General features: G+C 62.3%; 48 protein-coding genes and 1 tRNA gene (1 of these 49 cut by a window edge). 27 read left to right on the top strand and 22 right to left on the bottom strand.

Features of this window, described 5'->3' with window-relative positions:
• The 5 genes from secF to queA form a co-directional block, all read right to left on the bottom strand.
• Nucleotides 1-273: the 5' end (the start) of a protein translocase subunit SecF gene (gene secF / locus FBY03_RS10010; RefSeq protein ID WP_147172045.1), read on the bottom strand. 633 nt of this gene lie to the left of the window's left edge; only the first 273 of its 906 coding nucleotides appear in the window; it begins with the start codon at nucleotides 271-273; its stop codon lies beyond the left edge, outside the window.
• A gap of 9 nt (nucleotides 274-282) precedes the next feature.
• The gene (secD, locus tag FBY03_RS10005) at nucleotides 283-2,151 is read right to left on the bottom strand and encodes a protein translocase subunit SecD (protein ID WP_147172044.1); all 1,869 of its coding nucleotides are present in this window, start codon (nucleotides 2,149-2,151) and stop codon (nucleotides 283-285) included.
• 62 nt (nucleotides 2,152-2,213) lie between these two features.
• Nucleotides 2,214-2,546 (bottom strand): preprotein translocase subunit YajC, encoded by a 333-nt coding sequence (gene yajC / locus FBY03_RS10000; RefSeq protein ID WP_147172043.1) that lies wholly within the window; start codon nucleotides 2,544-2,546, stop codon nucleotides 2,214-2,216.
• A gap of 39 nt (nucleotides 2,547-2,585) precedes the next feature.
• On the bottom strand, nucleotides 2,586-3,701 hold the full coding sequence (tgt, locus tag FBY03_RS09995) for a tRNA guanosine(34) transglycosylase Tgt (RefSeq protein ID WP_178090626.1): 1,116 nt from the start codon (nucleotides 3,699-3,701) through the stop codon (nucleotides 2,586-2,588).
• 14 nt (nucleotides 3,702-3,715) lie between these two features.
• The gene (gene queA, locus FBY03_RS09990) at nucleotides 3,716-4,765 is read right to left on the bottom strand and encodes a tRNA preQ1(34) S-adenosylmethionine ribosyltransferase-isomerase QueA (RefSeq protein ID WP_147172041.1); all 1,050 of its coding nucleotides are present in this window, start codon (nucleotides 4,763-4,765) and stop codon (nucleotides 3,716-3,718) included.
• A gap of 113 nt (nucleotides 4,766-4,878) precedes the next feature.
• Here queA and FBY03_RS09985 point away from each other — a divergent pair.
• The 3 genes from FBY03_RS09985 (at nucleotide 4,879) to FBY03_RS09975 (ending at nucleotide 6,117) form a co-directional block, all read left to right on the top strand.
• Nucleotides 4,879-4,963, top strand: a tRNA-Leu gene (locus tag FBY03_RS09985).
• Nucleotides 4,964-5,299: 336 nt separating this feature from the next.
• Nucleotides 5,300-5,512 (top strand): cold-shock protein, encoded by a 213-nt coding sequence (locus FBY03_RS09980; RefSeq protein WP_010486675.1) that lies wholly within the window; start codon nucleotides 5,300-5,302, stop codon nucleotides 5,510-5,512.
• A gap of 110 nt (nucleotides 5,513-5,622) precedes the next feature.
• The gene (locus tag FBY03_RS09975; RefSeq protein WP_147172040.1) at nucleotides 5,623-6,117 is read left to right on the top strand and encodes an RDD family protein; all 495 of its coding nucleotides are present in this window, start codon (nucleotides 5,623-5,625) and stop codon (nucleotides 6,115-6,117) included.
• A 52-nt stretch (nucleotides 6,118-6,169) separates the two neighbouring features.
• Here FBY03_RS09975 and lptG read toward each other — a convergent pair whose 3' ends face one another.
• Together lptG and lptF are read right to left on the bottom strand one after the other, a co-directional pair.
• Complete coding sequence (gene lptG, locus FBY03_RS09970) at nucleotides 6,170-7,231, bottom strand: LPS export ABC transporter permease LptG (protein WP_147172039.1); 1,062 nt, start codon at nucleotides 7,229-7,231, stop codon at nucleotides 6,170-6,172.
• Nucleotides 7,224-8,345, bottom strand: a complete 1,122-nt coding sequence (gene lptF, locus FBY03_RS09965; RefSeq protein ID WP_147172038.1) for an LPS export ABC transporter permease LptF — start codon at nucleotides 8,343-8,345, stop codon at nucleotides 7,224-7,226. Before lptF ends, lptG begins: the two co-directional genes overlap by 8 nt.
• 143 nt (nucleotides 8,346-8,488) lie before the next feature.
• Here lptF and FBY03_RS09960 point away from each other — a divergent pair, with 143 nt between their 5' ends.
• The 10 genes from FBY03_RS09960 to rlmF all read left to right on the top strand — a co-directional run bounded on the left by FBY03_RS09960 (nucleotide 8,489) and on the right by rlmF (nucleotide 19,811).
• Nucleotides 8,489-9,979: a leucyl aminopeptidase gene (locus FBY03_RS09960; RefSeq protein ID WP_147172037.1), complete on the top strand. Its 1,491-nt coding sequence runs from the start codon at nucleotides 8,489-8,491 to the stop codon at nucleotides 9,977-9,979.
• Nucleotides 9,980-10,061: 82 nt separating this feature from the next.
• Nucleotides 10,062-10,481, top strand: a complete 420-nt coding sequence (locus FBY03_RS09955) for a DNA polymerase III subunit chi (protein ID WP_147172036.1) — start codon at nucleotides 10,062-10,064, stop codon at nucleotides 10,479-10,481.
• Between the two features lie 168 nt (nucleotides 10,482-10,649).
• Nucleotides 10,650-11,084 (top strand): DNA polymerase III subunit chi, encoded by a 435-nt coding sequence (locus FBY03_RS09950; protein ID WP_147172035.1) that lies wholly within the window; start codon nucleotides 10,650-10,652, stop codon nucleotides 11,082-11,084.
• 146 nt (nucleotides 11,085-11,230) lie between these two features.
• On the top strand, nucleotides 11,231-14,098 hold the full coding sequence (locus FBY03_RS09945) for a valine--tRNA ligase (protein ID WP_147172034.1): 2,868 nt from the start codon (nucleotides 11,231-11,233) through the stop codon (nucleotides 14,096-14,098).
• Nucleotides 14,099-14,170: 72 nt separating this feature from the next.
• A complete protein-coding gene (gene nhaC / locus FBY03_RS09940; RefSeq protein WP_147172033.1) occupies nucleotides 14,171-15,637 on the top strand; it encodes a Na+/H+ antiporter NhaC in 1,467 nt (488 codons plus the stop codon).
• Between the two features lie 217 nt (nucleotides 15,638-15,854).
• Nucleotides 15,855-17,234 carry a sodium:proton antiporter NhaD gene (gene nhaD, locus FBY03_RS09935; RefSeq protein WP_147172032.1) on the top strand — a complete coding sequence of 460 codons (1,380 nt, stop codon included), beginning with the start codon at nucleotides 15,855-15,857 and terminating at the stop codon, nucleotides 17,232-17,234.
• Between the two features lie 131 nt (nucleotides 17,235-17,365).
• On the top strand, nucleotides 17,366-17,734 hold the full coding sequence (locus FBY03_RS09930; RefSeq protein ID WP_256677910.1) for a hypothetical protein: 369 nt from the start codon (nucleotides 17,366-17,368) through the stop codon (nucleotides 17,732-17,734).
• Nucleotides 17,735-17,749: 15 nt separating this feature from the next.
• A complete protein-coding gene (locus tag FBY03_RS09925) occupies nucleotides 17,750-18,046 on the top strand; it encodes a helix-turn-helix domain-containing protein (RefSeq protein WP_147172030.1) in 297 nt (98 codons plus the stop codon).
• 15 nt (nucleotides 18,047-18,061) lie between these two features.
• Nucleotides 18,062-18,622, top strand: a complete 561-nt coding sequence (locus tag FBY03_RS09920) for a VTT domain-containing protein (protein ID WP_147172029.1) — start codon at nucleotides 18,062-18,064, stop codon at nucleotides 18,620-18,622.
• 175 nt (nucleotides 18,623-18,797) lie between these two features.
• A complete protein-coding gene (gene rlmF / locus FBY03_RS09915; protein ID WP_147172028.1) occupies nucleotides 18,798-19,811 on the top strand; it encodes a 23S rRNA (adenine(1618)-N(6))-methyltransferase RlmF in 1,014 nt (337 codons plus the stop codon).
• Between the two features lie 55 nt (nucleotides 19,812-19,866).
• Here the strand turns inward: rlmF and FBY03_RS09910 are convergent, their stop codons facing one another.
• The 5 genes from FBY03_RS09910 to FBY03_RS09890 all read right to left on the bottom strand — a co-directional run bounded on the left by FBY03_RS09910 (nucleotide 19,867) and on the right by FBY03_RS09890 (nucleotide 27,721).
• A complete protein-coding gene (locus FBY03_RS09910; protein ID WP_147172027.1) occupies nucleotides 19,867-21,243 on the bottom strand; it encodes a hypothetical protein in 1,377 nt (458 codons plus the stop codon).
• A 148-nt stretch (nucleotides 21,244-21,391) separates the two neighbouring features.
• Nucleotides 21,392-24,535 (bottom strand): efflux RND transporter permease subunit, encoded by a 3,144-nt coding sequence (locus FBY03_RS09905; RefSeq protein ID WP_147172026.1) that lies wholly within the window; start codon nucleotides 24,533-24,535, stop codon nucleotides 21,392-21,394.
• Nucleotides 24,532-26,016: an efflux RND transporter periplasmic adaptor subunit gene (locus FBY03_RS09900; protein WP_147172025.1), complete on the bottom strand. Its 1,485-nt coding sequence runs from the start codon at nucleotides 26,014-26,016 to the stop codon at nucleotides 24,532-24,534. The genes FBY03_RS09905 and FBY03_RS09900 overlap by 4 nt, the downstream gene beginning before the upstream one ends.
• A complete protein-coding gene (locus FBY03_RS09895; protein ID WP_147172024.1) occupies nucleotides 26,013-27,269 on the bottom strand; it encodes a TolC family protein in 1,257 nt (418 codons plus the stop codon). Before FBY03_RS09895 ends, FBY03_RS09900 begins: the two co-directional genes overlap by 4 nt.
• Before the next feature lie 107 nt (nucleotides 27,270-27,376).
• A complete protein-coding gene (locus FBY03_RS09890) occupies nucleotides 27,377-27,721 on the bottom strand; it encodes a hypothetical protein (RefSeq protein WP_147172023.1) in 345 nt (114 codons plus the stop codon).
• Between the two features lie 472 nt (nucleotides 27,722-28,193).
• Between FBY03_RS09890 and FBY03_RS09885 the strand changes: the two genes are divergently transcribed.
• Nucleotides 28,194-30,791, top strand: coding sequence for a bifunctional diguanylate cyclase/phosphodiesterase (locus tag FBY03_RS09885; protein ID WP_178090621.1), 2,598 nt, complete (start codon nucleotides 28,194-28,196; stop codon nucleotides 30,789-30,791).
• Nucleotides 30,792-30,827: 36 nt separating this feature from the next.
• On the opposite strand, the gene FBY03_RS09880 is transcribed toward FBY03_RS09885, so the two are convergent.
• Both FBY03_RS09880 and sbcD read right to left on the bottom strand, forming a co-directional pair.
• A complete protein-coding gene (locus FBY03_RS09880) occupies nucleotides 30,828-34,265 on the bottom strand; it encodes an AAA family ATPase (RefSeq protein ID WP_147172021.1) in 3,438 nt (1,145 codons plus the stop codon).
• Nucleotides 34,262-35,482, bottom strand: coding sequence for an exonuclease subunit SbcD (gene sbcD / locus FBY03_RS09875; RefSeq protein WP_147172020.1), 1,221 nt, complete (start codon nucleotides 35,480-35,482; stop codon nucleotides 34,262-34,264). Before sbcD ends, FBY03_RS09880 begins: the two co-directional genes overlap by 4 nt.
• A 280-nt stretch (nucleotides 35,483-35,762) precedes the next feature.
• Here sbcD and FBY03_RS09870 point away from each other — a divergent pair, with 280 nt between their 5' ends.
• Nucleotides 35,763-36,266 (top strand): hypothetical protein, encoded by a 504-nt coding sequence (locus FBY03_RS09870; RefSeq protein ID WP_147172019.1) that lies wholly within the window; start codon nucleotides 35,763-35,765, stop codon nucleotides 36,264-36,266.
• Between the two features lie 151 nt (nucleotides 36,267-36,417).
• Here the strand turns inward: FBY03_RS09870 and FBY03_RS09865 are convergent, their stop codons facing one another.
• Nucleotides 36,418-36,837, bottom strand: coding sequence for an Lrp/AsnC family transcriptional regulator (locus FBY03_RS09865; protein WP_147172018.1), 420 nt, complete (start codon nucleotides 36,835-36,837; stop codon nucleotides 36,418-36,420).
• A 139-nt stretch (nucleotides 36,838-36,976) separates the two neighbouring features.
• Between FBY03_RS09865 and yjeH the strand changes: the two genes are divergently transcribed.
• From yjeH to FBY03_RS09845, 4 genes are all read left to right on the top strand, one after another.
• On the top strand, nucleotides 36,977-38,254 hold the full coding sequence (gene yjeH, locus FBY03_RS09860) for an L-methionine/branched-chain amino acid transporter (RefSeq protein WP_147172017.1): 1,278 nt from the start codon (nucleotides 36,977-36,979) through the stop codon (nucleotides 38,252-38,254).
• Between the two features lie 307 nt (nucleotides 38,255-38,561).
• Entirely contained in the window at nucleotides 38,562-39,905 is a 1,344-nt protein-coding gene (locus FBY03_RS09855) for a TAXI family TRAP transporter solute-binding subunit (RefSeq protein WP_147172016.1), read from the top strand.
• Nucleotides 39,906-39,949: 44 nt separating this feature from the next.
• Nucleotides 39,950-40,957, top strand: a complete 1,008-nt coding sequence (gene yejK / locus FBY03_RS09850) for a nucleoid-associated protein YejK (RefSeq protein ID WP_147172015.1) — start codon at nucleotides 39,950-39,952, stop codon at nucleotides 40,955-40,957.
• A gap of 135 nt (nucleotides 40,958-41,092) precedes the next feature.
• Nucleotides 41,093-41,974, top strand: a complete 882-nt coding sequence (locus FBY03_RS09845) for a DUF4344 domain-containing metallopeptidase (protein WP_256677904.1) — start codon at nucleotides 41,093-41,095, stop codon at nucleotides 41,972-41,974.
• Here FBY03_RS09845 and FBY03_RS09840 read toward each other — a convergent pair.
• From FBY03_RS09840 to FBY03_RS09830, 3 genes are all read right to left on the bottom strand, one after another.
• Nucleotides 41,971-42,906, bottom strand: a complete 936-nt coding sequence (locus FBY03_RS09840) for a glutathione S-transferase family protein (RefSeq protein WP_147172014.1) — start codon at nucleotides 42,904-42,906, stop codon at nucleotides 41,971-41,973. The two genes, FBY03_RS09845 and FBY03_RS09840, sit on opposite strands and share 4 nt — an antisense overlap.
• A 66-nt stretch (nucleotides 42,907-42,972) precedes the next feature.
• Nucleotides 42,973-43,317, bottom strand: a complete 345-nt coding sequence (locus tag FBY03_RS09835) for a GIY-YIG nuclease family protein (protein ID WP_147172013.1) — start codon at nucleotides 43,315-43,317, stop codon at nucleotides 42,973-42,975.
• Between the two features lie 82 nt (nucleotides 43,318-43,399).
• A complete protein-coding gene (locus FBY03_RS09830) occupies nucleotides 43,400-43,870 on the bottom strand; it encodes a nuclear transport factor 2 family protein (RefSeq protein WP_147172012.1) in 471 nt (156 codons plus the stop codon).
• A 121-nt stretch (nucleotides 43,871-43,991) separates the two neighbouring features.
• On the opposite strand from FBY03_RS09830, the gene FBY03_RS09825 reads away from it, so the two are divergent.
• Nucleotides 43,992-44,945: a GlxA family transcriptional regulator gene (locus FBY03_RS09825; protein WP_147172011.1), complete on the top strand. Its 954-nt coding sequence runs from the start codon at nucleotides 43,992-43,994 to the stop codon at nucleotides 44,943-44,945.
• Between the two features lie 137 nt (nucleotides 44,946-45,082).
• Here the strand turns inward: FBY03_RS09825 and FBY03_RS09820 are convergent, their stop codons facing one another.
• The 4 genes from FBY03_RS09820 to FBY03_RS09805 form a co-directional block, all read right to left on the bottom strand.
• Nucleotides 45,083-45,850: an amino acid ABC transporter ATP-binding protein gene (locus tag FBY03_RS09820; RefSeq protein WP_147172010.1), complete on the bottom strand. Its 768-nt coding sequence runs from the start codon at nucleotides 45,848-45,850 to the stop codon at nucleotides 45,083-45,085.
• A gap of 10 nt (nucleotides 45,851-45,860) precedes the next feature.
• Nucleotides 45,861-46,958 carry an amino acid ABC transporter permease gene (locus FBY03_RS09815; RefSeq protein WP_147172009.1) on the bottom strand — a complete coding sequence of 366 codons (1,098 nt, stop codon included), beginning with the start codon at nucleotides 46,956-46,958 and terminating at the stop codon, nucleotides 45,861-45,863.
• Between the two features lie 10 nt (nucleotides 46,959-46,968).
• Entirely contained in the window at nucleotides 46,969-48,153 is a 1,185-nt protein-coding gene (locus FBY03_RS09810; RefSeq protein ID WP_147172008.1) for an amino acid ABC transporter permease, read from the bottom strand.
• A gap of 99 nt (nucleotides 48,154-48,252) precedes the next feature.
• A complete protein-coding gene (locus FBY03_RS09805; protein WP_147172007.1) occupies nucleotides 48,253-49,281 on the bottom strand; it encodes an amino acid ABC transporter substrate-binding protein in 1,029 nt (342 codons plus the stop codon).
• A gap of 478 nt (nucleotides 49,282-49,759) precedes the next feature.
• Between FBY03_RS09805 and FBY03_RS09800 the strand changes: the two genes are divergently transcribed.
• The 7 genes from FBY03_RS09800 to FBY03_RS09770 all read left to right on the top strand — a co-directional run bounded on the left by FBY03_RS09800 (nucleotide 49,760) and on the right by FBY03_RS09770 (nucleotide 57,449).
• Nucleotides 49,760-50,419, top strand: coding sequence for an alpha/beta hydrolase (locus FBY03_RS09800; protein WP_147172006.1), 660 nt, complete (start codon nucleotides 49,760-49,762; stop codon nucleotides 50,417-50,419).
• Nucleotides 50,420-50,707: 288 nt separating this feature from the next.
• Nucleotides 50,708-51,646 carry a GGDEF domain-containing protein gene (locus tag FBY03_RS09795; RefSeq protein ID WP_147172005.1) on the top strand — a complete coding sequence of 313 codons (939 nt, stop codon included), beginning with the start codon at nucleotides 50,708-50,710 and terminating at the stop codon, nucleotides 51,644-51,646.
• Between the two features lie 182 nt (nucleotides 51,647-51,828).
• Nucleotides 51,829-53,310 (top strand): ATP-dependent RNA helicase RhlB, encoded by a 1,482-nt coding sequence (rhlB, locus tag FBY03_RS09790; RefSeq protein WP_147172004.1) that lies wholly within the window; start codon nucleotides 51,829-51,831, stop codon nucleotides 53,308-53,310.
• A gap of 121 nt (nucleotides 53,311-53,431) precedes the next feature.
• Nucleotides 53,432-54,472 (top strand): DUF2157 domain-containing protein, encoded by a 1,041-nt coding sequence (locus tag FBY03_RS09785; protein ID WP_147172003.1) that lies wholly within the window; start codon nucleotides 53,432-53,434, stop codon nucleotides 54,470-54,472.
• 138 nt (nucleotides 54,473-54,610) lie between these two features.
• Nucleotides 54,611-55,573 carry an ornithine cyclodeaminase family protein gene (locus FBY03_RS09780; RefSeq protein WP_147172002.1) on the top strand — a complete coding sequence of 321 codons (963 nt, stop codon included), beginning with the start codon at nucleotides 54,611-54,613 and terminating at the stop codon, nucleotides 55,571-55,573.
• Nucleotides 55,574-55,583: 10 nt separating this feature from the next.
• Nucleotides 55,584-56,708, top strand: coding sequence for an FAD-binding oxidoreductase (locus tag FBY03_RS09775; protein WP_147172001.1), 1,125 nt, complete (start codon nucleotides 55,584-55,586; stop codon nucleotides 56,706-56,708).
• 108 nt (nucleotides 56,709-56,816) lie between these two features.
• Nucleotides 56,817-57,449 (top strand): transcriptional regulator, encoded by a 633-nt coding sequence (locus FBY03_RS09770; RefSeq protein WP_147172000.1) that lies wholly within the window; start codon nucleotides 56,817-56,819, stop codon nucleotides 57,447-57,449.
• Nucleotides 57,450-57,671 lie beyond the last annotated feature (222 nt).

The following is a 57,671-nucleotide window of genomic DNA, read 5'->3' as shown; positions in this document are numbered from 1 at the left end:
GGGATCATCGCCCTGCATGCGCACCACCACATCGGTGGTCGCCCCAAAGCTCTGCACCACGGCATCGGCAAAACCGGCACCAGCAAGCTGTTGACGAATATTGCCGAGGTCGGCCGGCTGCTCGTAACCCAACTCGATCTGAGTGCCGCCGGTAAAGTCCAGGCCGTAATTCAAACCATTGAAAAACCAGCTACCCAACGCCAGCAGGGTCAGGAACAGCGTGAAGGCGAACGCAATATTGCGCGCCCCCATGAAGTTGATCGTACGATTCATCTCAGCCCCTTAAACCCACAACTTCTTGAAGTCACGCCCGCCGCAGGTCAGGTTGACCATGGCACGCGTCACCAGAATGGCGGTGAACATCGAGGTGAGAATGCCCAGGGACAAAGTCACCGCGAAGCCCTTGACCGGCCCCGTACCCATCGCGAAGAGAATGCCGCCGACCAACAAGGTGGTCAGGTTGGCGTCGATAATCGCCGAATAGGCCCGATCGAACCCCTCATGAATGGCGCGCTGCACCGACATGCCATTGGCGATTTCCTCACGAATGCGCGAGAAGATCAGCACGTTGGCATCCACCGCCATCCCCATGGTCAGGACGATACCGGCGATCCCGGGCAGGGTCAGGGTCGCACTCAACAGCGACATCAGCGCCAGCAGCAACACCATGTTGAAGCCCAGGGCGATGGTCGCCAGCACCCCGAAGAAGCGGTAGATGGCGATGATGAACAGCGAGACGAACAACATGCCCCACAAGGACGCCTCAACACCTTTGGCGATGTTGTCAGCGCCCAGGCTCGGGCCGATAGTGCGCTCTTCGGCGAAATACATCGGCGCCGCCAGACCACCGGCACGCAACAGCAGGGCCAACTCCGACGATTCACCCTGCCCATCCAGACCGGTAATGCGGAACTGACTGCCAAGCGGCGACTGGATGGTCGCCAGACTGATGATCTTCTTCTCTTCGACGAAGCTCGGGATTCCGACTTCTTTCTCGACCCCATCAACCACCTGACGAACATAGCGGGTCATCGGCTTCTGCTCGATGAAGATAACCGCCATGCTGCGCCCAACATTATTGCGCGTCGCCCGGTTCATCAGGTCGCCACCATGGCCGTCCAGACGAATATTGACCTGGGGCCGACCATTTTCGTCGAAGCTCGCCTGGGCATCGGTGACCTGGTCACCGGTGATGATCAGCTCGCGCTGCAACTGTACCGGCGGCCGACCTTCCGTACGAAACTCAAAGGTTTCGGTAGAGGCTCTCGAAGCGTCTAGCTCAGCTTCCAGACGGAATTCGAGGTTGGCCGTCTTGCCAAGAATACGCTTGGCTTCGGCGGTATCTTGCACACCCGGCAGTTCCACCACGATGCGGTTAGCACCCTGACGCTGAACCAGCGGCTCAGCCACACCCAGCTCGTTGACCCGGTTACGCACCGTGGTCAGGTTCTGCTTGATCGAGTATTCGCGAATCTCCACGAGCTTGGCTTGAGTCAGCGTCAAACGCAGGACCTGCAAACCACTGCGCTCAGCCGAGGTCAGCTCGAAATCGTTGAAATCCTTGCGGATCAAGCGCTGCGCCTTTTCCAGCGTCGCCTCATCGGTGAAACCCAACTGAATCGCACCGTTGAGCTCAGGCAAACTGCGGTAGCGCACGCGCTCTTTGCGCAGCAGGCTCTTCACTTCGCCTTCATACACCTTGCGCCGCGCATCGAGCGCCTTATCCATGTCCACTTCCATAAGGAAGTGCACACCACCCGACAAGTCCAGACCCATTTTCATCGGACTGGCGCCGAGGTTACGCAACCAATCGGGTGTGGTCTGCGCCAGGTTCAGCGCGACCACGAAATCCTCGCCCAGCGCCTTGCGCACAACATCCTTGGCCGGCAGCTGGTCTTCTTGCTTTACCAGACGCAGCAAGCCGCCCTTGCCCTGCTTCGCCAGGCTCGTCGCCTTGACCGCGATACCCGCCTCGCTCAGCGCGTGACTGGCACGTTCAAGATCAGCTTGCTCGACCCGCATGGCCGTGCTGTTGCCGCTGATTTGGATTGCCGGATCATCTGGATAAAGATTTGGCGCGGAATAAAGAAAGCCAATCGCCAGCACGGCCGCGATAAGCAGGTACTTCCAGAGGGGAAATTTATTGAGCATGACGCCGCCCGTTATGACGCGGGGCGCATGAAGCGCCCCGTCGAATGGTAAAGGTGTGAAACTTAGATGGCTTTCAGCGTGCCCTTCGGCAGGGTGGCAGCGATGGCCACTTTCTGAATTTTCAACTCAACGGTATCGGATACTTCGATCACCACGAAGTCATCGGAAACCTTGATCACTTTGCCGGCGATACCACCCGTGGTCACCACCTCTTCACCCTTCTGCAGGTTGCCGATCAGGTTCTTGTGCTCTTTGGCACGCTTGGCCTGCGGGCGCCAGATCATCAGGTAGAAAATGACCAGAAAGCCAACCAGAAACACCCACTCGAAGCCACTACCGACAGGGCCAGCGGCGGGAGCGGTTTCGGCGTAAGCGGCGGGAATCAAAAAGCTCATTTAACACTCCAGTTAGACAGGTCTTAAAACGTTGATTTATCAGTCGAGCGGCGGTGTTGGCAAACCTCGCCGAGCATAGAAGGCATCGATAAAGGCGGCCAATGTACCTTGTTGAATAGCCTCGCGCAAACCAGCCATCAGCCGCTGATAATGACGCAAGTTGTGGATTGTATTGAGCATGCTACCCAGCATTTCCCCACATTTATCCAAGTGATGCAGGTAGGCACGGGAGAAATTTTTACAGGCGTAACAATCGCACGCGGGGTCGAGTACCGAGTCATCGTGTTTGTGTACCGAGTTACGGATTTTCAGCACGCCAGTCTCGACGAACAGGTGGCCGTTGCGCGCATTACGCGTCGGCATCACGCAGTCGAACATGTCCACCCCACGCCGCACGCCTTCGACCAAATCTTCCGGCTTACCCACGCCCATCAAATACCGTGGCTTGTCCGCCGGCATCTGCCCTGGCAGGTAGTCCAGCACGCGCAGCATTTCCTCTTTCGGCTCGCCGACGGACAAGCCGCCAATTGCCAAGCCATCGAAGCCGATTTCGTTCAAGCCCTCCAGTGAACGCCTGCGCAACTCTTCATGCATGCCGCCTTGAACGATGCCGAACAACGCCGCCGTGTTCTCGGCATGCGCATCTTTCGAACGCTGGGCCCAGCGCAGCGACAACTCCATCGAGCGCTTGGCCACATCGAACTCGGCCGGATAAGGCGTGCACTCGTCAAATATCATCACGATATCGGAACCCAGGTCGCGCTGGACCTGCATCGACTCCTCCGGCCCCATAAAGACTTTCGAACCATCCACCGGCGAGGCGAAGGTCACCCCTTCCTCCTTGATCTTGCGCATGGCACCGAGGCTGAACACTTGGAAACCACCGGAATCGGTGAGAATCGGCCCCTGCCACTGCATGAAATCATGCAGGTCGCCGTGACGCTTGATCACCTCGGTGCCCGGACGCAACCACAGGTGAAAGGTATTGCCGAGAATCATCTGCGCGCCAATGGCTTCAATGTCGCGCGGCAACATGCCTTTGACCGTGCCATAGGTGCCCACCGGCATAAACGCCGGCGTCTCGACCACACCACGCGGAAAGGTCAGACGGCCACGACGCGCCTTGCCGTCAGTCGCCAACAATTCGAAAGACATGCGACAGGTGCGCGTCATACTTGATCCTCTGGCCCGCGAGGCGCGGGGTTGCGGGTAATAAACATGGCGTCGCCATAACTGAAGAAGCGATACCCTTCGGCGATGGCACTGTTATACGCCGCCATGGTTTCCGGGTAACCGGCGAATGCCGAGACCAGCATCAGCAAAGTCGATTCCGGCAGATGAAAATTGGTGACCAGAGCATCGACCACATGCAGCGGCCGTCCCGGGTAGATAAAGATGTCGGTATCGCCACTGAATGGCTTGAGCACACCATCACGCGCCGCACTTTCCAGCGAGCGCACGCTGGTGGTACCCACTGCGATGACCCGGCCGCCACGCGCACGGCAGGCCGACACGGCATCCACTACCGCCTGACCGACCTCCAACCACTCGCTGTGCATGTGGTGATCCTCGATGCGCTCTACCCGCACCGGCTGGAACGTACCCGCACCAACATGCAGGGTGACGAAAGCAGTTTCCACGCCTTTCGCCGCAATGGCTGAGAGCAAGTTCTTGTCGAAATGCAGACCAGCGGTTGGCGCCGCGACCGCTCCGGCACGCTCGGCATACACGGTCTGATAACGTTCGCGGTCTGCGGCATCGTCAGCCCGGTCAATATAAGGTGGCAACGGCATATGCCCCACGCGTTCGAGTAACGGCAGCACTTCCTCGGTGAAGCGCAATTCGAATAGTGCGTCATGCCGGGCCAGCATCCGAGCCTCACCGCCACCATCGATCAGGATCGTCGAACCCGGCTTGGGCGATTTGCTCGCACGCACATGCGCCAACACCCTGTGACTGTCCAATACGCGCTCGACCAGCACTTCCAGCTTGCCGCCAGAAGCCTTCTGCCCAAACAGTCGCGCCGGAATCACCCGGGTATTGTTGAACACCATCAAATCGCCGGGACGCAGATACTCCAGCAGATCGGGGAATTGACGATGAGCGAGAGCACCCGTTGGACCATCCAGCACCAGCAAGCGGCTGGCATGGCGCTCAGCCAGCGGGTATCGGGCGATCAGAGACTCGGGTAGCTCGAAATGAAAGTCGGCAACACGCATGGGATGAGGGAGGTCATATAGCAGGGCGCAAAAGCTTACCGGAAATAGCTGATTTTGACCACGAAAGTGGATTGACCAAGGACAAAGGCCTCCCTATACTTCGCCGCCATTGTGCCCCGGTGGCGGAACCGGTAGACGCGGCGGATTCAAAATCCGTTTTCGAAAGAAGTGGGAGTTCGAGTCTCCCCCGGGGCACCATAATCCTTTCAGTTGTTTGGCTCACACCAAGCAACGCGCAATACCCGCTTAAGCTGCAGCTACTGCACGATCAAGCACAGATTCAAACCTGCACTACAGCCCATTAAACAGCCGGTATCAGGCGCTTCACTAGCGCGGTACGGGGGTTGGCATTTGCCTGGGAGTTAGCGTAGAGTAATTGAACTGTGTTTGCATGGGTCGCTTTGAATCGTGACCTGGTGCAGTAGATCCTTCAGATCCGCTACATCCCGCTCGACTTCTATTACTCTTTGCAACCAGTCTCAGTCCTCTACTTTTTAGAGGCTGTCATTAACTATAGTTTCAAGGAAATAAGACATGTCGAATCGTCAGAACGGTACCGTCAAGTGGTTTAACGACGAGAAAGGTTTTGGTTTTATCACTCCCGAAAGCGGTCCGGATCTGTTCGTGCACTTCCGCGCAATCGAAGGCAACGGCTTCAAGAGCCTGAAAGAAGGCCAGAAAGTCAGCTTCGTAGCTGTGCAAGGTCAAAAAGGCATGCAGGCTGACCAGGTTCAAGTCCAGGAATAAGCCGCTTCCCTGAAAAACCCCTGATGGCGACATCAGGGGTTTTTTTATGCCTATGATTGCCGCTACTCGCAGCCACAAGCCTTATGAGCCTTACCGCTATCGAGCCCGCCATGCCGAAACATCTACTGCGTCCCCAGGGTGACTTTCCTGCAGCAGGCCTGCCCCGCCGGCTTGCCGCCATGTTCTACGATTTATTACTCTGCCTGGCCCTGCTCATTGTCGTGACCTTCAGCTATAAGCTGGCCCTCATGGGTTTTTACGGCGAAGCGCAGCTCAAGCAACTGTCGGATTCCGGCGCACTGGATGGCGACCCCCTCCTATCCAGCCTGTTGCTGCTCAGCCTATTCGGCTTCTTCAGCAAATTCTGGACGCATAACGGCCAGACGCTAGGCATGCAGGTCTGGGGCGTACGCATCCAGAATACCGATGGCACCGCCATCAGCCTATGGCAAGCACTCCTGCGCTTCGTAGTTGCCATGGCTTCCTGGCTGCTGCTAGGCCTGGGCTTTCTCTGGGTGCTTTGGGATAAGGAAAGCCGCAGCTGGCACGACATTTATTCCGACAGCCGCACCGTGCAGCTACCCAAGCACACTCACAAAAAATAACCCGCAAACGAAAGAGCCGGCAGTTAGCCGGCCCCCTCAAACACCTTCCCGCTTACCCCGCGCGACGTAACAACCCTACGCCCGCTAACGCACAAATAGCCGCAGGAATCAGCACGGCGAGCAGCGGCGAGAAGCCGAACACCAGGCTGGATGGCCCGAGCAGATCCTGGGCAATACTGAACACGAAGCCCACCAACACCCCAGTGAACACACGCTGCCCAAGCGTCACCGAACGCAGCGGCCCGAAGATAAAGGAAATCGCCATCAGCACCAGCGCCGCAGTCACCACGGGCTGCAGCACCTTGGTCCAGAATGCCAGCCAATACTGACCGTTATTCAAGCCCTGCTCCGCCAGATAGTGGATATAGCGCCAAAGCCCGGTGACCGACAACGCATCCGGCTCCAACACCACGGTGCCGAGCAGTTGCGGGTTCAACTCGACCTCCCAACGCTCACTGACTGCCTTGACTACCTCAGTACTGCGACCCAGGAAGTTAGTGGTTGCAACATTTTCCAGCTGCCAGTGATCACCCTGATACAAGGCGCGCCGCGCGAAGCTGGAAGACTGCAGGCGGCGCTGATCATCGAAGCGATAACGCGTCACACCGTACAGCACACCGTTAGGTTGCACTGCGTTGATATGTACGAACTCATCCCCCTGACGATGCCACAACCCGCGCTTGGCGCTCTGCGCCTCACCACCGCCTTGCGCCATGGCACGGTTGGACTGGGCTAGATTTTCGCTCCAGGGCGCCAGGTATTCACCAATCAGGATGCCAGCCAACACCAGCACCAGCATTGGCTTCATCACCGCCCAAACGATCCGCCCGATCGACACACCAGCGGCGCGCATGACCGTCAGCTCGCTACTGCTGGCCAAGCCACCCAAACCGATCAAACAGCCGATCAAGGCCGCCATCGGCAACATCTCGTAGACCCGTCGCGGCAAGGTCAAAAGCACGTACCAGGCAGCCTGCTGCAAGCCGTAATTGCCCTCGACATCCGCCAGCTCATCGATAAAAGCAAACAGCAGGGCCAAGCCGACGATAACCCCCAACACCCCGAGAATCGCAACAATCACCTGGGCTCCGATGTAACGGTCCAACCTAACCACGAGCCACCTCCTGTGCAGCACGACGCCCTGCCCACTTCAGTCGTAGCGGCTCCCAATAGAGCAAGCCAAGACCGATCAACGCGAACAACCCGTGCACCCACCACAACCCCAACTGCAGGGGAATTTTTCCTTTATCCAGCGCACCACGCGCGGCAATCAGCAGCGACAGGTAGACCATGTACAAGAGAATCGCCGGCAACAGCTTGAGAAAACGTCCTTGTCGTGGGTTGACCCGTGACAGGGGTACCGCCATCAGGGTCACGACGAACACCAGCAACGGCAGCGACAACCGCCACTGCAGCTCTGACTGGAAACGCGGATTGTCGCTGCCGACCAACTCACGAGTCGGCACGGCTTCACGCTCGCTGATCTCGTCACTGACCGTCGGTTTGGGCAGCAACACGCCATAGGTGTCGTATTTAATCGCACGGTAATCCGCCTGCCCCGGATTGCCGTCGTAGCGATAGCCATTCTGCAGAATCAGGTAACGACTGCCATCGGCCTGGATTTCCTGACGCCCGCTGTCCGCTACCAGCACGGTGATACCGCGCTCCTTGCCACCTTGGCGGGAAAATCGCTTCTCGGAGATAAAGACCCCAGTCAGCTCGTCACGCTCTTTCGACAGCTGCTGGGTATAGGTCACCCGCGAACCATCTTTCATGGACTGGAAACGCCCTGGCACCAGGGTATCGAGTTCGGTCAGCGCATCCTGTTCATTGAGGATGCGCATCTGTTCGGTGACCCCCTGCGGCGCCAGACTCAGACTCAACCAAGCCACCAACAGGGCCACCAGGGTCGCTGGCGCCAGGGTATAGACCAGCAAGCGCTGCGGGCTCACGCCCGTGGCCGACAGCACGGTCATCTCGCTGTCGAGGTAGAGCCGTCCGTATGCCAGCAGAATGCCGAGGAACAACCCCAAGGGCAGAATTAGCTGCAGGAAGCCTGGCAGACGAACGCCCATGATCATGAACAATACACCCGGGTCCAACAGCCCTTGCGCTGCCTGCGCCAGGTACTTGATGAACCGGCCACTCATAATGATCACCAAGAGCACGGCGCTTACCGCACTCATGGTCACCAATACTTCACGAGACATATAACGGAAGACGATCAAACCAGACACTCCAGGGTTGTCAGGCTCAGGCGGCTACGATCAAACTAGCCACACTGCTTGCCGGTTCGCGTAACAACGAACCAATGAACAAATAACCGGCATTATCCTGCAATACCGACTCGTTGTCTTGGGGACTCCACGCTATGGAATTTATTGTCAAAAGCGCTCGCCCAGAAACACTGAAAACCGCCACCCTGGTCATTGCCGTAGGCGAAGGCTGCACGCTCGGTGAAACGGCGAAAGCAATTGATAGCGCCAGCGCAGGCGCGATCAGCACACTGCTCAAGCGCGGCGACCTGAGCGGCAAACTCGGCCAGACCCTGTTAGCCCACAGCCTGCCCAACCTCAAGGCCGAACGTGTACTGCTGGTCGGGACGGGCAAGGACGCAGAACTGTCCGACCGTCAACTGCGCAAATTACTCGGCGCAGTGTACGCGGTACTCAAGGGGTTAGGCGGCAATGATGCCGTGCTAGCGCTCGGCGAAGTCCCCGTGAAGAACCGCAACAGCTACGGCAAGACGCGCCTGATGGTGGAAACCCTGGCCGACAGCGGCTACCAGTTCGACCGCTTCAAGAGCCAGAAGGCCGAAAGCATCGCGCTGAAGAAACTGACGCTGCTCAGCACAAAAGCCACCCAGGCCGAAGTCGAGCGTGGCGCCAAGCATGCCCAAGCCATCGCCGCGGGCATGGCCTTCACCAAGGACCTCGGCAACCTGCCGCCGAACCTCTGCCACCCGAGCTTCCTCGCCGAGGAAGCCAAGACCCTGGCCAAGGGGCACAAGAACCTCAAGGTCGAGATCCTCGACGAGAAGAAGCTCAAAGAGCTCGGCGCCGGCGCCTTCCTCGCGGTTTCCCAAGGTAGCGAGCAACCGCCACGGATGATCGTCCTCAACTATCAGGGCGGCAAGAAAACCGAGAAACCCTTCGCCCTGGTCGGCAAAGGCGTGACCTTCGACACCGGCGGCATCAGCATCAAGCCGGCCGCCGGCATGGATGAAATGAAGTACGACATGTGCGGCGCCGCCAGCGTGCTCGGCACCCTGCGCGCCGTACTGGAGCTGCAGCTGCCGATCAATCTGGTGTGCCTGCTGGCCTGCGCCGAGAACATGCCCAGCGGCCGCGCCACTCGCCCTGGCGACATTGTCACCAGCATGAGCGGGCAGACCGTGGAGATACTCAACACCGACGCCGAAGGCCGTCTGGTGCTGTGCGATACCCTGACCTACGCCGAACGTTTCAAGCCGCAGGCAGTGATCGATATAGCCACCCTCACCGGCGCCTGCATCGTTGCTCTGGGCGCCAATACCTCGGGGCTGATGGGCAATGACGACAAGTTGCTGGAGCAACTGCTTGCCGCCGGCCGCAGCGCCGACGATCGCGCCTGGCAATTGCCGCTGTTCGACGAGTACCAGGAGCAGCTGGACAGCCCATTCGCCGACATCGCCAACATCGGTGGCCCCAAGGCCGGCACCATCACCGCCGGTTGCTTCCTCTCGCGCTTCACCAAGAACTATCACTGGGCGCACCTGGATATCGCCGGCACGGCCTGGGTCAGTGGCGGCAAGGACAAGGGCGCCACTGGCCGTCCGGTGCCACTGCTGACCCAATACCTGCTGGATCGCAGCGAGGCCTGAGCCCGACACTGCGGGGACGCAGCCTGGTCGCGATTCGCGCGCACCAGGCCATTCCCACACAGAGAAACCCGATGAAACCGCCATGCCCAGAATAGAGTTTTACGTTTTATCATCCGCCACGCCGACCGACCGCCTGCGCGCGGCCTGTCAGCTGGCGATGAAAGCCTGGCGCCATGGTCTGCCGGTGTTTCTGCGCGGCAGCGATGCCGAACAATGTCGCACACTGGACGAGCAGCTCTGGCGCTTCAAGGCCGAGAGTTTCATACCGCACAATCTGCACCAGGATGATCCGCAGGCCCCTGTGGTGATTGGCCTGGATGATGAGCCAAGCGCCCAGCAAGGCGTGCTGATCAACCTCAACACGACGATCTCGCCCTTTGTCGAACGCTTCAGCCGAGTGATCGAGATCGTCAATCAACAACCCGAGCTGTTGACCGCCTGCCGAGAGAATTTTCGTAACTACCGCCAGCGCGGCTATGATCCGCAACGAGTCGAACTTTAGCGGCCCGTGTGGCTAGTTCAATTAGTCAACTTCGGCGTTTGAGGCCCCGATACTGCCTTGCCACTCCTCGCCATAGCCCGCTATGACTCGTCGCAGCGCCTGATCTCGGAACCTCAACCATCCGAACTTGAGTTAACCAACTAGCCGTACAGGCCACTGGCAACCACCATGAACAACCCTATACCGCCGAAAAAACCTGCCCACCTACTGGACGACCTCGAGTCGATCCGCGAGCTGCTGGGCGATGAAAACCTGGAACCGCCGCTGCTGACCGACTCGCTCGATCCGGACACCATCCCTCTGTTATCCGATGTTGTCAGCCCAGCGCCTGACTTCACGGCCCAGGTCGAAAACGCAGGCACATCCACTGCACCGCAACCCATGCCCCAGCCAGCGCCCAGCGAGGCACTGCGCAGCACCTTGGCGCAAGCCGTGAGCCGTAACAGCAGCGCCGAGCTGAATCGCCTGGACAATGAGCTGCGCGCCGCCGCCGCGCTTATCCTCCAAGACGTGATCGATGACTTCGTGCCGCAGATCGAAGCCGAACTGAAACGCCGCCTCGAGGCCCGCCTGCTGCGCCTATTGCCGCCGCGTCGCTCCTGAACCGCGACGCGAACTTGGCCACTCTTGTGCTGCGCAGCCCTAGCGCGGCCATGGCCACAGCCAGATAAACGACCTTACGTCCCGCGCACCTTCGCCGTTATACTTGTCGGCTTTTCTAATTAGCCGTCAAAAGGGTCCCGCCGCGCATGGACAAGACCTACCAGCCGCACGCCATTGAAACCGCCCTGTACGAGAACTGGGAGGCGAACAACTATTTCGCCCCGCAGGGTTCGGGCCAGCCCTACACCATCATGATCCCGCCGCCGAACGTCACCGGCAGCCTGCACATGGGTCACGGCTTCAACAACTCGATCATGGACGCGCTGATCCGCTTCCGCCGCATGCAGGGTCGCAACACCCTGTGGCAGCCGGGCACCGACCATGCGGGCATCGCCACGCAGATGGTGGTCGAACGGCAACTGGCCGCCGACGGCATCAGCCGCCACGATCTGGGCCGCGAGAAATTCCTGGAGAAAGTCTGGGAGTGGAAGGAACAGTCGGGCGGCACCATCACCCGGCAGATTCGCCGCCTCGGCAGCTCGGTGGACTGGTCGCGCGAGCGCTTCACCATGGACGACGGCCTCTCCGAAGCGGTTAAAGAAGCCTTCGTGCGCCTGCATGCCGACGGCCTGATCTATCGCGGCAAGCGCCTGGTCAACTGGGACACCAAGCTGCACACGGCGATTTCCGACCTCGAAGTGGAAAACCACGACGAGAAGGGCAAGCTGTGGAACCTGCGCTACCCGCTGGCCGACGGCCACACCACCGCAGACGGCAAGAACTACCTGATCGTCGCCACCACCCGCCCGGAAACCATGCTCGGTGACAGCGCCGTGGCCGTGCACCCGGAAGACGAACGCTACCAGGCGCTGATCGGCACCTTTGTCGAACTGCCGCTAGTCGGTCGACGCATCCCCATCGTCGCCGATGACTACTGCGACCCCGAATTCGGCACCGGCTGCGTGAAGATCACCCCGGCCCACGACTTCAACGACTACGAAGTCGGCAAACGTCACAACCTGCCGTTGATCAACATCTTCGACAAGAACGCCGCGATCCTGGCCAGCGCTCAGGTGTTCAATGTCGATGGCAGCCTCAACGATGTGGTCGATGGCAGCCTGCCGGCCGACTACGCCGGCCTCGACCGCTTCGAGGCGCGCAAGCGCATCGTCGACGCCTTCGATGCCGCCGGCCTGCTGGAAAAGATCGACGATCACGCCCTGAAAGTGCCGAAAGGCGACCGCTCCGGCACCATCATCGAGCCCTGGCTGACCGATCAGTGGTACGTCTCGACCAAACCACTGGCCGAGCCGGCGATCAAGGCCGTGGAAGACGGCGCGATTCAGTTCGTGCCCAAGCAGTACGAGAACATGTACTTCAGCTGGATGCGCGACATCCAGGACTGGTGCATCAGCCGTCAGCTTTGGTGGGGCCACCGCATCCCGGCCTGGTACGATGAGGCAGGTCAGGTCTACGTCGGCCGTGACGAAGCCGAAGTGCGCGCCAAGCACAACCTCGGTGCCGATGTTGCGCTGCGCCAGGACGAAGATGTCCTCGACACCTGGTTCAGTTCCGGCCTGTGGACCTTCTCCACCCTCGGCTGGCCGCAGCAGACCGAAGCGCTGAAGACCTTCCACCCGACCGACGTACTGGTTACCGGCTTCGACATCATCTTCTTCTGGGTCGCGCGGATGATCATGCTCACCCTGCACCTGGTGAAGAACGAGGACGGCACTCCGCAAGTCCCGTTCAAGACCGTCTACGTGCATGGCCTGGTACGCGACGGCCAGGGCCAGAAGATGTCCAAGTCGAAGGGTAACGTGCTCGACCCGCTGGACATCATCGACGGCATCGACCTCGACAGCCTGCTGGCCAAACGCACCAGCGGCATGATGCAGCCCAAGCTGGCCGAGAAGATCGCCAAGCAGACCCGCGCCGAGTTCCCCGAGGGCATTGCCTCCTACGGCACCGACGCCCTGCGCTTCACCAACTGCTCGCTGGCCTCCACCGGCCGCGACATCAAGTTCGACATGGGCCGGGTCGAGGGCTACCGCAACTTCTGCAACAAGCTGTGGAACGCCGCCAACTTCGTCATCGAAAACACCGATGGCCAGGACACCGGGATCAACGGCGAGGCGGTCGAACTGTCCTCGGTGGACCGCTGGATCATCTCCCAGCTGCAGCGCACCGAAGCCGAAGTGACTCGCCAACTCGATAACTTCCGCTTCGACCTCGCCGCCCAGGCGCTCTACGAGTTCATCTGGGACCAGTACTGCGCCTGGTACCTGGAGCTGGTCAAGCCGGTGTTGTGGGACGAGAACGCGCCGCTGGAGCGCCAACGTGGCACCCGCCGCACGCTGATTCGCGTGCTGGAAACCACCCTGCGCCTGGCGCACCCGTTCATGCCCTTCATCACCGAAGAGATCTGGCAGCGCATCAAGGCCCAGGCCGGCTGCCTTCAAGGTGCAGAGCGTGGCGACACCCTGATGCTGCAAGCCTGGCCGGTGGCCAATCAGGAGCGCATCGACAGCGCCGCCGAAGGCGATATCGAGTGGGTCAAGGCGTTGATGCTCGGTTTGCGGCAGATCCGTGGCGAGATGAACATCTCCATGGCCAAGCGCATCGACATCATCCTGCAGAACGCCAGCGAACTGGATCAACGGCGCCTGGCCGACAACCTGCCACTGCTGAACAAGCTGGCCAAGCTGGAATCGGTCCAGGTGCTGGAAGCCGGTGCCGAGGCGCCGATGTCCGCCACCGCCCTGGTCGGCGACATGCAGGTATTGGTGCCGATGGCCGGGCTGATCGACAAGGCGGCCGAACTGGCGCGTCTGGACAAGGAAATCCAGCGCCTGGACGGCGAGGTCAAGCGCGTCGGCGGCAAGCTCGGCAACCAGGGCTTCGTCGCCAAGGCGCCGCCCGAGGTGATCGACAAGGAACGGGCCAAGCTGGCCGAGGCCGAACAGGCCCTGGGCAAACTGGCCGAGCAGCGAGCGCGCATCGCCAGCCTTTAACCTTCAAGCAGCTCTACACGGGGCCCGCGACTTGTTCAGTCGCGGGCCCCGTTGTTTTTACGGACAGATCAAATGACCGCAACACGCTCCCCTTCCCTGCTCGATGCCTTGCTGCCGATTGGCGTGCTGGTACTGCTGCTGAGTCTCTCGGTTTACCTGTATGGCGACAGTTCCTCCAGCGGACCGAACCAGATCGCACTGATGAGCGCCGCCTTCGTCGCCGGCCTGGTGGGCCTGAAGAATGGCCTGCGCTGGGCGCAGATAGAAGAAGGCATACTCGCCGGCATTCATATGGCGATGAAGGCCAACCTGATTCTGCTCGCGGTCGGCGCGCTGATCGGTACCTGGATTCTCGCCGGCACCGTACCGACCATGATCTGGTTCGGCCTCAAGCTGATCTCCACCGAGTACTTCTATGTCACCAGCTGCCTGATCTGCGCCCTCACCGCGCTGTCGATCGGCAGTTCCTGGACGGTCGCCGGCACCCTCGGTATCGGCCTGATGGGCGTGGCCTCCGGGCTGGGCCTGGACCCGGCGATCACCGCCGGGGCGATCATTTCCGGCGCCTACTTCGGCGACAAGCTCTCGCCGCTGTCGGACACCACCAACCTGGCGCCGGTCGCGGCTGGGGCCGATCTGTTCGAGCACATCCGCCTGATGCTGCGCACCACTGTGCCGGCGCTGCTGATCGCCCTGCTGCTGTTCTTCCTGCTGGGTCAGCAAGCCAGTGGCAACCACGACACCGACCGCATCGCCGTGGTGCTGCACGCATTGGAAAGCCAGTTCAGGCTGGGCTGGCACCTGTTGTTGCCGGTGGCCTTCCTGCTGTTTCTGGCCATCCGCCAGTGGGCGGCGTTTCCTGCGGTATTTCTCGGCGCCCTGCTCGGCGCGCTGTTCGCGGTGATCTTCCAACCCGAGGTGATGAGCCGTCTGGCCGACCCCAGCGCGGGCCTGCTGGCGCCGTTGAAGACCGTGTGGACTGCGCTGTTCGCCGGCTACCAGTCGAACAGCGGCAACCCGGCGCTGGACGACCTGCTGTCCAAGGGCGGCATGAGCAGCATGCTGACCACCGTGTGGTTGATCATCTGCGCCATGTGTTTTGGCGGCGTGCTGGAAAAGCTCGGTCTGCTGCAACGCCTGCTGCAGAGCGCCCTGCACCTGGTCAAAAGCACCAGCAGCCTGATCGCCAGCACCATTGCCACCACCATCGGCACCAATATCATCACCGCCGACCAGTACATCGCCCTGGTGCTGCCGGGCCGCATGTATCGCGCCGAGTATGAGAAACGCGGCCTGGCGCCGGTCAACCTGTCGCGCGCCCTGGAGGATGGCGGCACCCTGACCTCGGTGCTGATTCCCTGGAACACCTGCGGCGCCTATATGGCGGCGACGCTGGGGGTGGCGACCTGGAGCTACCTGCCCTACTGTTTCTTCAACCTGATCATGCCGCTGCTGGCGATCAGCCTGGCCTTTATCAGCCCACCACAGCCCACGCTCGCCGGCACCGCCGCGCACAACCCGCTGCAACATCCGAGCTAAGCCTGACTGGCTCCAGGCGCCTTGAATAACGCGCTTGGGGCCTGGCCAAATAGCCAAACCCCGCTGATTTCACCCAGTTGAAATCACATCCAAGCATAAAGCCCCTCCCAATTTCCGCCTAAATCAGGCATCTTCTCGGGCGCATCAAGAGCCTCCGGCACTTTTTTACCCATAAAAAGTACATCCATAAAAAAAGCCCTGAACTGGAATTCTGATCATGTATGCGTTGATGGCGTTGATATTCGTCCTTGGTTACCTGTCCATTGCCTTCGAGCACCCGCTGAAGATCGACAAGGCCGCCTCGGCCATCCTCACCGCCGTGATCTGCTGGACCTTGCTGGTGTTGGGCGCCGATACCATTTTGCCGCTGATCGGCACAGGCACCGCCGGTGGCGCGAATAACGTCCATCATGTCACCGAGGAGCTGCGCCACCACCTCGGTGAGATCTCCGAGATTCTGTTCTTCCTGATGGGCGCCATGACCATCGTCGAACTGATCGACGCCCATGAAGGCTTCAAGGTCATCACCGACCGTATCCGCACCAACAAGCGTGTCACCCTGCTGTGGCTGGTGGCGCTGATAACCTTCTTCCTCTCCGCCGCACTGGACAACCTGACCACCACCATCGTCATGGTCTCGGTACTGCGCAAACTGGTCGCCGAGCAGAAAGAGCGCTGGTTCTATGCCGGCATCGTGGTGATCGCCGCCAACGCCGGCGGTGCCTGGTCACCGATCGGCGACGTCACCACCACCATGCTGTGGATTGGCAGCCAGATCAGTACCAGCGGTATTGTCACCAGCCTGTTTTTCCCCAGTCTGGTGTGTCTGCTGGTGCCGTTGCTGATCCTCAGCGTCACCTTGAAGGGTGCAATCCAGCGTCCGCAGCTGAATGTCCTCGACGAAGAACGCCGCGACCCGACCACCCCGTTCGAGCGCAACCTGGTGTTCGTCCTCGGCCTCGGCGCCCTGGTGTTCGTACCGGTGTTCAAGACCGTCACCCACCTGCCGCCGTACATGGGTATCCTCCTCGGCCTCGGCGTGCTCTGGGTGGTCACCGAGGTGATCCACCGTGGCAAGAACGACGAAGACAAGCACCCGCTTTCGGTGGTCGGCGTACTGCGCCGAATCGACACCACCAGCGTGCTGTTCTTCCTTGGCATCCTGCTGGCTGTCTCCAGCCTGGCCACCGCCGGCCACCTGATCCAGGTCGCCACCCTGCTGCGTGAAGGCCTCGGCGACATCTACGCAATCAATATCGCCATTGGTCTGCTGTCCTCGGTGGTCGACAACGTACCGCTGGTGGCCGGTGCCATGAAAATGTACCCGTTGATCAGCCCCGCGGCGCTGGAAGTCGCCGGTAGCAGCGAAGCCGGTTGGCTGAGTAACTTCCTGGTCGACGGCACGTTCTGGGAGATGCTCGCCTACTGCGCCGGTACCGGCGGCAGCTGCCTGATCATCGGTTCGGCGGCCGGCGTGGCGGCCATGGGCATGGAAAAGATCGACTTCATCTGGTACCTGAAAAAGATCAGCTGGCTGGCCTTTATCGGCTATATGGCCGGCGCGGCGACCTATATTGGTATCGCCACCCTGGGCTGAATGGGCGAATCTTAAGTCTACTGAGGTGCTTAGGCCCTATGCCCATCGAGCTGCGTTTCGAGTCGATCCTCTCCGTCAGTCCAAGCGTAGCTTGGCGCTGGATCACCGACACCAGGTGCCTCCGCGCTGAGATGCGTCCGCTACTGTGGATGAGCATCCCCAAGGGAATTCGCAACCTGGAGGATATGAAGGTGCAGCCCGGCCAGCCACTGTTCACCAGCTGGCTCTGGCTGTTTGGCTGGCTACCCATGGGTAAGTCGCGCCTTACGCTGCTCTCGCTGACGCCGGGTGTTGGCTTCATCGAAGAGTCACCCATGACCGGCATGCGTCTGTGGCGCCACCAACGCCGTATTGAAGTGCAGGGTTCAGGCTCCAGGGTGATTGACGAACTGAGCGTCGACCCACTGCTCCCGGCGCTGCTGGTGAAAGCCTTTCTCCAGCTGTTCTTCGCCAGTCGCCATCGTGTCCTGCGCCGACGTGATGCCAGCCAAGTCTGTTGATTCGAGGTACTAGAAATGGACGTCAGCAAGACCAAAACCAGCTTCTATCGGCGCCTGTACGTGGCCTGGCTGATCGACAGCGGCGGCGCCTGCAGTGTGCCGGCGCTGATGGAGGCCACCGGCATGCCGCGACGCACCGCCCAGGACACCCTCGCCGCCCTGGCTGAGCTGGATATCGACTGCGTGTTCGAGCAACAGACCGGCGAGCGCAATAACGCCGGGCACTACAGCATCCGCGACTGGGGCGCGATCGATCCACAATGGATCGCCGCGCACCTGCCACAGATCAAGGCCATACTCGGCTACCCCTGAACAGCGAGGCCCGTCATGCGCAGCTCTCACCGTCTGTTGCTGGTCATCCTGTTTCTACTGGGCTTGTTCGTCCTGTTCGAAGCCCTGGGTATCCGCGCCCAATTCAGCCTGGCATCCTTGCAAGAGCTGATCCTGATGCACAAGGTCGCAGGGCTGCTGCTGTTCATCGGGCTGTTCGCCCTGGGCAACCTGATCCAGATTCCCGGCTGGATCTTCCTCGCCGCCGCCGTACTGGCGTTGGGCAAAGTCTACGGTGGTATCGCCACCTACCTGGCCGCCAGTGCCTCGTGCATCTTCACCTTCTTCACCATCCGCATGCTCGGTGGCAATGCCCTGCGCGAGCTGGACAACCGCTTGGCCAAGCGCTTGCTGGCCGGCCTGGATCGTCGCCCGCTGACCAGCATCATCGCCCTGCGCATGCTGTTCCAGACAGTGCCGGCGCTGAATTATGCCCTCGCCTTGTCTGGCGTACCCTTTCGCCACTACCTGCTCGGCACCCTGCTCGGCCTGCCGCTGCCGATAGCCTTGTACTGCCTGTTCTTCGATTATCTGGCGATGTGGCTGCATATCGCCTGACTAGCTGCACTGCAACAAAGCCCGCAATGACTCGTCGCAACGCCCTGCCGCAACACCCCAGCCATCCGAGCTTGAGTTAACCAACCAGCCGTACAGGTTCTTGGCGACGACTTTCCCTGCACGCCATGCCGAGCTGTGGGAAAATCCGCAGCCCCGAGCCTGCGATCCACCCGCCATGTCCCTGCCGCCGAAACACCCCCGCCATAAATCCGCTGCGCCCCGCGCTGCGCAGCCCAAACCCGCTGCCGACAAGGGCCAGTTGCACCCGCGCAACCGTCACCAGGGCCGTTACGATTTCCCGGCGTTGATCGCCAGCAGTCCGGAGCTGGCGGCCTTTGTGATCATCAACCCCTACGGCAAGCAGAGCATCGACTTCGCCAACCCGGCCGCGGTCAAGGTGTTCAATCGCGCCCTGCTCAAGCAGTTCTACGGCATCGCGCATTGGGACATTCCGGCGGATTACCTGTGCCCGCCGATTCCCGGGCGCGCCGACTATCTGCACTATCTGGCGGACCTGCTGGCCTCCTGCAATGGCGGCGAGATTCCGCGCGGCGCGCGGGTGCGGGTGCTGGATATCGGCGTCGGCGCCAATTGCATCTATCCGCTGCTGGGTCACCGGGAGTACGCCTGGCAGTTCCTCGGCTCGGACATCGCGGCCAGCGCCATCGCCTCGGCCAAGGCCATAGTGCAGTCCAACCCCGGTCTCGGTGCGGCCATCGAGTTGCGTCAGCAGCTGGACGCCCAGCACATATTCCAGGGTTTGCTACAGGCCGATGAACGCTTCGACCTGAGCCTGTGCAACCCGCCCTTCCACGCCTCGGCGGCAGAAGCCAGCAGTGGCAGCAAGCGCAAATGGCGCAACCTCGGCAAGCTCGACCCCAAGCGCAAACTGCCCGTGCTGAATTTCGGCGGTCAGGCCGCAGAACTCTGGTGTCAGGGCGGCGAGGCCGCATTCGTCAACCGCTTGATCCAAGAAAGCGCACAGGTACCGCAGCAGGTGCAGTGGTTCAGCAGCCTGATCTCCAAGGCCAGCAACCTACCCGGTGTGTATAGCGCGCTGAAACAGGCCGGCGCCCGCGAGGTGCGTACCGTCGAGATGGCTCAGGGGCAGAAGCAGAGCCGCTTCGTCGCCTGGACCTTTCTGACCGCAGAACAACAGCAGAGCTGGCGTCAGGCACGCTGGCAGTAGTGTCGGCCTCTGACACGTCTGGCCGCACCCGTGCGTGCAGCCAGGCGTGCGGGCGTTACTCGAGCAGTTCGAACAGCACCACGTTGCCGCTCTTCTCCAGGCCGCTGACCAGGAAGTGCCGCCCGGCCTGCTCGACATGCGCCAAGCCTTCCGGCGCCAGCTCGCCCTGCCCCGCGCCCTGATCCGCAGCAATCACCTGCAACACCTTGGGCGTTTGTGGTTGATCCAGATCGATCAGGGCCAAAGCATCGGCGCGCTCCAGAGTCGCCACAGCCAGGCGCTTGCCGAACGCATCAAAACTCACCACGCCTTCCGGCTCGCTGCCTTTGTTCGGGCTGCGCTGGTCCGGGTAGACCCCCGCCTCGGCGGCCTTATCGTCGAGTTGACTGCCGGTATCGCCGAGCAACTGGCCGCTCATGGCGTCGAACACGCTGACCGTGCGTCCGCCACCGCTTGGCAAGCCGGCCTTGGTTTTGCCGGCTTTCGGATCGCTGTCGCCTTCATCGGCGGTCACCACATACAAGCCATCGGCGCTGACGGCCAGTGCGTCCGGCTCGCGCAGGGCGAACAACTCGGCGTTCGGCGCATAGTGGCCGTCATCGCTGAGATCCGCGGCATGCCGCACCGCGCCCAGGCCGAACACCTTATCCAGCGTGCCTTTCAGTACATCGACCACGGCGATGGCGTTGTTCTCCTGCAAGCTGACATAGGCGCGCGAACCGTCAGGACTGAAAACCACGTATTCCGGCTCGAGGTGCGCGGGGCTGGTACCGAAGGGGATTTTCAGTTCTTCGCCATCGATTTCCCGCTCCAGCAAGCGTTTATCCTCGGCCTGGGTCGCACCCGCGACACCGGCCAGGTCCGGCAACCCGATCAGGCGGTGTGAGGCCTGGGCCACGCCCTGGCGCAGATCGATCAGGCTGATCGAGCCCTCGCCACTGCGAAAGTCTGCGCCGTCGCGCACATAGCCTTCGCCCTCGTTGGCCACCACTAGGAAGTCGCCATTCGGCGAGAAGGCCAGGCTGTCCGGCCATACGCCGACAGTCAGGCTGTTCAACAGCTTGCCGTCGCTGGCCGCACGCAACTCGACGCGACCATTTTTCAGGCCATCGCGGTCGCGCACACACACGGCAAACAGATCCAGCGTGGGGTGAAACGCCACCGAGGTGATCTCCCCTTCAGCCTTTTTCAGCAATTGGTGTCGTGCGATACGCTGCAGCCCGGCGCCAGGGTCGAGCTTGAGCAGGTCCACCAGCCCCTGTTCGCTGTTGGACACCGCCACCCGCATGCTCGAGCCCTGCACGCTGACGATTTCGGTGCCCGCCGGGAAACCACTGTGATAGATCGCCAGGGGCTTCAATTCGAGGGCCGAGGCCAACGGGGCCAACGGGGCCAGCGCAAAAAGCGCACAGAGAGCGGGAATACGCAGCATGGCAAACATCCTTATGCAGAGACTGGGGAGGAGCAAACCCGCAGCAGTCTCCGCAGAGCGGATGACACCTTGATGACGCCGGCATGTCGATCAAGCCTGCCCCGCAGGCCAGGGTTGATCGACTGGCACGTTATGTCTGGCCAACCCGCTAAGCGGGACCGATCAGCGCCTTGAGGCGCCGACGCTGCATCAAGCGGTAGGCCGCCGGCAACACGAACAGCGACAGCAGCGGCGCACTGAGCATGCCGCCGACCATGGGCGCGGCGATGCGGCTCATCACCTCGCTGCCGCTGCCGCTGCCCAGCAGGATCGGCAGCAGACCGGCGATGATCACCGCCACGGTCATGGCCTTGGGCCGCACCCGTTGCACCGCGCCTTCGCGAATCGCCTCGAGCAGCGCCTGCTCGCTGCTGTCGCCGGCGTCCTCGCGTTCGGCCCAGGCGTTCTTCAGGTACAGCAGCATGATCACGCCGAACTCGGCCGCCACCCCGGCCAGGGCGATGAAGCCGACCCCGGTGGCCACCGAGAGGTGATAGCCGAGCAGGTAGAGGAACCACACCCCACCGGTCAGGGCGAACGGCAGCGTGGCCATGATCAGCAAGGCCTCGCTGAAGCGGGCGAAACACAGGTAGAGCAGCACGAAGATGATCAGCAGGGTGGCCGGCACCACCAGTTTGAGCCGTGCGTTGGCCCGCTCGAGGAACTCGAACTGCCCCGAATAGCTCAGGCTGAGGCCCGGCTGCAACTGCACCTGTTGCTCGATGGCCTGGCGCAGATCGGCCACCACCGAGGCCAGGTCGCGACCGCGCACATCCACGTAGACCCAGCCCGAGAGCCGCGCATTCTCGCTCTTGAGCATCGGCGGGCCATCGCTGATCTTGATCCGCGCCACCGTACCCAGGGTGATCTGACTACCCTGCGGGGTGTAGATCGGCAGCTGTTCGAGGCCGCTGAGTGAGTCGCGCCATTCCCGTGGGTAACGCACGCTGATCGGGAAGCGCGCCAGGCCTTCGATGGTCTCGCCGACGTTTTCGCCACCGATGGCGCTGGCGACTATCGATTGCACATCGGCGATATTCAGGCCGTAGCGCGCCGCCGCCACCCGGTCGATGTCGACGTCGATATAGCGCCCGCCGCTCAGGCGTTCGGCCAGAGCGGAAGTCACCCCCGGCACACCTTTGGCCACCTTCTCGATGGCCTGGGTGGCTTCGTCGATCAGCGCCAGGTTGCTGCCGGCTACCTTGACCCCGATCGGGCTCTTGATCCCGGTGGCGAGCATGTCGATGCGGTTGCGGATCGGCGGAATCCAGATATTGGTCAGCCCCGGCACCCGCACCACCCGGTCCAGTTCCTCCACCAGCAACTCCGGGGTCATGCCGGCACGCCACTGCTCCTGCGGCTTGAACTGGATGGTGGTCTCGAACATCTCCAGCGGCGCCGGGTCGGTGGCGGTCTCGGCGCGCCCGGCCTTGCCGAACACATGGGCGACTTCCGGCACTGTCTTGATCAGCCGGTCGGTCTGCTGCAACAGCTGCGCGGCCTTCTGCGCGGACAATCCGGGCAGCGCCGAGGGCATGTACAGCAGGTCGCCCTCATCCAGCGGCGGCAGGAACTCACCGCCCAGTTGCGACAATGGCCACAGCGCGCTGAGAAACACCAACAGCGCGGCCAACATGGTGACCTTGGGCCAACGCAGCACCGCGTCGAGGGCCGGCTGGTAGAGCCCGATCAACCAGCGGTTCAGCGGATTCTGTGCTTCGCTGGGAATCCGCCCGCGAATCCAGTAGCCCATCAGCACCGGCACCAGGGTCACCGAGAGGCCGGCGGCCGCGGCCATGGCATAGGTCTTGGTGAAGGCCAAGGGTCCGAACAGGCGGCCCTCCTGGGCCTGCAGGGTGAACACCGGAATAAACGACAGGGTGATGATCAGCAGGCAGAAGAACAGCGCCGGTCCGACCTCCACCGCCGCGTCGGTGATCACCTGCCAATGATGCACGCCTTCGAGCCGCTCGCCCGGATGCTCCTCACGCCAGGCCTCAATCTTCTTGTGGGCGTTCTCGATCATCACCACCGCCGCGTCGACCATGGCGCCGATGGCGATGGCGATGCCGCCGAGCGACATGATGTTGGCGTTGATGCCCTGCTGCTGCATGACGGCGAAGGCGATCAACACCCCGACCGGCAAGGAAACAATGGCCACCAGGGAGGAGCGCAGGTGCCAGAGAAACAGCGCGCACACCAGCGCCACCACGATAAATTCCTCGATCAGCTTGTGGCTGAGGTTCTCCACCGCACGGTCGATCAGCTGGCTGCGGTCGTAGGTGGTGACTATCTCCACCCCTTCCGGCAGGCTGCTCTTGAGCTTCTCCAGCTTGACCTTGACCGCGGCAATGGTGCTGCGCGCGTTCTTGCCACTGCGCAGGATCACTACACCGCCGACCACTTCGCCCTCGCCGTCCAACTCGGCGATACCCCGGCGCATCTCCGGGCCGAGCTGGATGTGCGCCACCTCGCCGAGGGTCACCGGCACGCCGCCACGGCCCAGGCGCAGGGGAATCGCGCGAAAATCCTCCAGCGTCTGCAGGTAGCCGGAGGCGCGCACCATGAACTCGGTCTCCGCCAACTCCAGCACCGCTCCACCGGTTTCCTGGTTGGCCCGGCCGATAGCCGTCGTCACCTCAGCCTGGGTGATGCCCCGGCTGGCCAGCTTGATCGGGTCGAGTTGCACCTGGTACTGCTTGACCATGCCGCCGATGGTCGCCACCTCGGCGACGTTGGCCAGGGTCTTCAGTTCGAACTTGAGGAACCAGTCCTGCAGCGCGCGCAACTGGGCCAGGTCATGCCGACCGCTGCGATCCACCAGGGCGTACTGGTAGATCCAGCCGACCCCGGTGGCGTCCGGGCCGAGTGCCGGTTTGGCGCTGGCGGGCAGGCGATTCTGCACCTGGCTGAGGTATTCCAGCACCCGCGAACGCGCCCAGTACAGGTCGGTGCCGTCCTCGAACAACACATAGACGAAGCTGTCGCCGAAGAACGAGTAACCGCGCACGGTCTTCGCCCCCGGCACCGAGAGCATGGTGGTGGCCAAGGGGTAGGTCACCTGGTTCTCGACTATCTGCGGCGCCTGGCCGGCATAGGGGGTGCGGATGATTACCTGCACGTCGGACAGGTCCGGCAGCGCATCGATCGGTGTGTTCTGCAGCGACCAGAGGCCCCAGCCCACGGCGAACAGGGTAGCCAGCAGGACCAGGAAACGGTTGGCCACCGACCAGCGAATCAGCCGGGCGATCATGGCTGTACCTCCAGCTTGTCCAGGCGCTCGACCAGCAGGCCGCTGTCGGTCTCGCGCACGCCGATGCGCACCTGCTCACCGACCTGGATACCCGTTGCCAAGGCCGGATCGGCCAGCGGAAAACGCATGGTCATGCCGGGCATGCCCAGGGTCTTGAACGGGCCGTGCGCCAGGGTCACCGAGCTGTTGTCGATATCCATGACCTGGCCTTCGGCCTCGTGCAAGGCGGGTTGCACCGCGGGCGTCGAGGTCGCCTCGATACCCTGGGCGAGGATGCCGCGCAGGCTGGCTTCGGAGTCGAGCAGGAACTGCCCGGAGGCCACCACCTGCTGGCCCTCCTCCAGCCCCTGGAGGATCTGGGTCTTGCCCCCGGCCTCGGCGCCCAGGCGGACTTCCAGCGGACGGTAGCGCCCCTTTCCGTCAGCGAGCATCACCAGGGCGCGGCGGCCGCTGCGAATCACCGCCTCGCTCGGCACGAACAACGCATTCTGCTCGGTCGCACGGGTCAGCCGCACCTGGGCGGTCAGGCCGGGACGCAGGCGGCCCTCGGGATTAGCCAGTTCGACCCGTACCCGCAGCGTGCGGCTGTCCAGATTGGCCTCGGGCAAAATAGCGTCGATCGAGCCCTGCAGTACCTCGCCAGGGAAGGCCGGCAAGCGCGCCTCCACCATCTGACCAGGTTGCAGGCCGAGGGCTTCGGCCTCGGGTACCGCTACATCCAGCCAGACGCTGCGCAGGCCGTTGATGGTGGCCAGGGTTTGCCCGGCGGCCAGGGTCATGCCCTCGCGCACACTGAGCTCTTGCAGCACGCCGGTGATGGGGCTGGTCACCGTCCACAGGCTTTGCACCTTGGCGCTGCGTTCGAGGCGAGCGATCAGCTCCGCCGGCATGCCGGCCAGACGCAGGCGTTGGCGCGCCGCCGCCAGCAACTCGGGAGCGCCGGCGTCGCGCAGCGCCAGGTAATCCTCCTGAACACTGACCCACTCGGGCACCAGCAGGTCGGCCAACGGCGCGCCAGCGGCGAGCAGATCCTCCGGGGCGCGGGCATACACCCGCTCGACGAAGCCGCCGCTACGCGCCTGGACCACGGCGATATCGCGGCTATTGAAGGTCAGGTTGCCGACCGCTTCGAGGCTATTGCTCAGCGTCCCGCGGGTCACTGGCGCCAGACGCATGCCGAGATTCTGGGTGATGCTCGAATCGATGGTGACCGCCGCACTGTCGCCACCTTCGTCGGCATAGCGCGGCACCAGTTGCATGTCCATGAACGGCGACTTGCCCGGCTGGTCGAATTTCTGCTGCGGGTACATCGGGTCGTACCAGTACAGCACCTCGCCCTTGTCTGGCGTAACCGCAGCCCGAGTGTTGACCGAGCTAGGACCGGCATTCCTATCCGATAGCGCGAACCAGTAGCCGCCTGCCGCGCCAATGGCGATCGCCAAGCCGGTCAGCAACGCGCCCTTTAAAATTCGAGCAGTCATTGCCCAGCTCCTTCGTAAGCGAAATACAAACGGGCACTGGTCAGTGCGCGCTGTTGTGCAAAGTCGATCTGCTTGAGCCGCGCCTCAATCAGTTCACGCCGGGCGTCGATCACACTGGCCAAATCACTGGCGCCGGCGCGATAGCCGGCCAGGCTCAGCTTGACCTTCTCTTCGGCCAGCGGCACCAGAGTCTGCCGACTGCGTTCCAGGGCGCGGTCAAGCCGCCGGTACTCGGCCAGGTCATCTTCCAGCTGTTGCGCATGCTCGCGCTCGCTGGTCTCACGCTCGGCCTCCAGCTGATTCAGCTGCGCCTGTTTGGCGGCGATCCTGGGGTTCTGCCGGGAACCGGGGAACAGCGGCAGATCGAAGCTGAACTGCACGCTCAGCATGTCGCCGAACGCGGCGCCGCGTTTCTGGTAGGCCAGTTCCCAGCTCCAGTCGGATTTCTTCTCCGCCATGGCCTGACGCACTTCGGCTTGCGCCTCATCGGTCATGGGCGCGAAGACCGCCAGCTCGGGGTGTTGTTTGAGGTTGTGTTGATAGTGCTGGGCGTCGACCGGCCAGTCCGGCAGGCGACCCGAGAGGGGCTCGTCTGCGCGCGGGCCGATCCAGCGGCGCAGAGCGGCGCGTTGTTGGCTGCGACTCTGTTGCAGCGCATCTTCCTGCTCGGCCAACAGCGCGGCTTCCTGCTTGGGGCCGACGCTGTCTGCCGCCTGCCCACCGCCCCCGGCGATGCGCGCGCGCACGGTTTTGCTCAACAGCTCATTTTCGGCATAGAGGGTTTGGAACAACGCCAGTTTCTGCTCGACTGCGAGCGCCGAAATCCAGGCCAGCGCGGTTTCCCGGCGCACCTTCAGGCGCTCGACCCGTTGCGCCGCCGTCGCGCGTTCGACCCCGGCCTGGGCCACCTCGACCCGAGCGCGGCGCTTGTCGCGGTTGGGCACTTCCTGCATGACCCCGACCATCTGCATGGTCATGAAGTCCGCATTGAGCTTGCCGCGATTGTCGCCCCCGACCGGGAAATTCTGCACACCCAGCAGCAACTTGGGGTCGGGTAGTTCACCTGCGGGGATGGCGTTGCTGCGCGCCGCCTCGACTTGCGCGGTTTGCGCGGCCAGCGAGGGCGCCTCGTGCTCGGCTTGGCGCAGGGCTTCGGCGAGGGTCAAGGCGCTGGCCAGGCCTGACCAACTCAGCATGTAGACGGTCAGCAGCATGAGCAGCGGCAGGCCGTTGCAATAGCATCGGAAATTCATGGTGAAGATTCCAGTCATGTTGATTTCCCGACGCGCACCCAAGCAGGCACACGCCGGCCATCCCGCGCATGGTTCGGCGCGGGATGGAATTCAGGACTTAACGGGAATCAGACGCGAGGGGGTCGCCACACACCGCTGGGTGCTGGAGTGGGGATGAATGCGTTGAGGCTATGCAGCGCCGGTGGATGGCCGACCAGTAAGGGGGCCTTGACGCTGACGACCTGCAGCAGGCTGCTGGTTTTACACTCCTCGCCGCTTTTGCACACCTTGCTGCCGGCGTGGGCGCTTTTCTGTTCGTCACAACAGTCGCTATTCATCTCACCGACCTGCGACACGCCTTCGTACTGCATGGGGCAAGGTGCCACCTGCAGCTCAACGGCACTCACCACCCCACTGAGGGGCAGCGCGAGGCTGAGAAACAGGGCGAGATAAAGCCACAGGCGTCGGTTCATGTGCGCCAGTCTAGCCGCAGATGCAGCGCCCAACAATGGCATGAATCAATAGCGAAACCACGCTGGCGTACGCGGTTGAGCAATACCTGAGCCTGCAGCCTGGCCAAGATTTTTTGCCTGGCACTAACAGCGCAGTCACCCGCTGATGCTGGTCGGCATGAGCCTTTACGCAGCACGGCTGCGCGGGCGCCTACTCTGCTATGGTTTCAACATATTGGAACTTTAGTACTCACATAGCAGCTATGGTCACTTTTCATCCCCACGCCGCCCTCGCTAAATTTTCGCTCGCGACTAGGCTAAGCAAACACAGGCACCATTACCGGGCAGCTGGAGACGCTCGCGAGAGCAGATCGAGCCATATATTCAGTGTCGGCAACTCGATAAATACAACACACGGTAGCAGCAGGGACTGGCCAGGCCTATGACGAGTAAGCCGAGCAGAACAATTCTGAGGGCATCCAGCAAGTGGTGCATGAACGGATGGGGTAAATACGCCATTCCTGCCGGTTTCATGCTGCTGTGGATTATCGGCACGCTGGCTATCTACCGTGACGCCCAGCAGATAACCGCCAACACCCAACAAAAGATCCGCAACGAGATGCGGCTTGAAGCACAAAACATGGCCGAAAAACTGGCCGGGGTGCTGGAGAGAACCTACGTCACGATCAAAACCATCTCGTTACTGCCGGCAGTGCGTAGCGCGGCCCCGCGCAATCGCCGCAGCGTCGAGGACGACGTCGTCAAACTGGGGCACTTCAGCGAGGGGGACGCTGACACTATCCAGCAGCTGTACAACCACGTTTCCAGCGATGTCGCGGTCTCTGAAATCTATCTGGTGTATGGCGGCTTCGCCCCCGAACGGGGTGAAGTGCCTTTCCTGATGTTTGACCAGGTGTTGCTTGAGCGTATCGCCAAAGCGCAGGAGGCAGACGAGACTCACGAACAAGATGAGCCCGAAGAGTACGAAGCCGCCGAGTACGCTGAGTATGTAAGGCAGCTCAGATTTTTGCAGCACCATCACCCCCGACTACCTGCCGAGGCCCCCGAGGGCATCGCGGCGGTGACTTCAACCCTGCTGCGCACCTGCGATAACTCCCAATACACCTCGATCGCTAACGGCGACGAGCGCAATACCTTGGGCATTTTGCTGTCCGTGCCTATCTACGATCAGGCCAACAAAGAGTTCAAAGGGCTGGTGACTGCCGTGTTGCGGGCCAACGCACTGGAGGCGGTCTTGAACGGCTGGCCCAGATTGCCTATCACCGCAGCGGACAAAGCACTCCTGACCCAGCAGCAGATTGACCTCGACTCGCCACCCAGCGAATACCTGCTGGAAAACCGCCAGACCGGCGTGCGCATCATGGACAGACGCAACCTCGACCTGCCGGATCTCCTCACGGATAAGCAGCAAGCGGCCATTCATCTTGAGCAAACCATCCAGCTGCCCTTCTCCCAGGCGTGGCAGTTGCATCGCTATAAATCGGCGGCCGACCTCAACGTAATACTCGATCCCATCCGCAGGGACATGTGGCAACGCCTGGCGCTGTTAAGCCTGCTGATTGCCGGGTTCGCGCTGGCGGTGGAACGGGTATTCGCCGTGCAACGCAAGTCCACGCTGAAGCTGACCCAGATGGCCAATTACGATGCACTGACCGGCTTACCCAACCGGCGTCTGGTGGCCGAACACCTGACCAATTCGTTGAACCGACAAGAGGCCAAAACCAGTCAGTACGCCGTACTGATGATTGATCTCGATGACTTCAAGGAAATTAACGACACGCTCGGCCACCAGATTGGCGATAACCTGCTGATCGAGGTCTCACGACGCTTCGTGCACAGCCTGCGCGCCTCGGACAAATTGTTGCAGTTGCACAACAACAGTGCCCTGGACAGCCCAGACAGCAGTCTCCTGGATGAAAATGAGTCGATGGTCGGCCGTCTGGGTGGCGACGAGTTCCTGGTGTTGCTGCCCAGCCTGCCCGACCTCGGCCAGGCACTGCTCGTTGCCAATCGCCTGCACGCGAGCCTGGGCGAGCCCATCGCCTTGGGTCCGGACAAGATTTACATGCATGCCAGTATCGGTATAGCCGTCTACCCAGACCATGGCAGCAGTGGCACCTTGTTGTTACGCAGTGCCGATACAGCGATGTACTTGGCCAAGCGCCAGGGGCGCGGGCAGACTGTGGTGTTCCAGCGCGACTTCGACGAGAAGTCGCGGCAGCGCCTGCAGTTGCTGACCGATTTGCACTCGGCCCTGATGGAACAACAATTCGTCCTGCACTACCAACCAGAGCTGAACCTGGCCACCGGCGCTATCGACTCGGTAGAGGCCTTGATACGCTGGCAACACCCCTCCCTGGGTCTGGTTCACCCAGCTGACTTTATCCCGCTGCTGGAACAGTCAGGCCTGATCACAGACGCCGGGCAGTGGGTGCTGGAAACGGCTTGCCGGCAACTGAAAGAATGGCAGGACCAGGGCTCGCCGATTAAACACATGTGCGTCAACGTATCGATCAAGCAACTGGCGCATCCGGCATTTGCCGACTCGCTGCTGAACACCTTGAACCAAGCAGGCATAGCCCCTGGTGCACTCTGCCTGGAGCTGACCGAATCGATGCTGATGCAACAGCCGGAAGCCAACATTCAACTTCTGCGCAGCATACGCATGACCGGGGTGAAGATTGCCCTGGATGACTTCGGCACCGGCTATTCATCACTCAGTTACCTGCGCCAACTGCCATTGGACGTGCTGAAAATCGACCGCAGTTTCGTCATCGATATGCAAACCGACGAAGGCCTTGCCATCTGCGAAACGCTGATTGCCCTGGCCAAACGCTTGGGGCTCAAAGTGATTGCCGAAGGCATAGAGACGGCCGAGCAGTTCTGCATTATGAATAGAGTCGGCAGTGATTGGATGCAGGGCTACTTGATTGCCCGACCGATGCCGGCGGAGCACGCCGATCAGTTCGCGCAGACCTTCGACTGGAAAAATTTCAAGACCGATAATGGCCTGCTGGGGCAGCCCCTTAGATGGACGCCGTTCCGGGGCTACTCCCCCGAGATGCCTTAACAGCTCGGGCACACCGAGGCCCTTTTTCGGGCACGCCTAGCCGAGGCTGCGCGCTGTAACCGCAAAGCGCTTATCCAGCCCGCTATAACCCATGCCCACGCTCTTGTGCACTTTCAGCTGCACCGGAATGCGCTCCTTCAACGCTTCCACATGGCTGATCACCCCGATCATCTTGCCGTTGGCATTCAGGTTGTCGAGCGCATCCAGGGCAACTTCCAGGGTTTCGCCGTCGAGGGTGCCAAAGCCTTCGTCGAGGAACAGCGAATCGATGCTGGTCTTGTGACTGACCAGATCGGACAGCGCCAGCGCCAGCGCCAGACTGACCAGAAAGCTCTCGCCGCCGGAGAGGGTCTTGGTATCGCGGGCGACGTCGGCCTGCCAGGTGTCGATCACTTCCAGCTCCAATTCGCCACTGCTGCGCCGGCCCAGCTGGTAGCGCCCGTGCAGGCGCTGCAGCTGCTGGTTGGCCAGGTAGACCAGGTGATCGAGGGTCAGGCCCTGGGCGAACTTGCGGTATTTCGCCCCATCGGCCGAGCCGATCAGGCTGTTGAGTTGCTGCCACAGGTCGTACTCGACCTGTTTGGCGGCGATCTCGGCGAACAGACTTTGCTGGCCCAGACGGCGGGCATCGTCCCCTTGCAGTTGCGCGCGCAGTTCGCCCTGGCGCTGGCTCAGGCTTTTCAACTGAGCGTTCAGCGCCAGCAGATTTTCCTCCAGCTGTTCGTGGCTGAGTTCGCTGGCCGGGTTGGCCTGCAAGACGGCCAGTTGCTGCGCGGCCGCCGCTTTCAGTGTCCGGGCCTCGACCAGGGCTTGATCCAGACGCTGCTTGAGTTGGTGCAACGCGCTGCGCTGCTGCTCGTCGAGCATGGCGGCCTGGAACGCCGCCTCATCCATAAATGGGCTGGCGGTCAAGGCAGCGGTCCACTGCTCAGCTTGAGCCTCGAGCTGGTGCTGTTCCTGCAGCAGCCGTTCTGCTTGCGTCTGCTGGGTGCCCTGCAACTGCGCCTGGCGGCTGTGTGCCTCACTTAACTGCACTTCGCATTGCTGTAAGGCCTGCTGCGGATCGGCTACCGCAGCCAAGATCGGTAACTCGGCCTGCGCCAGGGCAGACCAGCGCTGCAGCCAGCAACCCTGTGCCGCGCGTGCAAGCGCTAGCGCATGTTCCTGATCGCGGGCCTGGTTCTCCAGCTGCAGTCGCTGTTGTTGCGCCTGCTGCCAGCCCTGCCACTCAGCAGAGCGTTCGCTTAGCCACTGCTCGGCATCGCTGGGCAGGTCGTAGCCGAAAATCGCCAACTCCTCGTGCAACACCTGCTCGCGCTCGCGCTGCTGCTGTCGCAGCTGCTGCAGCCGCGCGTCGAACTCGGCGAGCTGGCCGTTGCCGGTCTGCAGCTGCTGATTGCCCAGCGCCAGCTGCTGCTGCGTGGTGGTGCAAGCCTGTTCGAGTTGCAGACGCGCCGTGCGTGCGTTTTCCGCAGCAGTCTTCAGGCCGTCGAGTTGTTCGAGGCTGCGCTGCAGCGCGTCCAGCTCGGCAACCAGCTGTCGTTCGTGATCGGCTACCGCGTCGGCATCAAGCAGAGGCGTACCGAGCTGCTCGATCAGCTGTTGCCAGCGCTCCACCTGCTGAGCCTGTTCCTGCTGGCTGCGTTGCACCTGCTGCTGTTGTTGCTCCAAGTGCGCAGCCAAGGCGGCCAGCTCGCTGGCCAGGCGCTGACCACTGCTGGCCAGGGCGTCCAGTTCGGACTTTTTCGCCTGCAGAGTCAGCTGGGTGGCCGAGACGTCCAACGCCTGGTAGGCGGCAATCGCCGGGTGCTGATGGGAGCCACACAGCGGGCAGGCCTGGCCTTCCTGCAGCTGGGCGCGGTAGGTTTCCAGCGCCTGGATACGCTGTTCCTGCTCCAGCAGTTTTTCCTGGTCGCGCACCTGCTGCTGCAGGTCTTTATAGTGCGTGCGCAGCGCGCCGACCTCAGTGTCCTTGGCGGTGTGCTGCACACGTAGGTCGCGCAGTCGGCCGTGCAGTTGCGCCTGTTGTTCGCCCAGCTGCTGGCCGCTCGCCGCGAGCTGCTTGAGCTGGCTCAGCAATCCGCCGTGCCGATGCAACAGTTGCCAGCGCTCGCGCAGGGCGGCCTCGTTGCGCCCGGCCAGCAAGGTCGCGAGTTGCTGCTGGTGCTCGCCCTCGACCCACTGCGCCTCGCTCAGACGCCTTTGCTCGTCGCCGAGTTGCGCGCCGTGCTGTGCCAGCTGCGCCTTGAGCGCTTGTGCCGCCTGCTCGCTCTGCTGCTGACGACTGCCCAGCTGGACTAGTTCTGTGGCCAACTGCTGCCGCGCATCGAGCTGGTTACGCCAGACACCCAGCTGTTCGCCAAGCCGAGCGTGCTGAGCATGCGCCGCCAGATCCTGGTCCAATGCCTCACGTTGCCGGGCAAGCCGATCCCATGTCTGCTGACGCTGGTCAAGCAGTTGCTGGCTGAACTGCCGGGCCTGCCACAGGCACTCGCCGATGCGTTGCGCAGCCTGCTGATGCTCGGCCTGGGTCCGCTGCACAGCCTGTTCGGTCTGGCGCACGGCCTGCTGCGCCTGCTGCCAGTCGCGATACAGCGGCTGTAGCGCTGCCGCCGGCTCGCTGGCCGCCAATTGCGCCAACTGCGCCTGTGACGCCTGCAACTCGTCCAGGGCGCGCTGCTCAGCCTGAGCTGCAGCTTGCTGCTGGCTCTGCGCCTTGGCCAGTTCTTCACGCCATTGGCGCTGGCGTTGCAGTTCGAGCTGCTCGGCGCTCAGCCGGGCCTCCTCGACGCCCAGTTGCTCGGCCTCGACTTGCAAGGCAGCACGTTGCTCAGTGCTCAACAGCTCCACGCCTTCGGCGCGGGCACGCAGCTGATCGAGGGCCACCTTCACCTCGCGGGTCTGCTCGAACACCCGCTGGGATATCTGCCCGTAAATCTCGCTGCCGGTCAGCTCTTCCAGCAGCTCGGCGCGCTGGTTGGCATTGGCTTCGAGGAAGGCGGCGAAACCGCCCTGCGCCAGCAGCATGGACTTGGTGAAACGCTCGAAATCCAGGCCGGTAAGGCGCTCGGTTTCACGCAGTTTCTCGTTGATCTTGTCGGTGAGTATCTGTCCGCTGGCGCCCGCCAGCTCGACCTTGGGCGCCTGCAACGCACCGTCGACCTTGTCGCGGGCGCGGCGCTGGCTCCAGAAGGCGCGGTACGCGTTGCCCTTGACCTCGAACTCGACCTCGGCCAGGCAGTCGGCCGTGTGCCGGGTCATCAGCTCGTTGCTGCTGGCAGACAGCGTGCTCATACGCGGCGTACGGTGGTACAGCGCCAGGCAGATGGCATCGAGCAAGGTGGTCTTGCCGGCACCGGTCGGCCCGGTAATGGCGAACAGACCGTTGTCCTTGAACGGCTCGGCGGTGAAGTCGATCTTCCACTCGCCCTTCAGCGAGTTGAGGTTCTTCAGGCGCAGGCTGAGGATTTTCATGCAGGCTCCTCAGTCAGCTGGCTGACCACCTGCTGGTACAAGCCACGCAAACGCCCCTGCTCGGCTTCGTCCAGGGTTTCGCTGAGCAAACGCTGGTCGAACACCTGATCGGCGCTCAACTCATCCAGGGTTTCCTTGGCCTGGCTGTGCAGGCCGGCACTGGCAGCGCCGCGCTCACGGCGAATGCGCAGCACCTCGACCGGCAGGCCCTCGCACAGGGCGGCGATGCGCACCTGCAAATCGCTGAGGTAATCGTCGGTGCAGACCAGCACTTCCAGCCATACCGGTCGCTCCTCGCTACCCTGTGCGGCAGCCTCGGCAATCGCACCGGCCAACTCCTTGAGCGAGCCGCGCACGCAGAGCAACGGCTGAAAGCACGGTACCGGCAGCGCGCGGATGCCGCGCAAGCCCGTTGCATCAAGTTCCACCAGCAGCACCTCTTTCTGCTGTTTGGCCTCATCGAAACTCAAGGGAATCGGCGAGCCGCAATAGCGGATGTACTCCAGCCCGCCAACCTTCTGTGGCCGGTGAATATGCCCCAGGGCGATATAGGCGGCCGGCGGAAAGGCGTTGGTCGGGAAGGCTTCCAGCGCGCCGACGTATATCTCGCGCACCGACTCGCTGGCGCTGGCGCCGACCGTGGTCAGGTGGCCGCTGGCGATGATTGGCAACTGACCGCCGAGCGCCTCGCGCTTGGCTTCGGCCAGGGCATAGAGGTCGCCATAGTGCTGCTGGATCGCCTGCTGCAAAGACTGCTGTTTGTCCTGGGCACTCTGCCCGGCCTGGCTCAGCAGCACATCACGCGGGCGGATAAAGGGGATGCCGCAGAGAATCGCGCCGGGCTGGCCGTCACGCCGCTTGAGCAGCAGCAGTTGCTCGTTGAGGTCCTCGCCCACGCTGGGAATCACCCGGGTATCGAGCTGCGCCAGCAGGGTCTTGCTCTCGCCGAGCATGGCCACCGAGTCGTGATTGCCGCCCAGCACCACCAGCTCGCAGCCACTGCCGCGCAGCTCGACGATAAAGCGGTTGTACTGCTCACGGGCATAGCTGGGCGGCGCGCCGGTATCGAAGATGTCGCCGGCGATCAGCAGCGCATCGGCCTCATGCTCACGCACCTGTTCGATCAGCCAGGCGCAGAACGCCTGGTGCTCAGCCTGACGGGTCTTGCCCATGAAGTGCTGGCCGAGGTGCCAGTCGGAAGTGTGGAGAATGCGCATGCTCAAGCAACGCCTTTAGATGGGTGATCGGAAAAAACGCCAACCATGTCATTTCTCTCTGGGCAAGCGCAAATCGCTCACAACGTGCGCATAGACAAAGACTCAAGTTGCGGTTTTATAACAGGTGTTTGCCAGGACCACAGACTCCCACAACGCGTTATCACACTGCTCGCAGTGATATCACCTTGCCATTGCACATAACCAAAGCACTCCCTAAAATCGCCTCGCCCGCTCAAGGGCAAAGGATCTATTCAGCAACTTAAGGGAAGTAATACCTACCATGCGCAAGTTCAACGTTCGATTCGCTTTGCTCCCAATCGCTCTCTCAGTTCTCATGAGTGGCTGCGCCAGCATCGTCAGTGACTCGCAGTACCCCGTCAGCATTTCTAGCAGTCCAGAAGGGGCCAACTTCGAGGTTCGCAACCGTGCGGGTGTGGTGATTCATTCTGGCTCCACTCCAAGTAGCGTCAGCCTCAAGTCGGGTGCTGGTTACTTCAAAGGTGAGGAGTACACCATCACCTTTCGTAAGGAAGGCTTCGCGGACAAACAAACCACGCTGCGCTCCAGCCTGGATGGCTGGTATTGGGGCAACATCATCTTTGGTGGTTTGATCGGCATGCTGGCAGTCGACCCAGCAACAGGCGCCATGTACAAATTGCCGGAAGATACAGCCGCAACCCTCGCACCGGTAACCGCTGATACCAAAGCTGCCGATAGCCTTACCCTGATAACACTGGATCAGGTTCCCGAGCACCTGCGCGATCAACTGATCCCACTCGACTGAAGCAGCGGGCCGGAGCAATGCTCCGGCCGCACTCCCCGTTTTTTTCAGTTACAGCCCTTTATTGCAGATCGACCAATGCTCTATCGCCTGGGCATCATTCACCACGCCCTCCGATTTGCAGCCCCTGAGTCCGGCAGTGCTCAAAGCCGGCTCACATTGCCCACTCCTGCACCACCATATGGGTCTTGACCTTCTGCATGCCGGGGAAGTTTTCGATCTGCCCCCGGATCTCGCTGAGCCTGGCCATCGATGCGGCCTCGACATACACCAGCATGTCGGTTTCGCCGCTGATGCCGCAGCAGCGGCGGATTTCGGTGAAGCTGCGCATGCGTTCCACGTAATTCTCGCAGCGCCCCTCTTTGTAGAACAGCTCGAGAAACGCCTTCACCGCACTGTCCGCAGGCTCGGCAATCCGCGCGTGATAGCCCTGGATGGTGCCGACCTGCTCCAGCTGACGGATGCGCTCGCTTACCGCGGAGCGCGACAGGTTGATTTCACGGGCGATCTGGCTCACGGCCAGGCGGGCATCGGCGCGCAACAGGGCGATGATCTGGCGATCAAATTTGTCCACTTGGGTGTTCTCATGCAACAGGCAGATTGACGGGTAATTCCGCCATTTCGCCGGTCAAGGGCGACGCTTAGCAGGCATCGCAAGACCAGCGGGCGGCTTAAGATGGCGGGACCATCCTCGAATCGCACGAGCATACAGCATGAGCCGACTGAACCAAGAGCTGGGGCTGCTGCAAGGCATCGGCCTGTTGAGCACCTCGTTGCTCGGCACCGGTATCTTCGTGGTGCCGGCCCTCGCCGCCACGGTCGCCGGTCAGGCTTCGCTGTGGGCTTGGCTGATCCTGATCCTGCTGGTGCTGCCGGTGGCCTTCACCTTTGCCCAACTGGGGCGGCATTTCCCCCACGCAGGCGGCGCGCCGCACCTGATCGGCCGCGCCTTCGGCCCGCGCATGGAGCGCCTGAGCGCCTGGCTGTTCCTCGCCGTGTTACCGGTTGGCCTGCCGGCCGCGCTGCAGATCGCCACCGGCTTCTGGCAAGCCCTGTTCGAGCTGGGCTCGGGTCAGAGTCTGACCATCCAGCTGGCCACCCTCGGCGCCATCCTGCTGCTCGGCCAGCGCCCGGCCAAAGCCTCCGGAGTTATTCAGGGCGCCATCGCCCTGGCCATCGTGCTGACCATCGGGGTGATCTGGTGGGCCGGCGACCTGCCCCATGCCAGCCAACCGCTGCTGCCCGCCATGAGGGGTTCCTGGAACTTGCTGCCGGCGGCGCTGGGGGTGATGTTCTGGTGCTTCGTCGGCATCGAGGCGTTTACCCATATGGGTGAAGAGTTCAAGCGCCCCGAGCGCGACTTTCCCCTGGCGCTGCTGCTGGGCGTGCTCCTGGCCGGCCTGGTGTACTGGGCCTGCTCGGTCGCGGTGCTGAGTTTCCAGACCTATGGCGACCCACGCAGCGACGCCAGCTCACTGCCGCAGTTGCTCGACCTGCTGCTGGGCGAACGGGCGCGTTGGCTGGCCGCCATCGTCGGCTACCTGGCCTGCTTCGCCTCGATGAACGTGTACATCCAGGGTTTCGCCCGCCTGCTCTGGAGCCTGGCCGACGAAGGCAAGCTGCCGGGCGCGCTGGCCCGGCGCAACCGCCATGGTGTGCCCGGCCCCGCGCTGTTGCTGGTGGTGCTGAGCTGCGCGCTGTGCGCCACCCTGGCCTGGAGCCAGGCGCTCTCGGTGGATCAACTGATCCGCTACGCCAACGGCAACTTCGTGCTGATCTATCTGCTCAGCATGGCGGCTGGCTGGGTCCTGCTGAAAGGCCTATGGCGCTGGCTGGCCGGCCTTAGCGCGGCGCTCTGCGGCTTGGTACTGATCATGCTGGGCAGCGATGGCTGGTATGCCCTGGGTCTACTCGCGGCCCTGGCGTTGCTCGATCAGTGGCAAGTGCTCAGGGCACGCAAGGCGTTACGCCCGACACTGCCCTTGCGCTAGGAGCCTGTCGGACTTAACGCTGTCCTACTGCAGAAAAGCCGGACTTGCCCATTTTTGCCGCTCTTTCTCGTTAAATAGCGCGCTATTCGCCTCGGCAGATCGGCAAAACCGACTCAAACCGGACTTCCCCTCGTTATGGACGGTCAAGTCCGGCAGGCTCCTAGCAGAATGCGTACGGGCCGGCTCTGCGATTTCGCGGTATTGGCGCATGCGCTGAAGTGAGCCACGACCCGCAACGGCCTGTGCCGGGTGACCTCGGGGGGCGCATGGCTCTATCCTTGGGGCGAATTCGCCGAAAGGAAGCACCATGCGCCGCGTTCTCAAAGACCTGAAGATCATACTCCTGGCCAATCTGTGGATAGTGCCGGTGGTAGCGGCCCTGGTCGGGGCGCTGTTCTACTTCGTCGCGCCGCCGCCGCCCATGAGCGCGAGCATGGCCACCGGCCCGGAAGGCGGCGGTTATCGGATCTTCGCCGAAAGGCTGAAGGAGCAGCTGGCCAAGGAAGGTTTCCAACTGACCCTGGTGCCCAGCGCCGGCTCGCGAGAAAACCTCGAACGCCTGCTGGCGGATGAGCCCGAGGTGCAGATCGCCCTGGTGCAAAGTGGCCTGGAGCAGCAGCTGAAACGGCTCGACAGAGCCCGCCTGCAAAGCCTCGGTGCGGTCTATCAGGAACCGCTCTGGCTGTTCCACCGCACGGGCATCCGCATCGAGCACTTGTCCGACTTGCTGCCCCTGCGTCTGGGCCTGGGCAATCCCGGCAGCGGCACCCAGGCGGCGACCGAGGCGATCCTCGCTGCCAACGCCATCACTGCGCAACAATACCCAGCCAGCTGGATCAACCTGGGTGGCAGTAAAGCCGCAGCCGCCTTGACCTCCGGCGCCCTGGATGCGGCCTTCTTCGTCGGCCCGGCAGAGAATGCGCGGATTCAGCAACTGGCCGTGCACCCCGAGCTGAGCCTGGCCACGCTGCGCCGGGCCGCCGCCTATGAGGCGCGCCTGCCCTTCCTCAAGCGGGTCACAGTAAGTGAAGGCCTGCTCGACCTGACCCACAACGTACCGCCGCAGGACATCATCACCCTCTCGCCAGTGGCCACCCTGGTGATCAACCAGGCATTTCATCCCGGCCTGGCGCCGCTGATCCTCGAAGCCACCCGCGAGGTGACCAAGAATGGCACCCTGCTGGACCACGCCGGCGCCTACCCGAGTGACCAGCCGCGGACCTTCCAGTTGTCCAGCGATGCCGAGCATTACTACAAGAATGGCTTGCCGCTGCTGCAACGCTACCTGCCGTTTCGCATTGCCGCCCTGGCCGATCGCTACATCATCCTGCTGATCCCCCTGCTGATGGTCTTGATTCCGCTGTTCAAGGCGGTCGGCCCGCTGTATCGCTGGCGCATCCGCGCGCGCATCTACCACTGGTACAAATACCTGCGCGAGATCGACCGGCAACTGGACGCCGGAACCCTGCCGGAACGCCTGGACGCCGAAGTCGAGCGCCTGGAGCGCCTGCAGGACAAGCTGGCCAAGGTCGAGGTGCCACTGTCCTACTCCAACGAGCTGTACGATCTGCACATGCACCTGCGCTATGTGATCGAACGATTGCAAACCTTGCAGCGGCGACGGGCGACCCAGGACGAGCGGGTCGGGTAAACTGCGCGCCATCCACTGCTTAACCGATTTTACAGAGAGCGCCCATGCCGATCCGCCATTGCATCGTCCACCTGATCGACAAGAAACCCGATGGCACGCCTGCCGTGCTGCATGCCCGCGACACCGAGCTGGGCGCCTCGCAGGCCATCGAAAACATGCTCGCCGACCTCAACGAGAGCTACAACGCCAAGCAGGGCAAGGCCTGGGGCTTCTTTCACGAAGAATCCGCGGTCTACCCGTTCAGCGGCTGGTTGCAGAACTACCTCGACGCCAACCAGGACTTCGCCGCCTTCAGCCGCCAGGCCGTCGAACAGCTGCAAAAACTGATGGAAGAGTCCAACCTCTCGACCGGTGGCCATGTACTGTTCGCCCACTACCAGCAAGGCATGACCGATTACCTGGCCATCGCCCTGCTGCACCACAGCGAGGGCGTGGCGGTGAACGACACCTTGGACGTGACTGCGGCCAAGCACCTGGACCTCGGTCAGTTGCACCTGGCCGCGCGGATCAACATTTCCGAGTGGCGCAACAACGCCAAGTCCAAGCAATACATCTCCTTTCTCAAGGGCAAAAACGGCAAGAAGGTCTCGGAGTACTTCCGCGACTTCATCGGCTGCCAGGAAGGCGTCGACGGGCCCGGCGAGACCCGCACCCTGCTCAAGGCGTTCAGCGACTTCGTGGAAAGCGAGGACCTGCCGGAAGAGTCGGCACGGGAGAAGACCAAAACCCTGGTCGACTATGCCAGCAGCCAGGCCAAGCAAGGTGAGCCAGTGGGCCTGCAGGAGCTGTCCGGGCTGATCGACGAAGAGCGCCCGCAGGCGTTCTACAACCATATCCGCAACAAAGATTACGGCCTGTCGCCGGAAATCCCCGCCGACAAGCGCACGCTCAACCAGTTCCGCCGCTTCACCGGCCGCGCCGAAGGCCTGTCGATCAGCTTCGAGTCGCACCTGCTCGGCTCGAAGATCGAGTACGACGAAGCCCAGGACACCCTGATCATCCGCAACCTGCCGACTCAGCTGACCGATCAGCTCAAGCGCCGCAAGGACTGAAGTCGGGGCTGACATCACCCAGCGCACCGGCCAGTGACGACGCCGCCGGGGATTCGGTACCTCTGCACGAGGTGCCGCAACGGCTCACTGAGCTAGAGTTAGTGGATCGACCGCCACGCTCCACAAGGAGCCGGCATGAGACTGTCCTGCCTCCTCCCGTGCCTCCTCGGCGCCACGGTCATCCCGCGAGTGGCCGGGTTGACTGTCCTGTGTCTGGCCCTGCAGGCGGGGGCTGCCGAGGAGCCTCCGCTGGCGGCGCTGCGCAACGACAGCGCCCGTTTCGTTGCCGCCAATGCCGAATTCACCTTGCTGCACGAGACCGGGCACCTGCTGATCGCGGAACTCGACCTGCCCGTGCTCGGCCGCGAGGAGGATGCCGCCGACCAGCTCGGTTTCATCAGTTTATTTCTCGCCTATGCACGGCAGAACGACGATGGCATCTACGCCAAGCTGCTGGATGTCGCCGACTACTGGCGTCTGGAATGGCAACGGCCGAAACCGGAGAACGAGGAGGTGCACGCCTGGGACAGTCATGGCCTGGACGCGCAGCGCTTCTATAACCTGGCCTGTCTGATCTATGGCAGCGATCCAGATGGGCTGGAGTGGGTGCCGCAGATCACCGGCCTGCCGGTGGAACGTGCGCTGTACTGCGACCAGGAGTACAACCAGGTACGCAAGGCCCTGGCCTGGGTTGAGCAGCAATATGGGCGAGCGCCGGGTTCAGCGCAGCGACATCGCTTACGGGTGATCTACGACCCACCGAGCACGCGCCTGAGCGACGGTCCGCGCCTGCTCGAGCAGCTCCGCGGTTCCGGTGTGGTGGAGGCCATCGCCGCGCGGGTCAGCGAAACCTATCGACTGCCGCGCGAACTGACCCTGCGCCTGAGCAACTGCGGCGCAGCGGACGCCTGGTACAGTCGCACGGCGGGCGAGGTGGTGCTGTGCTACGAGAGCCTGGCGCACTTCGAGAGCCTGGCCCGACAACTGCCGAGGTTGCGCCTGGCGACCCCGGACTAACGTGCCTCGATACGGAACCCCAGACGCGGGAAATGCACATGCACGGTGCCGGCGCGCGGATCCTCGCGACGCAGGATCAACTCTTCGCTGCCACTGAACAACAGTTCGCCCTCGATCGGATCGACGCCATAATCGATGGCCGAGATCGCCACCTGCTGACCGGCCTGGAAGCCGTTGGGGTCGACGAACTGCTCCTCCGGCAAGGCCGCGGGCGTGGCATCACGTGCCACCGCGACGGCCTCTTCGCTACTCATCTCACTATGCGAACCGTGGCCGAAACCGAGTACCCGGTCCAACCATGCGGCGACGGCCGGGTAGTCATCGACCAGCGGCGCGGTCACCGGAGTGCCGCGCAGGAACCACAATGGATGGGCCATGGCGAAGTCGGCCAGTGAGGGTTCGCCAAACAGGAAATCGCCCTCTTCACGATCCAGCTGCTGCTGCAGACGCGTCATGAGCGCCGGCCACTGGTGCTTGGCCTGTTCGGCCGGCAAACGCGTGGCCAAACCGCCGCTGAATAGGGTCGAACGATCGGCAATAAAGGTCTTGAGGAACTCCGGCGGCAGCTTGCCGAAGCGCGCGGCGACCGACTCTGGCTGGAACACCAGGCTCACCGCATGCAGAAAAATCACCGAGTCGGCCCACTGGGCGAAACTGGCGACATTGAACTCTTGGCCCTCGGAGAACAGCGCCGGGATGGCTTTTTCCGCCTCCAGACGCCGGGCGATCAGGGCAGTGTCACAGTAGATGTCGGCGCCGACTTGCAACACCGGGGTCTTGCGATAACCGCCGGTCAGTGCAGTCAGGTCTGGCTTGGGCATGATTGCCGGGATCAGCACCGAACGCCAGGACAGTTGCTTGAACCCCAGCAGCAGGCGGGTCTTCTCGGCAAACGGCGAGGTTGGGTAGTGGTGCAGGATCAACTCGTGCATGACAGGCTCCGCAGCGATAGGGCTAAACCACCAGCTTACTCGCGAGGACCACAGCGGCCTACCCGATCAGCATGATAGCTCACCATCAAGCGCATCGATAAGACTGCCGCTCGATACCAGCGCCTCCTTGGCCGGCTTGCCCAGACGCTTGATTGCCCGCTCGCGGCGTAGCGCCTCGCCTTTGCTCTCACAGGCTTCGGTATAGACCAGGGCCACCGCAGGGCTGGAAAAAAAGAAGCGCGCGCCCTTGCCGCTGCGATGTTGCGTGAAACGCCGTTGCGGATCGTCGCTGATGCCGCAATACAAGGCCCCGTTAGCCGCACGCACGAGGTAGACGAACCAGGCTTTGTCCGGTTTGGCGGCTGGAGTGCAGGCTTCGTCTGGGCGCGGATCGATCACGGGACTGGGCATTGCTGAAACTAACCGAGTGGCGGCTATGGGGTCGGCGAGCTTAGCAGAGATAGGCGCCATGGCGCCCCAGATCCTACGCCGGTTAGCGGCCTGCCTGAAAGGCGGCCAAGCCCTTGGCCGCCTGCTGGCGTATGGCCCGCTGCACCGGAGGCGCCCAACCCAACAGCACACCTTTCATACCCAAGGCCTGCCTGGCCCAGCGCCACAAGTCGAAATGATCGCGATGCTCGACGATCTTGCCATCGCGAAAGACGAAGCGCGCCTCGATCCGATTGACCACTGTGTTGCCGGTTTGACTGAACAGGTAGGTCGCCACCCAGCGCGCACTGCCGCGCTGCTCATTCGCCTCGACCGCGTCGAAGGTCAGGGAAAAGTCCTGGGCGCGCGCCGCCAGCATGCGCCACATATCCGCCGCATCGCTGCCGCGCAAATCCACGAACACCGGGTCGCTGAAGCGCACGTCGTCGCTGTAGCAGGCCGCCATGCTCTCGGCGTCCAGTTGCTGGAAGGCCTGGTAGAAGCGTCGGATCAGATCGGCATTGGCATGACTCATGGGGGCAACACTCCGCAGGAAAGACTGCATGCAGTATTGCCGCAACCGGGATAAAGCGCGATTGGCGTATTAGCCAACTTTGTGTCATTAATCGCCAAATCATTCATCCACTCGAGTCGCCATGCTCAGCATCGTTTTTTACGTCTGCCCACAAACCGTTTGCTCCAGCCTGAGTATGGCCTGCGATGCCTTTGCCCTGGCCAATCAGCTGGCCGAACAACCGCTGTTCAAGCTGCAGCGCTGCAGCCTGGATGCGCGGCCGGTCGACTTGGACTTTGCCCGTGTTCAGGTGGATGGCGGCCTGGAACTCGCAGCAAACGCCGACCTGCTGATCCTGCCGGCCACCGGCAGCGCCATCGACGCCAGCCTGCGCGCCAATAACGCGCTGATCGCCTGGCTGGCACAGCGCCCCGCCAGGCAACAGATTGCCAGCCTGTGCAGCAGCGCCTTCCTGGTCGCCGCCGCGGGCTTGCTCGATGGTCTCCGGGCGACCACTCACTGGGCGCTAGCCGAGCAATTTCGCCAGCGCTTTCCTCAAGTACGTCTGGAGATCGCCGAGTTGCTGTGCCACGACGGCAACCTGCTCAGCTCAGGCGGCGCCCAGGCCGGGCTGGACCTGTGCCTGTACCTGATCGCCTGGCATGCCGGCGCCGGGCTCGCACAACAAGTCGCCAATGCCCTGGTATTCGACACGCCGCGTGGCCAGCAGTCGCGTTTCGCGCCACTGCTGCCGCCCGCCAACCCCGGCGATAGTCAGCTTCGCCCGCTGTTGCAGTGGATGCATCAGCATCATGCCGAGCCGATCGACCTCAGTCGCCTGGCCGCCCAGGCCAAATGCTCGCCACGCACTTTGCTCCGGCGCTTCAAGGCCAGCACCGGATTGACGCCCAATGACTACCTGCAACGCCTGCGCATCAGCGCCGCACAGACGGCGCTGCGCAATCCGGCGCGCTCGCTGGAACAAGTCGCCGAACAGGTCGGTTATGCCGACCGTGCGACCTTTGCCAAGCTGTTCAAGCAGCTCTGCGGGGAAGCCCCAGGCGCTTTTCGGCGGCGCATGCGCACCTCAATCTGAAACACTGCCTTACTAAAACAGGCTGGCTCATTACCGCCGTCTCATTGCCTGAGCAACGTACACAAGATCCACCTCTAGCAATCCACAGCCCATGAAAAAGGGAACCCGCAGGCTCCCTTTTTCAGTGCAGTCGGTTCTCAGTGCAGAATCTGGCTGAGGAACAACTGGGTACGCTCGTTCTTCGGGTTAGTGAAGAAGGTGTCCGGATCGGATTCTTCGACGATTTCACCCTTGTCGAGGAAGATCACCCGGTTCGCCACGGTACGGGCAAAGCCCATCTCGTGGGTCACGCAGAGCATGGTCATGCCGTCTTCGGCCAGGCTGACCATGGTATCCAGCACCTCTTTGACCATTTCCGGATCGAGGGCCGAAGTCGGCTCATCGAACAGCATGATCTTCGGCTTCATGCACAACGCGCGAGCAATCGCCACACGCTGCTGCTGACCGCCGGAGAGCTGTCCCGGATACTTGAGTGCCTGCTCGGGAATGCGCACGCGCTCGAGATAGTGCATGGCAATCTCTTCGGCCTGACGCTTGGGCATCTTGCGCACCCACATCGGTGCCAGGGTGCAGTTCTGCAGTACGGTGAGATGCGGGAACAGGTTGAAGTGCTGGAACACCATGCCCACCTCGCGCCGCACCGCTTCGATGTGCTTGAGGTCGTGGGTCAGCTCGGTGCCGTCGATGACGATGCGACCCTGCTGGTGTTCCTCCAGGCGATTAAGGCAGCGAATGGCGGTGGACTTACCCGAGCCGGACGGGCCGCAGAGAACGATACGCTCGCCTTGCTGCACATTCAGGTTGATGTCCTTGAGCACGTGGAACTGGCCGTACCACTTGTGCACGCCATCCATCTGGATAATTCCCGGCGCGTCGCTGATCGACTGTTTGATAGCTTCTCTCATGACAAAACTCCTAACGCTTGTGGCCAGTGTCCAGCTTGCGCTCCAAATGCATGGAGTAGCGGGACATGCCGAAACAGAAGATCCAGAAAACCAGGGCGGCGAACACATAACCTTCGGTGGCCATACCTAGCCAGACCGGGTCAGTGGTGGCTTGCTTGATGCTGTTGAGCAAGTCGAACAGGCCAATGATGATCACCAGGCTGGTGTCCTTGAACAGTGCGATAAAGGTGTTGACGATGCCGGGAATCACCAGCTTCAGGGCTTGCGGCAGAATCACCAGGCCCATCATCCGCCAGTAGCCCAGGCCCATGGCCGCGGCCGCTTCATACTGCCCCTTGGGGATGGCCTGCAGGCCGCCGCGCACCACCTCGGCGATGTAGGCCGACTGGAACAGGATCACCCCGATCAGCGCGCGCATCAGCTTGTCGAAGCTCAGCCCTTCCGGCAGGAACAGCGGCAACATCACCGAAGACATGAACAGCACGGTGATCAGGGGTACGCCGCGCCAGAACTCGATGAAGGTCACGCACAGCACACGGATCGCCGGCATGTCCGAACGCCGCCCGAGCGCCAGGAGAATGCCCAGCGGCAAGGCGCCGACGATGCCCACCGAGGCAATCACCAGGGTCAGCATCAGGCCGCCCCAGCGGGTGGTGGGTACGTTGGTCAGCCCCAAGTAGCCACCGTGCAGCAACCAGTAGGCCAACAGTGGGTACACCACCAAAAAGCACAGTCCGTAGAGCGCCTTGCGAGGCATCTGTGCGACGAACAACGGCGCGGCACCAATGACCGCCATCCACACGGTTAGGTCGACCCGCCAGCGCAACTCGGTCGGATAGAAACCGTACATGAACTGGCCGAAGCGCTGCTGAATGAACACCCAGCAGGCGCCGTCACCGGTGCAGTCGGCACGCGTGGTACCGACCCAATTGGCCTCGATAAACGCCCATTGGATCAGTGGCGGTACGATCAGCCAGACCAGATAGGCGGCGAACAGGGTCAGCAGGGTATTGAACCAGCTGGAGAACAGGTTGGCGCGCAGCCAACCGAGCACACCGACGCTCAGCAGCGGTGGCGGCAGATCGGGTTTGAACGTATGAGTCTGCATGGGCTGCTCCTTACCGCTCGATCAGCGCAATGCGCTTGTTGTACCAGTTCATCAGCATGGAAATACTGATGCTGATGGCCAGATACACGCTCATGGTGATGGCGATCACCTCGATGGCCTGTCCGGTCTGGTTGAGTACCGTACCGGCGAACAGCGAGACCATGTCCGGGTAGCCGATACCAGCCGCCAGCGAGGAGTTTTTCGCCAGGTTGAGGTACTGGCTGGTCAGCGGCGGAATAATCACCCGCATCGCCTGGGGAATGATCACCAGACGCAAGGTGATACCGCCGCTCAAGCCCAGTGAGCGTGCCGCCTCGGTCTGCCCGTGACTGACCGCCATGATGCCAGAGCGCACGTTCTCGGCGATAAAGGCTGCGGTATAGATGGTCAGGGCCAGGGTCAAGGCGATCAACTCGGGGATCATCACCCAGCCGCCGCGGAAGTTGAAGCCACTCAGTGCCGGCGTTTCCCACTGCAGCGGATTACCCGTGAAGACCAGGGCCATGCCGGGCAGCGCGATGATCAACAGCGCCGCAGCGATTGACACATGGAAGACCTTACCGGTCGCCTCTCGGCGAGCTTTCGCCCAGCGGCCCAGCAGCACGATAGCGATGATTGCGATCAGCAAGGCGCCGATAAAGGTGCCAAAACTGTCGGTGGGACTCGGCGCCGGCATGTACAAGCCGCGGCTGTTGAGAAAGAACGTCTCGCCAACTCCCAGACTTTGCCGCGGCCCCGGCAACGACAGCATCACCGCGAAGTACCAGAAGAATATCTGCAGCAACGGCGGGATGTTGCGGAAGGTCTCGATATAGACGGTAGCCATCTTGCTGATCAGCCAGTTTGGCGACAGCCGGGCGACACCGAGGATGAACCCGAGGAAGGTCGCCAGCACGATGCCGATCACCGAGACCAACAACGTATTGAGCAAGCCAATGACAAAGACCCGTCCGTAGGTGTCACTCTCGCTGTAATCAATCAGGTGTTGGGCGATGCCGAAGCCGGCACTGTTGCTGAGAAAGGAGAAGCCGGACGTGATCCCGCGCTTTTCCAGATTGGTCTGGGTGTTGTCGAACAAGTACCAACCCATCGCCACGACGACGATGACGGCAAGAATCTGGAACAGCCATGCACGAACCTTGGGGTCAGTCCAGACCGAGCCCTTGGGGTGCGAATTATTGGCAGTATTTTGCATAGGAGCCCTCTTGGAACACCCTTGCCCGCGTGGGCGGGCAAGGGGTTCACGTCATCAGAACGTTGCTGGCGCCTCAGAACGGGACGCCAGCAAAGACAGTCAGCGCACCGGCGGTGCGTATTGCAGACCACCTTTGTTCCACAGGGCGTTGAGGCCACGTTCGATCTTCAGTGCACTGCCGGCACCGACGTTGCGATCAAAGCTTTCTCCGTAGTTACCCACTTGCTTGACGATCTTCACCGCCCAGTCTTTCGGCAGTTTCAGATCTTTACCGAACTCACCTTCCGCACCCAGCAGACGGGCGATGTCAGGGTTCTTGGTGGTCTTGGCCATTTCCTCGACGTTCTTCGAGTTAATGCCCAGTTCTTCGGCGTTGACCATGGCGTACAGCGACCAACGCACGATGTCGAACCACTCTTCATCACCCTGACGAACCACCGGACCCAGCGGCTCCTTGGAGATCACTTCCGGCAGTACCACGTACTCATCCGGCGCAGCCAGCTTGATGCGCTGTGCGTAGAGTTGCGACTGGTCGGAAGTCAGCACGTCGCAGCGGCCGGCTTCAACCGACTTGGCGCTCTCGTCGGAGGTGTCGTAAGTGATCGGGGTGTACTTCATGCCGTTGGCGCGGAAGTAGTCGGAGAGGTTCAGTTCGGTGGTGGTACCGGCCTGGATGCAGACAGTCGCGCCATCGAGCTCCTTGGCACTGGAGACACCGAGCTTCTTGTTCACCAGGAAGCCTTGACCGTCGTAGTAGTTGACGCCAGCGAAGTTCAGGCCCAGGCCCGAGTCACGCGAGCTGGTCCAGGTGGTGTTACGGGAGAGGATGTCGACTTCGCCGGACTGCAGCGCCGTGAAGCGCTCCTTGGCGGTCAGCGGGCTGAACTTGACCTTGGTTGCGTCGCCGAATACGGCAGCTGCCACGGCGCGGCACACGTCAACGTCGAGCCCCAGATAGTTACCCTTGGCATCCGCATAGGAGAAACCTGGGAGACCATCGCTGATACCACACTGAACGAAACCTTTCTTCTGTACCGCGTCCAAGGTAGCGCCCGCTTGAGCGAAGCCACTAACACCGAGAACAGCTGCTGTGGTCAGCACAGCCAGGGTGGATTTCACCATCTTCATTAAAACCTCCAGTTGCTTTTGTTGTGTTGGAGTCTCGACCCTAGCACCGTACCCTTGTGGGGCACGTTGACCGTGTTGGCAGCAACTTGGTCAACCGGGATCAGGCCTATTCGAGAGTCTAGTAGCAGATTGCTTTCTCAGCTATTCATTCACGCCGCCCTCCCATTGGTCGAATGGGATCAGGGACGTAGCGTGATTCGCCCAACCTCCAGCAGCGCGTGACGAACCTTTTGGGAGCCCCCATTACATGGCTTCCTGCCTGTTGCGCATCCATGCGGTTTGCAGTGTTACCGCTACCGGGATACGTCACCAGCCCTATTTTATAAAGCAAAGCCCGTACCAGCACATCGCCTTACGCACCATACGGGCAGGTCAAGAGCAGAACTTGTAACCTTGCGACATCTTCTTCACAAATTGACCACCCCATTGGAAAATCCGGCGCACACAATAAGCGCGCCCGCACTACACCGGAGCCCCCATGAGCGACCCTCTGATTCTTCAGCCCCCACTTAGCGCCGACGCCTGTGTCATCTGGTTGCACGGTTTGGGTGCCGATCGCTATGACTTCATGCCAGTGGCCGAGGCGCTACAAGTGCGCCTGCGCAGCACGCGCTTCGTCCTGCCCCAGGCACCCACCCAGGCGGTGACTATTAATGGTGGCTGGGCCATGCCCAGTTGGTACGACATTCTGGCCATGAGTCCGGCACGGGCGATCAACCGCGAGCAGCTGGAGGCTTCGGCGCAGCAAGTGATCGGCTTGATCGAAGCACAGCGCGACAGCGGCATCGACCCGGCACGGATATTTCTCGCCGGGTTCTCCCAAGGCGGTGCCGTGGTCCTGCACACTGCTTTCCTACGCTGGCAAGGCCCGCTCGGCGGCGTACTGGCGCTGTCCACCTATGCCCCGACGTTCAGCGACGACCTGCAATTGGATGCGAGCAAACGCTTGCTGCCCGTCTGTTGCCTGCATGGCCGCCTGGACGACGTGGTGCTGCCGAGCATGGGTCGAGCCGCGCATGACTGGCTGGCCGAGCGCGGGATCAATGTCGCCTGGCAGGAGTACCCAATGGCCCACGAAGTCTTGCCGGGCGAGATTCACGACATCGGCACCTGGCTGAGCGAACGCCTGGGCGAATAACCCGCGCCCCAAGCGCCGGTCAGTTCATATGCACGCTCGGCGCTGACTCGCTAAACGCGGGTGCTTGTCAAGGGCTGCATGGCCCGCTCAACAGGTGGCACCCGCATCATTCACTCCGGCCTTTTGTGACGGGGTATTCACTTCGATCCGACCACCGGTCAGTGGTCCTGGGCTTAGGATTGCCAGCCCCATCCGGCAGGAATACTGTCGCATCAGGTGTTTGGTGATACGACAAGGAGTGTTCGCAATGCCGCCCATTTCGCGCAGACAGTGCCGCCTGCGATTGCGATGAAAATCGCCCATTGGCAGGCCGACCTGCAGCAAATCCGGCAACTGCGACTGTTCAACAACGTCGCCAGCGACAGTATCGATCAACTGTTAAAGGAGTTCCGTGCCTGCGACTTGGAGGCTGGCGAAATCCTCCTCTCACCGTTCAACCGTAATCAGTACCTCTACTTGCTGCTCAAGGGGCAGTGCCAGGTCTATCTAGGTTCGCTGGAGAATCAGCCGGTCAGCACCCTCACTGTCGGCGATTGTGTTGGTGAGATCAGTTTCATCGACAACCAACACCCCTCGGCGTACGTGGTTGCCAGCGAACCCGGCAGTGCGCTGCGTCTGCACCGCGAGTCTTTGCTCAATCTGTTCCAGCAGTCGCCGCAGCTGATGCAGAACCTGCTGGAACTGCTGTGCAAGCGAGTGCGCCAAGGCAATCGGGTGCTTCTCGACAGCGAACAAAACGCCAATATCGACACCCTGACCGGCACCTTCAACCGCCGCTGGCTAAAACATGTATTCGAGCGCGAAAGCACCCGCTGCGCGTTCAATAAACAACCGCTGTGCATGCTTATGCTGGATGTCGACCACTTCAAAGCCTACAACGACCAACATGGCCATCTCGCCGGCGACTACGCTCTGCGCCTGGTTGCACACACCTTGCGTGCCCAGCTGCGCCCCAAGGACAGCCTGGCCCGCTACGGGGGCGAGGAGTTTGTCATTCTGTTGCCGGAAATGGGCGAAGACGACGGCCGAAGTATTGGTGAGCGGCTGCGCCAGGGCCTGCAGCAGGTCACCTCCTTCTATTCGCCGCTAGGCACCTTACCGGGCGTGACCGTCTCCATCGGCCTGGCCCTGATGCAGCCGAAAGACAGCCTGCAGAATCTGATCGCCAAGGCCGACAGCGCGCTCTATAAGGCCAAACGCCAGGGTCGCAACCGCCTCTGCAGCTGAATCCTGCGGCGCCTGTTCCGCCGCTTGCCGGAAACATTAGCGCCATCCGACAACAGCCATGGCCTGCCTGAGCAGGGCCATGCGCCTGTCTGGTAGCGCCCTCTGGCCACGGTACTTCGCCGCGCCGGCTTCTTGCTTTACACTGGCAGCCGTTCATTCCTTAACCACTTAATGAGATGACCGTGCTCAAAGCACTCAAGAAGATGTTCGGCAAAGCCGAGGGCCAGCAGCTCAACCCAGCCAGCCAACCCGTCACCCCAACAGCACCTGACGCCAGCGCCGCCAGCCGCGAAAAACGCAGCCACACTGCCACGCCAGCCCGCGCCGCCCATGAACCGTCCGTAGCTGAAAGTGAAGTCAGCGCCGCCAGCAATCCGGCCCAGCCACCCCGCGACGACAAAACCAAGGCCGCCAAGCCTCGCCGCGAACGCGCGCGCAAGCCCGTGGACAACTGGAAGCTGGAAGACTTCGCAGTCGAACCCGCGGAAGGCAAGACGCGTTTCCATGATTTCAAGCTTTCCCCCGAGTTGATGCATGCCATCCACGACCTCGGCTTCCCCTACTGCACGCCGATCCAGGCCCAGGTGCTTGGCTTCACCCTGAAAGGCCAGGACGCCATCGGCCGCGCCCAGACCGGCACCGGCAAGACTGCGGCCTTCCTGATCTCGATCATCACCCAGCTGCAGCAGACCCCGCCGCCGAAAGACCGCTACATGGGCGAGCCGCGCGCATTGATCATCGCGCCAACCCGCGAGCTGGTGGTGCAGATCGCCAAGGACGCCGCGGACCTGACCAAATACACCGGGCTCAACGTCATGAGCTTCGTCGGCGGCATGGACTTCGACAAACAGCTGAAGCGGCTCGAATCGCGCTTCTGCGACATTCTGGTGGCCACTCCCGGCCGCCTGCTGGACTTCAACCAGCGCGGCGAAGTGCACCTGGACATGGTCGAAGTGATGGTGCTCGATGAAGCCGATCGCATGCTCGACATGGGCTTTATCCCGCAAGTGCGGCAGATCATCCGCCAGACCCCGATGAAGGGCGAACGCCAGACGCTGCTGTTCTCCGCGACCTTCACCGACGACGTGATGAACCTGTCCAAGCAGTGGACGGTCGACCCGGCCATCGTCGAGATCGAGCCGGAAAACGTCGCCGGCGACACCATCGAGCAGCACGTCTACATGGTCGCCTCCAGCGATAAGTACAAGCTGCTGTACAACCTGATTGCGCAGAACGACTGGATCCGCGTGATGGTCTTCGCCAACCGCAAGGATGAGGTGCGGCGCATCGAAGAACGTCTGACCCGTGACGGCATCAGCGCTGTGCAAATGTCCGGTGACGTGCCGCAGCACAAGCGCATCCGCGCCCTGGAAGGCTTCCGCGAAGGCAAGATCCGCGTCATGGTCGCCACCGACGTCGCCGGTCGCGGTATCCACGTCGACGCCATCAGTCACGTGATCAACTACACCCTGCCGGAAGAGCCGGACGATTACGTACACCGCATCGGCCGTACCGGCCGCGCCGGCACCAGCGGAACCTCGATCAGCTTCGCCAGCGAAGACGACGCCTACGCCCTACCGGGTATCGAAGCGTTGCTGGGGCGCAAGATCAACTGCGAGATGCCGCCGGACGAGCTGCTCAAAGCGGTTCCGCGCAAGCACTAAGGTTTGCGCTGGAATGAGGCGAAGCCAGCCGGCTTCGCCTTTTTTGTGCCCGTTCACTCGGTGCGGCGACTGTGACTCGTGCAGGATGACCCGCAGTCCACTAGGAAACGGAGCCCTGCACATGACCCTCAAGCTCGATGCCGCCGACCTCACCCGCGCCGTCCAGGCAGGGGTATTGCAACCCGGCCAGGACCAGGCGCTGCTGGCCTTTCTGCGCCAACAACCGCAAACCCGCGCCAGCTTGCAACTGGCGCACGTCGCCTACTACTTCGGTGCACTGCTGATCATCGGCGCCATGGGCTGGCTGCTCACGGAAGCCTGGATGCGCGTCGGCGACTGGGCACTGTTATCCATCAGCGCCAGCTACCTGCTGCTGTTCACCCTCTGCGGTCACAAGCTGTGGCAGCGCGGTCAGCCGATTCCCGGTGGGTTGCTGGGCGCGGTGGCGGTCAGCCTGACCCCGCTGCTGGTGTTCGCCGCACAACGCATGCTGGGCTTGTGGCCGCTGGATGACGAGCAAGGCGCTTACCGCGACTATTACGTCTACGTGCAAGGCGGCTGGCTGGCCATGGAGCTGGCCACGGTGATAGTCGGCGCACTGATGCTACGCCTGCTGCCCTTCCCGTTCATCGTCATGCCGATTGCTTTGGCTCTGTGGTTCATGTCGATGGACCTGACTGAACTGGCCTACGGTGAAGGTTTCGATTGGGCTGAGCGGCGCTGGGTCTCGCTGTGGTTTGGCCTGCTGCTGTTGCTCGTCAGCCTGTGGATCGATGGCCGCAGCAAACAGGATTTCGCCTTCTGGGGCTATCTGGCCGGCCTCCTGGCCTTCTGGGGCGGGCTGAGCCTGATGGACAGTGGCAGTGAACTGGGCAAGGCACTCTACTGCCTGATCAACCTCGGCTTGATCGCTCTCGCCGTCTTGCTGCGCCGCCCCGTCTTCATGGTCTTCGGCGCCCTCGGCGTGGCCGGCTATCTGGGCTATCTGGCCGAGCGGGTGTTCCAGGACTCGCTGCTGTTCCCGGTCATCCTCAGCCTGCTGGGCCTGGCTGTAATAGGGCTCGGCCTGTTCTACCAGAAACATCAGGATGATCTGAGCCGCCATGTGCGCCGCCTGTTGCCCGCGCGCTGGTTGAACCACCTGCCGGCCTTGCGTCGCTAAGGCCTGGCGGCTCTTCGGCTACGTCCCAGGATGAGCACAGGTCGCGCTCACGTATTAAGTTGGCGCTCCGACAGCTGCAAATGCATACTTAAAAGTCCATAATAGATTATTAAGTTCACATTCAGTCGGAGCGTCCCCATGCCCAACGCCACCCCTTATGTGCTTCAGCAGGTTGAAGCCGAGCAGTTGCTCGCCCAGGTCGACGTACACCAAGCCATGCTTGCGATGTTCCGCGACCTGGCCACTGGCAACGCCGTGCAACCGGCGCAACAACTGGTCGAGTTCCCCGGCGGCGCGGGCGACTTCATCAACTACCTCGGGGTGTGGGCCGCGCAGGGCGTGTACGGGGTCAAGACCTCGCCCTATATCGTGCGCCAGCAAGGTCCGCTGGTCAGCGCCTGGACCCTGCTGATGTCGATGCAAAGCGGCCAACCGCTGCTGCTCTGCGATGCCGGCACCCTGACCACCGCACGCACGGCGGCAACTACGGCGGTCGCCGTGGACGCCCTGGCGCCGCAACAGTCCACGCGCCTGGCGGTGATCGGCAGCGGCGCGGTAGCGCGTGCCCATGTGCACTATGCCAAGGGCCTGCGCGAGTGGCAGAGCATCCGTCTGTATTCGACGAACCTGCCCGAGCAGAGCGCTGCCCAGCGCCGCGAGCTGCAGCAACTCGACCCGCGCCTGCAGCTGTGCGCCAGCCTGGAAGAAGCCACCACGGATGCCGAGGTGATCATGCTCTGCACTTCATCGGCCGGCCCGGTACTCGACCCCGGTAACCTGAGCACGCCGGCGCTGATCACCTCGATCAGCACCAACGCACCGCGCGCCCACGAAGTGCCGCCGCAGTCGCTGCCGAACATGGACGTCTACTGCGACTACCGCGCCACCACCCCGGCCAGCGCCGGCGAGATGTGCCTGGCCAGCGAGCAATATGGCTGGGACCGCGCGTTGATTCGCGGCGACCTGGCGGAACTGCTCAGTGGCCAGGCGGCACCGCCTGACTACCGCCGTCATGTGTTCTTCCGCTCCATCGGCCTGGGCCTGGAGGATATCGCCCTGGCCAACGCCCTCTACCAGCTCAAGCACGCGCACGCCGCATAGGAACCCAGCCATGCAACAGGCCGACTTTCTCATCATCGGCGCCGGTATCGCCGGCGCCTCCACCGGTTACTGGCTGGCACCGCATGCGCGGGTCATCGTACTCGAACGCGAGCAGCTGCCCGGCTACCATTCCACCGGTCGCTCCGCCGCGCTCTACACCGTGGCCTACGGCACCCCACAGGTACGCGCCCTGACCGCCGCCAGCCGGGCATTTTTCGATGCACCGCCGGCCGGTTTCGCCGAGCACCCGTTGCTCACTCCACGCGGCGAACTGACCGTGGACTTTACCGGCGACCCGGAGGAACTGCAGCGTCAGTACCAGAGCGCCAAGGCCAGCGTGCCCGAGGTGCAATTGCTCAGCAGCGAGCAGGCCTGCGCCCTGTTGCCGGTATTGCGCGCCGACAAGGTCAAGGGCGCGCTGTTCGACCCGAGCGCCGCCGACATCGACACCGACGCCCTGCACCAGGGTTACCTGCGCGGCATCCGCCGGCATAACGGCGAGATTCACGGCAACAGCGACGTGTTGGAAATCCGCCGCCTTGACGCCGGCTGGGAAGTGCGCACGAGCACGCGAACCTTCCACGCCAAGGTACTGATCGACGCGGCCGGCGGCTGGTGCGACCAGATCGCCACCCTCGCCGGCGCCGCTCCGCTCGGCCTGCAACCCAAGCGCCGCGCGGCCTTTATTTTTGCCGGCCCCGAGGGTGTGAACAGTCATCACTGGCCGATGCTGGTCAGCCTCGACGAGTCCTTCTATATGAAGCCCGATGCCGGCATGCTGCTCGGCTCCCCGGCCAACGCCGACCCGGTCGAGCCTCATGATGTGCAGCCGGAAGAGCTGGACATCGCCATGGGCATCTACCAGATCGAGGAACACACCACCCTGAGCATCCGCCGGCCGACCCGCACCTGGGCCGGGCTGCGCTCCTTCGTCGCCGATGGCGACCTGGTTGGCGGTTACGATGCTCAGGTGCCTGACTTTTTCTGGGTCGCGGCCCAGGGCGGTTACGGCATCCAGACCTCCCCCGCCATGGGCCAGGCCTGCGCCGCCCTGGCGCGCGGCGAGCCCTTGCCGGAGCACCTCGAGTCGTTCGGCCTGAGCGCCGAGATGCTCTCGCCCGCGCGTCTGCGCTGAGTGCCAGGGCCGTCGAGGCGTCGTACAGGTGACGCTTCGGCGGCTTTGCGGCACACTCACCGCGCCACCCGAATACCCCCGGGGATCACCCTCAACGAGCTTTCCGCCATGACGCCGCCCCATCCCGCCCCCGCCCTGGATAATTACCGGGCCGTCGCCGACGCCATCGCCACACTGTTCTTCCCCCACGCCGAAGTGGTGCTGCACGACCTGCGCACGCAGAAGATCGACTACATCGCCAACAACATTTCCAAGCGCGAGATCGGCGACGAGGCGGCCCTGGAAGACCTGCTCAGCGGCGACGTCGACGAACGCACTATCGGCCCCTACGAGAAACTCAACTGGGACGGTCAGAAGATTCGCTCGGTCAGCAGCGTGGTGCGCGACGCCCAGGGCGTGCCGATCGCCGTGCTGTGCATCAACCTGAATATCTCGCTGTTCGAGAGCGCCAAGCAGGCGCTGGAACTGTTCCTCTCGCCGAGCAAACTGATCCCGCAGCCGGACGCCCTGTTTCGCGACGACTGGCAGGAACGCATCAACACCTTCCTGCACAACTGGCTGCGCCAACGCCAGCTCGGCCTCAATGTGCTGACCCGCGAGCACAAGCGCGAACTGGTCGAAGCGCTGCACGCCGAAGGCGCGTTCAAGGGCAAGAGCGCCGCCAACTATGTAGCCAACGTGCTGAACATGGGCCGAGCGACGGTGTACAAGCACCTGAAAGAGATCAAAGGCGAGGGTTGAGCGCTGCACGCGGATAGATAACAGGAAGCGAACCTGAAGGAACCTTGACGACAGGCAACAAGCGGCCAGTTACAGACGCTTAGAACGGAAAAATAAATCCGCCCGCCCTTTCGCAGACGCCGCTGCGCAAAATCTTTGTTTCCGTTAGATGTATTTTTGCTCCTGGCTACGCCTGATTTCCCTGGAATTTGCCGACGATAGCGACATTCAGGACGGACTTCA

Source organism: Pseudomonas sp. SJZ079, assembly GCF_007993865.1.
In the GTDB taxonomy this organism is placed as follows: Bacteria; Pseudomonadota; Gammaproteobacteria; order Pseudomonadales; family Pseudomonadaceae; genus Aquipseudomonas.
Note: the sequence above shows the minus strand (reverse complement) of the source record. Positions and strands in the feature narration are given on the sequence as shown.

Excerpts from the sequence above, each read along its gene's own strand:
- FBY03_RS09840 (WP_147172014.1), bottom strand. The coding sequence starts at position 42,906 with ATGCACGAGTTGATCCTGCACCACTACCCAACCTCGCCGTTTGCCGAG.
- FBY03_RS09775 (WP_147172001.1), top strand. The coding sequence starts at position 55,584 with ATGCAACAGGCCGACTTTCTCATCATCGGCGCCGGTATCGCCGGCGCC.
- rlmF (WP_147172028.1), top strand. The coding sequence starts at position 18,798 with ATGTCCCTGCCGCCGAAACACCCCCGCCATAAATCCGCTGCGCCCCGC.
- FBY03_RS09835 (WP_147172013.1), bottom strand. The coding sequence starts at position 43,317 with ATGCCCAGTCCCGTGATCGATCCGCGCCCAGACGAAGCCTGCACTCCA.
- FBY03_RS09980 (WP_010486675.1), top strand. The coding sequence starts at position 5,300 with ATGTCGAATCGTCAGAACGGTACCGTCAAGTGGTTTAACGACGAGAAA.
- FBY03_RS09815 (WP_147172009.1), bottom strand. The coding sequence starts at position 46,958 with ATGCAGACTCATACGTTCAAACCCGATCTGCCGCCACCGCTGCTGAGC.
- FBY03_RS09785 (WP_147172003.1), top strand. The coding sequence starts at position 53,432 with ATGACCCTCAAGCTCGATGCCGCCGACCTCACCCGCGCCGTCCAGGCA.
- FBY03_RS09905 (WP_147172026.1), bottom strand. The coding sequence starts at position 24,535 with ATGATCGCCCGGCTGATTCGCTGGTCGGTGGCCAACCGTTTCCTGGTC.
- FBY03_RS09945 (WP_147172034.1), top strand. The coding sequence starts at position 11,231 with ATGGACAAGACCTACCAGCCGCACGCCATTGAAACCGCCCTGTACGAG.
- tgt (WP_178090626.1), bottom strand. The coding sequence starts at position 3,701 with ATGTCTTTCGAATTGTTGGCGACTGACGGCAAGGCGCGTCGTGGCCGT.
- FBY03_RS09800 (WP_147172006.1), top strand. The coding sequence starts at position 49,760 with ATGAGCGACCCTCTGATTCTTCAGCCCCCACTTAGCGCCGACGCCTGT.
- FBY03_RS09960 (WP_147172037.1), top strand. The coding sequence starts at position 8,489 with ATGGAATTTATTGTCAAAAGCGCTCGCCCAGAAACACTGAAAACCGCC.
- FBY03_RS09780 (WP_147172002.1), top strand. The coding sequence starts at position 54,611 with ATGCCCAACGCCACCCCTTATGTGCTTCAGCAGGTTGAAGCCGAGCAG.
- FBY03_RS09930 (WP_256677910.1), top strand. The coding sequence starts at position 17,366 with ATGCGTCCGCTACTGTGGATGAGCATCCCCAAGGGAATTCGCAACCTG.
- FBY03_RS09845 (WP_256677904.1), top strand. The coding sequence starts at position 41,093 with ATGAGACTGTCCTGCCTCCTCCCGTGCCTCCTCGGCGCCACGGTCATC.
- FBY03_RS09820 (WP_147172010.1), bottom strand. The coding sequence starts at position 45,850 with ATGAGAGAAGCTATCAAACAGTCGATCAGCGACGCGCCGGGAATTATC.
- FBY03_RS09950 (WP_147172035.1), top strand. The coding sequence starts at position 10,650 with ATGAACAACCCTATACCGCCGAAAAAACCTGCCCACCTACTGGACGAC.
- FBY03_RS09795 (WP_147172005.1), top strand. The coding sequence starts at position 50,708 with ATGAAAATCGCCCATTGGCAGGCCGACCTGCAGCAAATCCGGCAACTG.
- FBY03_RS09885 (WP_178090621.1), top strand. The coding sequence starts at position 28,194 with ATGAACGGATGGGGTAAATACGCCATTCCTGCCGGTTTCATGCTGCTG.
- FBY03_RS09910 (WP_147172027.1), bottom strand. The coding sequence starts at position 21,243 with ATGCTGCGTATTCCCGCTCTCTGTGCGCTTTTTGCGCTGGCCCCGTTG.
- nhaD (WP_147172032.1), top strand. The coding sequence starts at position 15,855 with ATGTATGCGTTGATGGCGTTGATATTCGTCCTTGGTTACCTGTCCATT.
- FBY03_RS09890 (WP_147172023.1), bottom strand. The coding sequence starts at position 27,721 with ATGAACCGACGCCTGTGGCTTTATCTCGCCCTGTTTCTCAGCCTCGCG.
- secD (WP_147172044.1), bottom strand. The coding sequence starts at position 2,151 with ATGCTCAATAAATTTCCCCTCTGGAAGTACCTGCTTATCGCGGCCGTG.
- FBY03_RS09825 (WP_147172011.1), top strand. The coding sequence starts at position 43,992 with ATGCTCAGCATCGTTTTTTACGTCTGCCCACAAACCGTTTGCTCCAGC.
- FBY03_RS09830 (WP_147172012.1), bottom strand. The coding sequence starts at position 43,870 with ATGAGTCATGCCAATGCCGATCTGATCCGACGCTTCTACCAGGCCTTC.
- FBY03_RS09770 (WP_147172000.1), top strand. The coding sequence starts at position 56,817 with ATGACGCCGCCCCATCCCGCCCCCGCCCTGGATAATTACCGGGCCGTC.
- FBY03_RS09925 (WP_147172030.1), top strand. The coding sequence starts at position 17,750 with ATGGACGTCAGCAAGACCAAAACCAGCTTCTATCGGCGCCTGTACGTG.
- FBY03_RS09805 (WP_147172007.1), bottom strand. The coding sequence starts at position 49,281 with ATGAAGATGGTGAAATCCACCCTGGCTGTGCTGACCACAGCAGCTGTT.
- yejK (WP_147172015.1), top strand. The coding sequence starts at position 39,950 with ATGCCGATCCGCCATTGCATCGTCCACCTGATCGACAAGAAACCCGAT.
- nhaC (WP_147172033.1), top strand. The coding sequence starts at position 14,171 with ATGACCGCAACACGCTCCCCTTCCCTGCTCGATGCCTTGCTGCCGATT.
- FBY03_RS09895 (WP_147172024.1), bottom strand. The coding sequence starts at position 27,269 with ATGAATTTCCGATGCTATTGCAACGGCCTGCCGCTGCTCATGCTGCTG.
- FBY03_RS09920 (WP_147172029.1), top strand. The coding sequence starts at position 18,062 with ATGCGCAGCTCTCACCGTCTGTTGCTGGTCATCCTGTTTCTACTGGGC.
- FBY03_RS09810 (WP_147172008.1), bottom strand. The coding sequence starts at position 48,153 with ATGCAAAATACTGCCAATAATTCGCACCCCAAGGGCTCGGTCTGGACT.
- FBY03_RS09880 (WP_147172021.1), bottom strand. The coding sequence starts at position 34,265 with ATGAAAATCCTCAGCCTGCGCCTGAAGAACCTCAACTCGCTGAAGGGC.
- FBY03_RS09975 (WP_147172040.1), top strand. The coding sequence starts at position 5,623 with ATGCCGAAACATCTACTGCGTCCCCAGGGTGACTTTCCTGCAGCAGGC.
- yjeH (WP_147172017.1), top strand. The coding sequence starts at position 36,977 with ATGAGCCGACTGAACCAAGAGCTGGGGCTGCTGCAAGGCATCGGCCTG.
- FBY03_RS09955 (WP_147172036.1), top strand. The coding sequence starts at position 10,062 with ATGCCCAGAATAGAGTTTTACGTTTTATCATCCGCCACGCCGACCGAC.
- queA (WP_147172041.1), bottom strand. The coding sequence starts at position 4,765 with ATGCGTGTTGCCGACTTTCATTTCGAGCTACCCGAGTCTCTGATCGCC.
- sbcD (WP_147172020.1), bottom strand. The coding sequence starts at position 35,482 with ATGCGCATTCTCCACACTTCCGACTGGCACCTCGGCCAGCACTTCATG.
- yajC (WP_147172043.1), bottom strand. The coding sequence starts at position 2,546 with ATGAGCTTTTTGATTCCCGCCGCTTACGCCGAAACCGCTCCCGCCGCT.
- FBY03_RS09870 (WP_147172019.1), top strand. The coding sequence starts at position 35,763 with ATGCGCAAGTTCAACGTTCGATTCGCTTTGCTCCCAATCGCTCTCTCA.
- FBY03_RS09855 (WP_147172016.1), top strand. The coding sequence starts at position 38,562 with ATGCGCCGCGTTCTCAAAGACCTGAAGATCATACTCCTGGCCAATCTG.
- FBY03_RS09900 (WP_147172025.1), bottom strand. The coding sequence starts at position 26,016 with ATGACTGCTCGAATTTTAAAGGGCGCGTTGCTGACCGGCTTGGCGATC.